Origin of the sequence: Gordonia lacunae (assembly GCF_002149015.1) — a bacterium.
Lineage (GTDB): Bacteria > Actinomycetota > Actinomycetes > Mycobacteriales > Mycobacteriaceae > Gordonia > Gordonia lacunae.
Genome location: NZ_NGFO01000022.1, coordinates 1 through 56,359, shown reverse-complemented (window position 1 = coordinate 56,359; position 56,359 = coordinate 1). Strand labels below are relative to the sequence as shown.

Here is a 56,359-nt window from a genome sequence, read left to right as displayed (position 1 = left end):
CCCAGGTCGTCGAGGGATGGTACGGCGCCCCGTATCCGCGCCCGCTGGAGCGCACGCGTGAGTACGTGTCGATCATGCGGGCGGTGTGGGCGCGGGATGAGCCGGTCACGTTCGACGGCAGGCACTTTCAGCTTCCGCTCCACGGGGGCACGGGGCTGGGGAAGCCACTGAGGTCGATCGTCCACCCGCTGCGCGCCGACATCCCGGTGTACATGGGTGCCGAAGGACCGAAGAACGTGGCGCTCGCCGCGGAGATCGCCGACGGCTGGACACCGCTGTGGTTCTCGCCGAAGACCGACGAGTTCTACCGTGCCGCGCTGGCGGACGGGTTCGCCCGCGAGGGCGCGCGCCGGTCGGCCGACGACTTCGAGATCGCCAACGTGTGCTGGCTCGCGGAGGATGACGATGTCGAACGGGCCGCGGCGCGGCTGAAGCCCGTGGTCGCCCTCTATGCCGGCGGAATGGGCGCAAAGGGGGCGAATTTCCACAACGACGTCTTCGTCCGCATGGGATGGGGCGAGGCGTGCGCCGAGATCCAGTCGTTCTACCTGGCCGGCCGCGCCGATCTCGCCGCCCAGGCAGTCCCCACCGCCATGGTCGAGGACGTTGCGCTGGTGGGGCCGGTCGACAAGATCTGCGAGGACATCGTGACCAGATGGAAGCCGACCTGTCTGACGACGTTGATCCTGGGCGGTTGGCCGCGTCGCGAAGAATCGAGGAACCGGATTCTCGAGGCCATCCGGGCCTGACGCCGGTCGGACCATCGCTCCGCGCACCTCAGGGGCCGGGAGGGCTTGCCTCGCTCGCGCCTCGGGATGCAGACGCGAGTTCAAGTCGTTGCGCGACAGCTCAATCCGCGAGTCGTGTTGTGCGAATCCGCGAATAAACGAACGACGTTAGATTATTGTTCGCAGGGTCACTGTCCTTTTCGGGCGCAATGCCCGGTACCGAAGGCGAAGGATCTCATGAGTCAGACAACATCATCGACGGACCGCGGTGGTTCCCCGACGGCGCCACCGACCACGCCCGAGATGTCGAAGAAGGCAGGCCGGGCGGCGTTCGTCGGGACACTGTTGGAGTACTACGATTTCAGCCTCTACGCGTCCGCGGCATCCGTGGTGTTCGCGAGTGTGTTCTTCTCCGGGTCGAGTCCGTTCCTCGGCACCCTGCAGGCGGTGGGGACGTTCGCCATCGGTTTCGTCGTGCGCCCCGTCGGCGGTGTCATCCTGGGCAGCCTCGGAGATCGATACGGGCGCAAGCGCATCCTGGTCCTCACGCTCGTCCTGATGGGCGCGGCCACCATGCTGGTCGGTTTGTTGCCGAGCCACGGCCAGATCGGTTGGCTCGCTCCGCTGATGCTGGTGATGCTGCGGATCGTCCAGGGCATCGGCGCCAGCGCCGAGTACGGCGGCGCGACCCTTGTCGCCGTCGAGTTCGCACCGCAGCGCAAACGAGGTCTGCTCGGCTCGTTGCCGGGTATGGGGGCGGCCCTCGGTGGTGTGCTGGGTACCAGTGCGCTGCTGCTCTGCTCGACGGTCATGTCCGAGGACGTGTTCATGAGCTGGGGCTGGCGTATTCCGTTCCTGTGCAGCGGTTTCATCCTCGCGTACGGATTGTGGTTGCGACGTTCGCTGCCCGAGACGCCGGAGTTCCATCGGATCGAGGACACCGGCGGGCCGGCGCGGACCCCCGTCCGTGACGTCATCAACCAGCAGCCGAGGGCGCTGCTCGTGGTGATGGTGATGGCCATCGGCATGACCGGCATCGGTTACTTCTACCTCGTGTTCATGGGCACCTTCGGTGCCAATCAGCTCGGGTTGGGCAGCACCGACATCCTGATCGGGCTGATCGCCGCGCAGGTGGCGAATGCATTGCTGATCCCGGTGTTCGGCGGACTGTCCGATCGCGTGGGGCGGCGGGTCATCATCATGGGCGGGTTCGTCTACAGTGCGGTGTTCGCCTGGCCCGCATTCTGGTTGCTCTCCGAGTACGGGTCCTCGGCCATGTTCTGGCTCGTCCTCGCTCTGGGCAACGGTCTGGGCGTGGGCATGGTCTTCGGGCCGATGGGTGCCTATGTGACCGAGCTGTTCCGGTCTCGTCACGTGTTCAGCGGGCTGGGACTCGGCCGGGAAGCCGGAAACGCGCTCGGGGCCGCGATCGTGCCGCTTGTCGCGGTGCCGCTCGCCTTCGACGACACGACCCTCTGGCTGAGTGTGTTGCTCTGTGCCATCGCGCTTCTCGGCCTCGGTGCGGCATGGTTGTCGCGCGTCGGCCCGGAGGCGGGCGCCGGCGCGGTCCTCAGTTCGGCAGATCGTGGTCGAGGAACTCGATGAGTCCTTCGCTCAGGACGTCGTTGTCGTCGCCGCTGACCATGTGTCCCGCGCCGCCGACATCGATCTGACGTGCGGTCGGGATCAGCCGGAGCAGATCGCGCGCGTTCTCCGGACTGACCACATCGGATTGCGCACCGCGGATCAGCAGCGTGGGCACGGTGATCGCCCGCGCCGCTGTCCGCGCCTGCTCTTCGCGAACGCCGGCCTGCTCGGGGCTGTTGGACCGGTCCGCCATCATCTGCGGGTCCCAGTGCCAGTACCACCGCCCGTCGCGCCACCGCAGGTTCTTGCGCAGCCCGTCCGGCCGCGGGGGCCGGCGGCGGTGCGGGTTGTAGGCGGTGACCGCCGCGGCGGCGTCGTCCAGCGAGTCGAAGCCCGCCAGGCCGTCCCGCATGAAGGTCGAGATCTTCTCCAGGCCCGCCGGTTCGGCGCTCGGCGTGATGTCGACCAGGACGAGACCGCGGGCGAGCGTCGGGTCGGCGCCCTGCGCGATCAGCGAGGCCATGCCCCCGAGCGAGGCGCCGATGAGGACCGGGCGCGTGTCCAGCGCCGCGACGACCGCGGCGAGGTCCCGGGCGTGCGCGGCGATCGAATAGTCGCCGTCGGCCGCCCAGTCGCTGTCCCCGTGGCCTCGGGCGTCGATCGTCATCGCGGTCCAGCCGTGATCGGCGAGCCGTTGCCCGGTGCGCTGCCACGAATGACGCGTCTGACCGCCGCCGTGCAGGAGGAGCGCGGTCCCGGTCGAGGGTTGCGTCGTCGGATCCCAGCGATCGGCCGCGAGAGTGACGCCGTCCCCGCGCAGGCGGATGGCGCTGGTGGTGTCGGACATGGGCGTTCCCTTCGTCGATGAGACATGATTCAAACTAAAGGTATAAGTTTTGTGGAGATCCGACAACGGAAGGGGTTCCCAGGGTGGACCGTCCAGGTGGCACTGCGGCGTCGACCCGCCGGGCGGTCTCGGCCCTGTGCTTCGCCGTGACGACGATGTCCGTCCTGCAGGCCGCAGTGGTACCGATGATCCCCACGATGTCGGCGCAGCTGGGGGCCGGGCCCGCCGAGATCGGGTGGGTGCTGACCGCCAACCTTCTCGCTGCGGCGATCTGCACGCCGGTGCTCGGCAAACTCGCGGACCGGCGCGGTGGACGACGCGTCCTGATCGGCATCCTCGTCGTGGTCGTCCTCGGGTCCGTACTGTGTGTGCTGGCCACGAGCCTGCCGCTGCTCGTGATCGGGCGGGTACTGCAGGGCTCGGCCTTCGCCATCTTCCCGATCGGCGTCGCGGTGCTCCGCAGAACCACCGACCAGCGCCGGCTCACGCACGCCATCGGACTGATGTCGGGGATGATGGCGGGCGGCGCCGGGCTGGGGATGGTGGCCGCCGGCGTGCTGGTCGCCGACGACGGACCCTACCAGCGGGTCTTCTGGATGTTGCTGGCGCTGAGCGTCGTCTCCCTTGCCTGGGTGTCCGTTGCCGTCCCCGCGACGCCGGGCGCGGCGGTGCCGGGCCCCGGAGCCGACGTGGCCGGTGTGCTCCTGCTCGCGGTCGGCCTCTGCGCGGTGTTGCTCGCGCTCGCCGAAGGCCCGCGCCGATCGGCCGGGACCGCCGTCGGAGTCGGTGTCGGCGGGCTGGCGTGCCTCGTGCTCTGGTGCCTGCACGAGCGCCGGACCGGAGCGCCCCTCGTGCCGCCTCGAGCACTGGCCGGGCGGCGGGTGACCCCCGCCCACATCGCGGCGGCACTGGTCGGAGCGGCGATGTACTTCCAGTTCCTCGGTATCGCGCAGTTCGTGCAGGCCGCGCCGGAGGTCGCCGGTTACGGTTTCGGGGCCAGTGTCCTGGCGGCGAGCGTGGTGTTCCTGCTCCCGGGCGCCGGGGCCGGGTTCGCCGCCGCCGCGGTGAGTGGACGACTCGTCCACCGGTTTCGTGGCGACCGGGTTCTCGCGGCGATGTGCATCGTCGGGGTGATCGCGTTCGTCGTTCTCGTCGTCGCCCGCGATCGGCCGTGGCAGCTGATCGCGGCGGCCGTGGTGGTCAACGTCTTCGTCAGTGGCTCTTACGCGGCCCTGCCGTCGTTGGTGACCGACGCGGTACCGGCGGCGGACACCGCGGTCGCCAACGGGGTGAACGCGATCGCGCGGATCGTCGGCAGCTCGATCGCGAGCGCGACGGTGGCCTCTTTGTTCGCGGCCCTCACGGTGGCAGGCGGCGCCCACCCGGCGGGGACGGCGTACGGTCTGGTGTTCGCGCTCGGCGGGGCCGCGGCCGGAGCCGCCGGACTGGTCGGTCTGATGTCTCGTCCCGCACGGCCGGGTGCCGAGACCGTGGTCCTCACCCCAGCGTCGACGCCCGGGCGACGAGTTCGGGCTGGAACACCAGGTTCGACGGGTCGTGGTGCTCCGCGGGATCGTTTGCCGCGCTGATCAGCAGATCGACCGCGGTGACTCCGATCCGGGTGGTCGGCTGCCGGATCGACGACAACGGGACGACCGCCGACCTGGCGAAGTCGATGTCGTCGTAACCGATGATCGCGATGTCGTCCGGAACACCGATGTCGCCACCCAGCATCGTGAAGGCCTGCAGGACACCGATCGCGAGGAGGTCGTTGGCGCAGAACACCGCATCCGGTCGTTCGCCGGGTGCCCTGGCCAGCAGCGCCGTGCCCGCCTCGCGTCCGGCGAGCACGCTGAGAGTCGTCGTGTGCACGACCTCCAGCGTCGCGCCGTCGACGCCGTCGACAGCGGACTGGGCGCCACGCCGGCGGTCGGCGACCTGACGCAGTCCCGGTGGCCCGCCGATGAAGACGATCCGGCGGCGCCCGATCTCACACAGGTGCGACACCGCGAGCCGACCGCCCGCGATGTCGTCCACGGCAACCGAATCGAAGGGGGAGCCGCCGGCATCTCGGTCGACCAGGATCACCGGGGTGCCGCGCCGACGCAGCGAGTCGAAACGCCTCAGGTCGTCGCCGATCGGGGAGACGAGCAGGCCGAAGACCCGCTGTTCGTCGAAGGTGTCGAGGTAGGCCTGTTCGCGCGACTCGTCGTCGTCGGAGGTACCGAGCAGCACCGTCAGGTCGTGGTCGGCGGCCCGTTGCTCGGCGGCGCGGGCGATGTCGGTGAAGAAGGGGTTGCCCACGTCGAGAACCACCATGCCGACGCATCGTGAGCGTCCCGCCCGGAGTTGCCGCGCGGCGTCGTTGCGGACGAAGCCCAGCTGGTCGATCGCCGCCTGCACCCGCGCAACGGTCGAGGGGGAGACCTTCCCGGGCGCATTGAGCACGTTCGAGACCGTTCCCACCGACACCGAGGCCGCCGCCGCGACGTCCCGCATGCTCACACCCATGTGTTCATCTCACCAGACGCCGTACCGCAACACCCGTTACGCGGAGTCGGGAGGGTCGCCCATCTCCCGGGCTGATTGACTACGAACAGCGCGGTACCCCCGAATGAAAGGCGGCTCGATGTCGACTCCGGCCAGCCCGTTCTCCGCGGACTATCAACCAGACCCGCGACGGTGGAAGGCACTTGCGGTGTGTCTGGTCGTCGGCTTCATGACGCTCCTGGACGTCTCGATCGTCAACGTCGCACTGCCGTCGATCGAATCCGGTCTCGGTGCGAACTCGGCCGATCTCTCGTGGGTCGTCTCCGGTTACGCGCTCGCCTTCGGGCTCGTCCTGGTGCCGGCGGGCCGGGTCGGTGACGCCCGCGGCCGCAAGGTGACCTTCCTCATCGGGCTGTCGCTGTTCGTACTGTCCTCCGCGGCATGTGGTTTCGCGCAGGGTCCGACGCAGCTCGTCGTCTTCCGGCTGATCCAGGGCGTCGCGGGTGGCATTCTCGCGCCGCAGGTCTCGGGACTGATCCAGCTGCTCTTCCGTGGGGCGGAGCGGGGCCGGGCCTTCGGGATGTTCGCGGCGACGATCGGCATCTCGACGGCGGTCGGTCCGCTGCTGGGCGGCGTCCTCATCCAGCTGGGTGGGTCCGCCGAGGGGTGGCGCTGGATCTTCTTCGTCAACGTGCCGATCGGCATCGCCGCCTTTCTCGCCGCCATCCGGCTCATCCCGGCCCGGCCGTCGGAGACCAAGCAGCCGTTGCGGGGCAGTTTCGACCCGGTGGGCGTCCTGCTGCTGGGTGTCGGGGTGTTCGCGTTGATGCTGCCGATGGTTCAGGAGCAGGAGTGGCCGGGCGCGCGGAAGTGGCTGTTGCTGATCGTCGCCGCGGTACTGCTGGGTGCCTTCGTGCTGTGGGAGCGGCGCCAGGGCCGGGTCGGACATCAGCAACTCGTCGACCTCTCGCTGTTCTCGATGCGGTCGTACTCGCTGGGGTGCATCATCGCCATGGTCTACTTCGCGGGATTCACCACCGTCTTCTTCATCTACACCCTCTTCGTCCAGCAGGGCCTGGGTTACTCGGCGCTGCAGGCCGGCCTGGCCGTGACCCCCTTCGCGCTGGGGTCGGCGGTGTCGGCGAGCGTCGGCGGCAACATCGTCACGCGGGTCGGACGCTCGCTGGTCCTGCTGGGTCTGGGGCTGGTCGTGGTGGGGATGATCGCGACGATCATCGCCGTCCAGCTCGTCCCCGGCCACAACGTCGGCTACGCGGCCGCGGTGCCGCTGCTGGTCGCCGGTGTCGGCTCGGGACTCGTGATCTCGCCCAACCTCACGCTGAGCCTCGACCAGGTGCCGGTCACCAAGGCGGGCATCGCCGGCGGCGTGTTGCAGACCGGCCAGCGCATCGGCGCCGCCGCGGGCATCGCACTCGTCGGTGCGGTGTTCTTCGCCCAGGTCGCCAACAGCGGCGGCGACTGGGCCCGGGCGTTCCAGATCGGACTGGCGACCGCGGCGCTCCTCGTGCTCATCGCGCTGGTGGTGGGTCTGGTGGACCACTTCGCGCATCGCCGGGAACAGCCTCCGGAGGTCGGCGCCCGGTCCGCCTGAACCGGCGCGGAGAGGCCCGATCGGCGGATCGGACCCCTCCGCGACATCCCGGATGTCAGGAACGCGCCCGGGGCACCAGACGTTCGAGTTGGGTGACATGCGCCGGCGTCAGTTCGTCCAGCGAGGCGACGCCCAGGAGGCGCATCGTGCGCGCGATCTGCTCGCCGAGGATCTCGATCATCCGGTCGACCCCGGCCTCACCCCCGGCCATCAGGCCGTACAGGTAGGCGCGGCCGACGAGCGTGAACCGCGCTCCGAGTGCGACCGCTGCGACGATGTCGGCACCGCTCATGATGCCGGTGTCCAGCATGATCTCGGTGTCCGCGCCGACCTCGCGGGCCACCTCGGGCAGGAGGTGGAACGGGATCGGTGCGCGATCGAGCTGGCGCCCACCGTGATTGGACAAGACGATGCCATCGGCGCCGAGTGCGGTCACCGCCTTGGCGTCGTCGACGGTCTGGATCCCCTTCACCACCAGCTTGCCCGGCCACTGCGACTTGATCCACGCCAGATCGTCGAAGGTGACCGTGGGGTCGAACATCGTGTCCAGCAGCTCGGCCACCGTGCCCGACCACCGGTCGAGTGAGGCAAACGCCAGGGGTTCGGTGGTCAGGAAGTCGATCCACCACTGCGGCCGGGGGATCGCATTGAGCACGGTCTTGGTGGTCAGAGCCGGCGGGATGGACATGCCGTTGCGCTTGTCGCGCAGGCGGGCGCCGGCGACCGGGACGTCGACGGTCACCAGGAGGGTGTCGTATCCGGCCTTCGCCGCGCGGTCGACCAGCGCCATCGAGCGCTCCCGGTCCTTCCACATGTACAGCTGGAACCAGTTGCGTCCGTGCGGGTTCGCATCCCGCACGTCTTCGATCGACGCCGTGCCCATCGTCGACAGCGAGAAGGGGATGCCGGCGCGGGCGGCGGCGCGCGCACCGGCGTACTCGCCCTCGGTCTGCATCATCCGGGTGAACCCGGTCGGTGCGATGCCGAACGGCAGCTCCGAACGCCCGCCGAGGATCGTGCACGAGGTGTCGACCTTGGAGACGTCGCGCAGGATCGCCGGATGGAACTCGATGTCGGCGAACGCCTGCCGCGCACGCTCGATCGACAGCTCGGCCTCGGCCGAGCCGTCGGTGTAGTCGAAGGCGGCCTTGGGGGTGCGACGCTTGGCGATCGCCCGCAGGTCCTCGATCGTCAGCGCGGCATCCAGGCGTCGCTTCTTCGCGTCGAACTGCGGCTTCTTGAACTGCATCAGCGGCGCGAGGTCGCGTGGCTTGGGAACTCGACGCTTCATGGGGGATGTGCGTTGCATCGTCATGCCTTTCCTGTCCCGACCGCGGTGCGAAATCGTGTGCCGCGGGAGTCTCGGGGTGCATAGTGTTGCGGCGGGAACCTGTCGGCGACGATAGACCTCATCGCCGCCAGGTCGCCATCGATCAGGCCGTGGGCGCGTGCGGTGATCAGCACGTTGCCCAGTGCGGTCGCCTCCACCGGTCCGGCCTGTACCGGCAGCCCGAGGCGGTCGGCGGTCAGCTGGCACAACAGCCGGTTCTGTGAGCCGCCGCCGACGAGGTGCACGGTCTCCACCGTCGTCCCGGACAGTTCGGCCGCCCGGACGACCCCGTCGGCGAACGCCGACGCGAGGCTGTCGACGATCGCGCGCACCATCTCGGGACGGGTCATCGGGGAGCGCATACCCCGCTCGTCGTACCAGGCGCGGATGCGTCCGGGCATGTCCCCGGGCGGCAGGAACCGCGCATCGTCGGTGTCGAAGATCTCGACGGTCGGCGGCGCCTCGGCGGCCTGTGCCAGCAGTTCGCCCAGATCGGCCCGGTAGCCCTCACGCTGGTATTGGCGCACGGTCTCACTGAGCAACCACAGACCCATCACGTTGTGGAGGTAACGGATCCGGCCGTCGGCGCCGACCTCGTTGGTGAAGTTGGCCTTCCACCCGTCGCGGGAGACGACCGGCTCGTCGAGTTCGACGCCGACCAGACCCCAGGTGCCGCAGGAGATGTACGCCGCCCGGGTGGGATCCATCGGGATGGCGGCCACGGCCGACGCGGTGTCGTGGGAGGCGACGGCGGTGACGCGGGTCGAGGCGGCCAGGCCGAGCCGGTCCGCGACCTCACCGAGCAGCGGACCCCGGTCGGTGCCGGTTTCCACGATGTCCGGAAACAGCCCCACCGGCAACCCGAGTCGCTCCATCATGGGGGTGTCCCAGCGCCCGTTGATCCCGAGCAGTCCGGTCGTGGACGCATTGGTCCGTTCGGTGCCGCGCTGTCCGGTCAGCCAGTACGTGATGAGGTCCGGGATCAGCAGCGCGGTGTCGGCCTGGTCGAGCAGTCCGTCGGCCTTCTCCGCCGCCAGCTGGTACAGGGTGGTGAACGGCAGGTGCTGTAAACCGTTGCGGACGTACAGGTCTGCCGGACCCAGCTCGGCGTGGACGGCGTCGACACCGACGGCGCTGCGCGCATCCCGATAGTGGTGCGGTAAGCCGAGCATCCGGCCCTCGCGGAGGAGCCCGTAGTCGACCGCCCAGGAATCCACCCCGATGCCGACCAGATCATCGGACTGCCGGCCCGCCTCGGCGAGCCCGGCAGAGGCGGCCCGGAACAACCCCGGGAGGTCCCAGTGGAGTGCGGACCGGCGGCCGTTCCAGAGGTGGATCGGATCGTTGGCGAACCGCGCGACCTGTTCGAGCTCGAGACGTCCGCGGGAGACGTCGGCGAGCATGACCCGGCCACTGGTCGCGCCCAGGTCGATCGCGGCGACCTGGGCGGACCGGGTTGAGCGACTCATCGGAGGAACGCGGCGGCGACGCCCGCGTCCACCGGCACGTGCAGACCGGTGGTGTGGGAGAAATCGGAGGTGCACAGCGCGAACGCGGCGTTGGCGATGTTCTCCGGCAGCACCTCACGCTTGAGCAGGGTGCGCTGTGCATAGAACTTGCCCAGGTCCTTCTCCTCGACACCGTAGACGGCGGCGCGCTTGGCGCCCCAGCCGCCGGCGAAGATCCCCGAACCCCGCACCACGCCATCGGGATTGATGCCGTTGACCTTGACCCCGTGTTCGCCGAGCTCGGCGGCGAGGAGGCGGACCTGATGTGCCTGGTCGGCCTTCGTCGCCGAGTACGCGATGTTGTTGGGGCCGGCGAAGACCGAGTTCTTCGACGAGATGTAGAGGATGTCGCCGCCCAGCTTCTGGTCGATCAGGGCGCGGGCGGCGGCCTTGCTCACCAGGAACGAGCCGCGGGCCATCACGTTGTGCTGCAGGTCCCAGTCGGCGGCGGTGGTGTCCAGCAACGACTTCGACAGCGACAGACCGGCGTTGTTCACGACGAGGTCGATGCCGCCGAAGGCGAGCACGGTCGCGTCGATCGCGGCCTGCACGGCTGCTTCGTCGGTGACGTCGGCGGCCACGCCGATCGCGACATCGCTCGACCCGATCTCCTCGGCTGCCGCGCGCGCCTTCTCGGCATCGAGGTCGGCGATCACCACGCACGCACCTTCGGCGGCGAGCCGCGCCGCGATGGCCTTGCCGATGCCCGAGGCCGCACCGGTGACCAGGGCGATGCGGGTGGCGAGCGGCTTGGGCTCGGGCATCCGCGCGAGCTTCGCCTCCTCGAGGAGCCAGTACTCGATCCGGAACTTCTCCGACTCGTCGATCGGGGCGTAGGTCGAGATGGCCTCGGCGCCGCGCATCACGTTGATCGCGTTCAGGTAGAACTCGCCCGCCACGCGTGCGGTCTGCTTGTCCTTGCCGAAGCTGAACATGCCGACGCCCGGGACGAGCACGATGGCCGGGTCGGCGCCCCGCATCGCGGGGCTGTCCGCGGTGGCGTGGCGGTCGTAGTAGGCGCGGTAGTCCTCGCGGTAGGCCTCGTGCAGCGCGGTGAGGCGCTCCGTGCACTCCTCGACCGTCGCCGACGCCGGTAGATCGAGGACGAGCGGCCTGACCTTGGTGCGCAGGAAGTGGTCCGGGCAACTCGTGCCGAGCGCGGCCAGGCGCGGATGCTCGGCCGCGGCGAGGAATTCGAGGACCGGGTCGACGTCGGTGAAGTGACCGACCTGTGGCTTGTCCGTCGAGGCGAGACCGCGGATGAACGGGGCGAGCGCCGCTGCCTTGGCCCGGCGTTCCTCGGCGGGAAGTGCGCCGTAGCCGTCGATCGGGGCGCCGAAGGGCTGCGGCCGGCCGTTGGCGGCGATGTACTCCTCGGCGGTGTGGATGATCTCCAGCGAATTCGCCTGTGCCTCGTCGGAGGTCTCACCCCATGCGGTGATCCCGTGACCGCCGAGGATGCAACCGATCGCCTGCGGGTTGGCCGCTTTGAGGGCCGAGATGTCCAGCCCGAGCTGGAAGCCCGGGCGCCGCCACGGCACCCAGACGACGCGGTCGCCGAAGATCTTGTTCGTCAACGCTTCTCCGTCGGCGGCGGTGGCGATGGCGATGCCGGAGTCGGGGTGCAGGTGATCGACGTGTGCGGCGTCGACCAGACCGTGCATCGCGGTGTCGATCGACGGGGCGGCGCCGCCCTTGCCGTGCAGGCAATAGTCGAAGGCGGCGACCATCTCGTCCTCGCGGTCGAGGCCGGGGTAGACGTCGACGAGAGCGCGCATGCGGTCGAGCCGGAGCACGGCCAGGCCCTGCTCGGTCAGGGTGCCGAGATCACCGCCGGAACCCTTCACCCAGAGCAGTTCGACGTCCTCACCGGTGACGGGATCGGTGTCGGTGCCCTTGGCGGAGGTGTTGCCGCCGGCGTAGTTGGTGTTCTTCGGGTCCGATCCGAGCCGGTTGGACCGCGCGATGAGTGCAGCGACTGCGGGATTGGTCATGGTGGGTGATCTCCTCGGGAGTTCAGGGGGATTGGGGCGGTGGGAGGGCTCAGGCGCCCCAGGATGATTGGGTACCGCCGACGCGCTCGGCGACGATGCGTTCGCGGTGGCCGGACCCGGCGTAGGCGGCCATCGGATCTGCGGGCAGACCGCGGCGGACCCGACGTTCGGCGAGCATCGGACGGACGTCGGTGTAGAACGCGTCCATCACGATGGCGTTCGCGCCCAGCACATCTCCGGCTGACTGCGCCTCGGTCAGGGCCTCGGTGTCGACGAGGAGGGCGCGGGCGGTCATCTCCTCGACGTTGAGCACCGAACGGATCTGGCCGGGGATCTTCTCCTCGACGTTGTGGCACTGGTCGAGCATCAGCGCGACCGGCGAGCCGGTGTCGAGGCCGCCGCCGCGGATCACCTCGAACAGGATTCGGAAGAGCTGGAACGGATCCGCCGCGCCGACGATGAGGTCGTCGTCGGCATAGAAGCGCGAGTTGAAGTCGAACGAGCCCAACTTCCCGAGGCGCAGCAACTGCGCGACGATGAATTCGATATTGGTGCCCGGCGCGTGGTGACCGGTGTCGAGGCAGACCATCGCCCGCTCGCCGAGCGCGGTCACATGGGCGTAGGAGGTGCCCCAGTCGGGGACGTCGGTGACATACGTCGCGGGCTCGAAGAACTTGTACTCCAACACGAGTCGCTGGTCGTCGCCGATGTGCTGGTAGATGGCTGCGAGGGACTCGGCGAGGCGGTCCTGGCGTCCGCGGATGTCGCCCTGGCCGGGGTAGTTCGTTCCGTCGGCGAGCCAGATCTTGAGGTCGCGCGAGCCGGTCGCGTTCATCACCTCGATGCACGCGAGGTGGTGGTCGATGGCCATCTGCCGCACCGTCTTGTCGGTGTGGGTGAGACTGCCGAACTTGTAGGCGTCGTCCTGAAAGGTGTTGGAGTTGACCGTACCCAGTCCGACGCCCAGATCCCTCGCGTACGCGGCGAGCGCGCGGTAGTCGTCGACGGTGTCCCACGGGATGTGCAGGGCGACAGTCGGAGCCAGACCGGTCAGCTCATTGACCTTCGCGGCGTCGGCGATCTTCTCGTGGATGGTACGGGGGGTGCCCGGGGTGCCGAACACCTTGAACCGGGTGCCGGAGTTGCCGAACGCCCAGGAGGGGAGCTCGATCTCGAGGTTGTCGAGGATCGTCTCGTCAAAGGTGGCCATGAGGGTTCTTTCGGTTGGGGTTCCCCGCCGCCGACGTCGGGGAACAGCCGGCGGCGGGGAGGTGTGGGTGGACCATCGAGGTGGTGGAACGTTTCAATCGCGCGTGGCGCGATCAGGCGGAGGTGTCAGGCCGGGGCCTTGTGTCCGGACTCCGTCGCCGGGTTGCTGCCCTGGGTGGGGTGCCCGGAGGATGCCGGCGTCTCGATGAGCTCGGGTGACAGCGGAGCGCCGTACCGCTCGACCTCGATCTCTTGCAGGGTCTTGCCCTGGGTGTCCGGAGCCGCGACGGCGCCGATGACCAGAGCGATGGTGAGCAGTGCGACCAGCAGGATGCCGACCGTGGTGAGCCCAGTGGCCGCGAGCATCGTGGGGAAGAAGTAGCTCAGGAGACCGGTGGCGGTGCGGACGGCGAAGAACATGACGCCCTGGGCGCTGGCCCGGTAGGGCGTGGCGAACATCTCGCTGGCCCAGAGGCTGTAGAACGCCTGAGCGCCGATGCCCGAGGAGATTCCCCAGAGGATCGCGAACGCGAGCATCGTGGTGAGGCCGCCGTCGGTGAAGGCGACCAGCACGATCCAACCGACGATGCCGAGCGCTGCGCCGAAGACATAGAGCGCGCGCTGGGAGACGCGGTCGGCGTAGCGCATGAAGCCGAAGTAGGTCGCCAGCACCGTGCACCCCCAGACCAGCACCTGCAGCAGGTTCTGCTGGACAGCGCTCTCCAGTCCGGCGGTCTCGTAGACACGCGGCATGAAGATGCCGGCCTGGCCGGCGACGGTGTTCCAGAAGAGGTAGATGCCACCGAGCAGGAGCAGGGCGGTGATGTTGACCTTCTTGGAGAACAGACCCTTAATGCCGCGGGCGCCGACCGATGCGGTGAGCTCCCGCGTCTCGTTGACCGCCTCGTCGGACCAGATCTTCGACTCCGCGAGACCCTGGCGAATCCACCAGACGACCGCCGCGACGACGAAGAGATGCAGGAAGATGATCCGCGAACCGAGCAGGCCCATCGGGGCGAGCGCCGCGGCGAGCGCGAAGCCGATCAGGGGTCCGACCGACCAGGCGAGCTGCGCGGTGCCGACATGCTTGGCGCGTTCGACCGACGGGGCCTCTTCGGCGATGTACGTCCACGAGGCCGGGACGCCGGCGCCGACCGCGAGGCCGGTGATGATGAAGGCGGCCAGCAGCATGGTGAAGTTGAACGCGAAGGCCGCGAGCAACACGCCGGCCATGTAGACCAGCAGGTCGTAGGTGTAGATCGCCTTGCGGCCGTAGCGATCACACAGCGGGCCGCCGATCGCGGCGCCGACGGCGGCACCGAACGCGTTGGCGCTCAGCGCGGCCAGGAGGCCGACCGCGAAGTTGCTGATGCCGAACTCGTCCTGCCAGAAGGTGAGGCTGGTGGCGATCGCGATGATCGAGCCGGCCTCGATGTAGTTCGACATGGCGACCGAGATGGTCGCCCGCCAGCCGGTGGTGGAGCGCGCTCCTACTTTCATGGTGATTCCTTGCGTCGGAGATCAGTACAGAGGGTCGGGATCGTGGAGGTCAAACCGGAGTTCGCTGATGTCGGTGCGCCCGTCAGTAGGTGTCATGCGTGTCGCGTCGATGTCGTTCGGATGGGTCAGTCGAGGTGGAAGTACTCGGTGAGTTCGGTGCGGATCGTGTCCGGGTTCGCCGCGTTCGCCCCGCCGCCCGTGGGTGGGAGGAAGTACTCGGACATGTGCGCCTGCCAGCGGGTGTTGACGTCTGTCGCCTCCATGGCGGTGCTGGTCGCCGGGAAGTCGTCGGTCTCGAGGTAGCCCACGACCATGCCGTCGTCCTTCCGGAGGAACAGGGAGTAGTTGCGCCAACCGGTCTCGCGCAGGGCGTCGAGCATCTCCGGCCACACCTCGGTGTGGGCCTCGAGGTAGTCCTCGACGCGTTCGGGGCGGAGGTGGAGCACGAAGCAGACGCGCTGGGGGTCGGACATTGCTGCTCCTGACGAGACGACGGGTGGGGAATCGCGGACCGTCGAGAGGGGTCCGACTCGGCGAATTAAAACGTTTCAATTTGTGATGGCAGCAACACTAAGAGCGAGCTGTGAGGATGTCAAGACCCGGTCTGGGCAAAGCGGTGCCGCTCGCGTCGGGATCGGTCATGCTCGTCTGAGCCCGCGCTGGGCGACCGCGGTCGCCGCTGAACAGCGGGCCCGGATCACAAAGGACAGGGGTTGACGTGCTCGGACGCAGGAGGCGTGGTGGACCGGACCTGGCGGGCAAGGTCGCGATCGTGACGGGGGGCGGGTCCGGTATCGGGGCCGCCCTCACCGGTGCGCTGGCCGCCGAGGGGGCCCAGGTCGCCTGCGCCGACATCGACCTGCCTGCCGCGCAACGGGTGGCGTCGTCGCTGCTCGGTGGGCCGGGCACGGTCCGGGCCGTGCGTCTCGACGTGACGGACGGGGCGGCGGTCCAGCGGGTCGTCGACGACGTGGTCGCGGAGTCGGGACGGCTCGACCTGATGTTCAACAACGCCGGGATCACGTGGGGCGGTCCCACCGAGATGCTGACGCCGGAGCAATGGAACGCCATCATCGACGTCAACATCCGCGGCGTCGTCCACGGGGTCGCGGCGGCGTATCCGGTGATGATCGAGCAGCGTTCCGGGGCCATCGTCAACACGGCGTCGATGGGCGGGCTGGTCGCGGCCGGACTCATCACCAGCTATGTGATGACCAAGCATGCGGTCGTCGGACTGTCGCTTGCGCTGCGCACCGAGGCCGCGGGTCACGGGGTCACCGTGCTGGCGGTGTGCCCCTCGGCAGTCGAGACGCCGATCCTCGACAAGGGGTCGGTCGGCGGATTCGTCGGCCGCTCATACTATCTCGCGAGTCAGGGCTCCTCGACGGCATACGACGCGGATCGGCTGGCGCAGGACACGCTCGCCGCCATCGGACGGGACCAGCCCTTGCTCGTCGTTCCCCGTCGATCCCGGATCACCTGGCGCATCCAGCGATTGGCGCCTGGCCTCACGAATCGGCTTGCCGCGCAGTTCATCGACCGCCAGCGCGGGCAACTGCGGCCGGAGGGTTAACTGCCGGCGACGCTCGACAGGATGGCCACGACGACACCCGCCACCGTCAGCACACCGACCACCCACGCCATCGCGACGGCGACGCGTCGCCGTCCGAAACGGGCGGCGTTGATCGCGATGCCCAGGCAGACCAGGATCGCGATCGAGTACACGGAGATACCGAGGGTGAGAAGGGCGACCGAGGAGTCGGCGAGGAAGACAACCCGAGTGGACATGACACCGAGTACATCACCAGCGGGATTCGGGAGTGCACGCGGATCGCATCGGACGTGTTGTCACGCGGCGGGAGATCGTGACCGAGCTCGGGCGTCCCGCATCACGGCTCTGCGTCACGTCTGTTCGTCACGCGTCCACGGCACGCCGCGGCCGGTAGGCGACGACGAGCACGAGCAGTGCGACGACGGCGAACGAGGAACCGACCAGAATCGTTGTGCCGGTAGCGGTGCCGGACGGATCGCTGCGTTGCAGCGGGCCGAACACAGTCATCAGGGTGGCAAGTCCGAGCGCGCCGCCGACCTGGAGCAGAGCCTGCATGAGGCCCGAGGCGGCGCCCGCGTCGGGGGCGGGTGAGTTGTCGACGATCAGGACGTTGGCGGGGACCACGGATAGGCCGATTCCCGCGCCCATGATCATCGACGGCGCCAGAATCGCACCGACGAAGGTGGATTCCGGGCCGACGAACGACAGCCACAGCAGACCGACGATCGCCAGCGACAGTCCCGCCATCAACACCGGTGCCGCACCGAGACGTGCGACGAGGCGGGCGGTGATCCCGGTGACCGTCAGTCCGATGTTGAGGACCATGAACGGTAGGAACGCGAACCCGGACGCGACGACGCTGTAACCCATCACGTCCTGCAGGTGCAGGGTCATGAAGGTGAACATGCCCATCATCGCCCCGGGCAACAGCAGCATCACCACGAACGGCGCGGCCTTGCGCGCCGAGTTCACCAGCCGGGGCGGCAGCAGGGGATGGCTTGTATGCCGCTGCCGGACAGCGAAAGCCGCGAGGGTCGATGCGCCGACGGCAAGGGATGCGATGGTCATCGGGTCGGCCCAGGAGACCTCGGACGCGCGGATGAAACCGAAGACCACCGCGGCGACACCCGCCGCGGACAGAAGGGTGTCCCAGAGGCCCAGGTGACCGGGCTGCCGAGGTGTCTCGTCGACGGTGAACGGTGCGGCGAGCAGGATCGCCACCCCGATCGGCACGTTGACCAGCATCACCCAATGCCACGACAGCTTCTCGGTGAGTACGCCGCCGAGGAGTAGGCCGAGAGCTCCGCCCGACGCGGCGCCCAGGGAGAACCAGCTGATCGCTTTCGCACGATCGGGTCCCGGAGGGAAGTTCGCGACGATCAGTCCCAGAGCGGTGGGTGCGGCCAGCGCTGCGCCGATGCCCTGCAGGACGCGGGCGATGAGAAGCATCCACGCACTGGTCGCCAGGCCGCCGAGGAGTGAGGCCGCGGTGAAGAGCGCGATGCCGTAGAGCAGGGCGCGGCGGCGTCCGATCAGGTCGCCGAGGCGACCGCCGAGCAACAGCAGGCCGCCGACCGCCAGCACGTAGGCGTTCATCACCCACGACTGGGACACCTCGCTGAAGCCCAGGTCGTCGCGAATGCGCGGGAGTGCGACGGTGACGATCGTGCCGTCGAGGATCACCATCAACTGGCTTGCTACCACGACGATCAGTCCGATCCAGGTGCGGCGGTCGATGGTCGGTTCGCCGGCGTCGGACTTCGACGTCGGCGCTGCGCGATCGGAGATCTGGGACATCGGGGCCTCCCGGGCGGGTAAGGTCGAAGAGGAGAGTCTCTCCAATTGGAGACTGTCTCCGCTTATTGAACCGGAGATGTTCTCCGGTTACAAGTCTTTTCCTCGGGAGGTGCCATGACCAGCGCATCCGCGCCGGCGAAGCCGATGCGAGCCGACGCTCGACGCAACTACGACAAGGTCGTTGCCACGGCGGCGGAGGCCTTCCGTGAGTCGGGGATCGACACGTCGCTCGATGACATCGCCAAACGAGCCGGTGTGGGGGCCGGCACGTTGTACCGTCACTTCCCCTCGCGGGAGGCCCTCGTCGCGGCCGCGATGCGACAGGACACCGCCGCCCTCGTGGAGTCGGCGCAGACCGCAGACGGGGAGGCGCCGGGGGAGCGCCTCGTCGACTGGGTTCGTGCACTCGCCCGCCACGTCGGGGCGTATCAGGGTTTGCCCGAGATCATCATCGCGGCGGCGGGCGATCCGGCGAGTCCGCTCTACACCAGCTGCGCCGACATCCGCGTGGCCGGCGCGGCCATCCTCGGCGCCGCCCAGCGGTCGGGCGGAATCCGCGCCGACCTCACTGTGGACGAACTGTTCACCCTGGCCAACATGATCGCTCTCGGACGGAATTGCGTCGAGTCGCAACGACTGGTGGAACTCGTGGTCGAGGGGATCCGCGGGCCCGGTATGTGAGCCGAGCCCGCGGGGCCCCTCCGTTCATGCTTTTCGCGGAGGGGTCCGCGCCCGCTCAGGAGCCGACGGTCACCTGCTCGAAGGTCGGTCGTTCCGGTGCTTCGCGCCCGGCGAAGACCTGCCGGTTCGGGAAGCCTCCCGTCCAGAAGTCGTACAGGTACGAGACCAGGCCGCCGGAGTGGTAGTCGCACACCATCACCCCGTCGGTGACGAGCACCGGCCACTCGTCGGGGTCGTCGCCCGTTCGGTGCCAATAACCCGAGTCGCCGTCGGTGGAACGCCCCCATCCGAAGAAGGAGCCGCCGACCAGATCGACGGCCGTGTCGGTGCCGTCGTCATGGGCCCAGGTCACGATGCTCAGGTCCGCGAGAAGCGGCTCGAGTTCGGTCGCCGCGCGGCGCCCCGCCTCCTCGATCGACGCGTCGGGCCAGGGGAGTCCGGTCCATACGAGGAAGTCGTCGCAGAAGACCCCGGGTCCGTAGGTGTCGGCGAGTGCCTTGTAGTCGGTCGGCAATCGGAATCCCAGTCGCCGTTCGGTGGGCCCCCAGTCGATCGTCGCCGGCCGCGCCGCCGGTGGTGGGATCAGCGCGATCAGATCATCGATGGTGTGCTTCGGCATGGTGGTCACCTCACGTTCGGGATGATCTCGAAATGAGCGATACCGCCCCGGACGCCGAACGCGCCGACGGCGATGTCGGTGGGCGGACGGCTGTACCCGTTCCCGTAGATCGGGGTCACACTGTAGTGGACGGCTTCGCCCCTCGCGACGACACGAGCGATGCGATTCTCGAGGACGCGCATGCGGGTGTTGGCCGCGTTGCTCAGGGCCACGATGTTCCGGGCGTCGCCGCCGAGACCGCCGAGCCGGTTGGCGAGCAGATGCCCGCGTTCCAGGCCCGGCCGGTACCCCGGCGGAGTGACGGAGCGCGTACTCGGAGTGCCGGTCCGCAGCATGTTCGGAGTGATGGCGGCGTTCATACCGGTCGCCGCGCGACCCTGCATCCGTGTCAGGTTGACTTCGCCACCGTCCCGGAATCGCGTGGTTCGCGTGAGGGTCGTCCGGTCGGTGCGGTCGCTCGCGATCTTGTCGCTGTACGGGTAGCGCTGTGGCGCCGGGTAGCCCGGCGTCGGATTGGTGACCGACGGCGCCGGGGTGCCCGGCCGCTGCGGCGGTGGGGGAGTGCTCGGCCGGTGTGGACCGCCCGAGCCCGGGCCCATTCCCTGCAGGTGTACGCGGCACCCGTTGGCCCAGGCGACGAGGGCCGCACGTTCGGTGTTCAGTCGATTGGCCTCGGCCTGGTAGGCGGTGGCCTGTAGTTGCTGCTCCGGAATCCGGAACTGTCTCGGCCTGGAGTTGTGCGCCGCGATGCGGGCGTTCAGTGACCGGGCCTCCGCATTTCCCTGCGCGATGTCGCGGTCGCTGCATCCGGTCGGTACGGCATTCGCCGCATGGACCGGCGTGACAAGTGCGACGACGAGAAAGAGAGCGATCATCGCCCCACGCATCAATATCTTCATCTGTTCCCCCGACGGGTCGTCCTGATTGGTCTCGATGGGCCGCAACGGACTCGGAAGGTCCCGAGAGTCGTTCGGTACCACCGGCAGTCATGTAACCGTGGGGATCGGAGCGGTGTCCACGCACGTATTCGGCTGAACGGCCATGCGTTTGATCGACGCGGAGCGGGACGTAGAACGTGGACGGGCGCCGGAAGTGGCGCTGCACACGGCGAAAACGCCCGGCCGTGAGTGCCCCCAGTCGGACTCGAACCGACACTGTGCCGATTTTAAGTCGCCGGGGTTCCGTCCGTAGCAGTCCGCACGCGTCCGCGAAACACGCTCTCATCTGCACTGTCAGTCCGTGTGCGTCCGCTAGTGTCCGCAGTGATCCGCGACGAGTTGTGACAACCTCGTGACACCGAACCCCGTGTAGAGAGGGCCATCGATGCCTGAGTTCACCCCGAGCCAAGAAGCACAAGAGCGAGGGGGAGAGGCCACTCAGGCCATCGCGGCCGGTGCTCGCCGATCGTCGCCAGGGCTATTTGAGCTGGTCGTAAGAGAGCTCAAGGGCCTCGACCCCGCGGTGTCAGACGAAGTCATTCTGTGCGTCTACGGCCTCGCGGTGATCCTCAGCCGCGAGACGAGCTAAAACGTCCTGAGCGACGCCGCATACGAACGGATCTCATCGATATGCACCCGCGTCTGTCTCTCCCCCGACCGGGTGAACGTGATCTTCCCCGCCTTGTGCAGCCGGTACAGCTGAGACACCGACGTCGACAACGCTTCGGCAGCCTCAGGGACCGTCAGTAGAACCTTCGTCGTTGATCGACAGTGCCCACAACACCCTGAAACGCTCATTCCTGCTGCTGAGGACGACGGCCCATCCACCACACGACGCCGGAGACCACCAACAGCACGAACGAGACAGAACCTAGTGAGATCAACAGGATGCGGCGATCGGAGTGCTGGTTCTGGCAGTACTCGTACGCGGCCGCGCCCACGCTGATATCTGCAAACAGATCGTCGACGGCAGCCTGAGCGCCGGCACGGAAGTCTGCTTCTGTTCTCGCCCCGTCGTAGTACGACGAGTCGCCCGACTCATAGCTGGACGAGTATGTCCAGGTATCCGATGACGCAAAGACTGTCCCGCAGTTCGCTCCCGGACCACGCATCGTCGATGCCATCAACGGGATACACACAATCAGCAGGATCACGGCGCCGGCAGCGGCCAGGATCGAGATGAGACGGTTGGCGGAGAGGTTATTCACGATTGGCCTTGCCCCGGCGCTCGATCAGCTCATCGCCGCTTTTGCTGTACTCGCCACGTCGAGCTGCCTCGGAAAGGTTCTTGAGCACGTCGGCCAGTTCCTGCGCCTCATCGATCGTGAAGCTGAGGTAGACGGGCCGGTCGCCCTCCGCCACGCCGCCCGTGCCCAAGCGCACAGCGATAGATGCTTCTCGTTCGCGCCCGTTTTCTGGACTCTTGTGCGGCCTAATCGAATAGGCCTCTATGTTCATGTCGCCGTAGCTGGTGAAGATCGAATGCATGGCGTGATGCTAACCGCGGCGAACGACAACAGCGGCTCGAATGCTAAGGATCAAGTTCCGATTCGTCTGACCCATCGACAACGGCCCTGCCCCATATGCGCCGGTCGAGGGAGATGGTGGGGGGCGACCCCCAGCGCACCCCCGACGCCCCTCACGGCATTGGCGATCTCTCTCCCCGCAGCTTTTTCCACACCAGATTTCACGGTCAACCGTGAGAAGTCCGGCCCGACGAGACCGAAACCGGGGATACCCCAGGGGGGAGGGGGGTACCTCGGAGGGGGTACCGCCAATGCCTTGGGGGGCGAGTCGTGCGCCTGAGGGGGCATACCCCCACCCCGTGACCAGTGCGAACCTTCTGACCTGCGGTTTTGGAGACTCGTCCCCTTTTCGGTGACGCCACCGAGAAGGGTCGGTGCCGCGCGTAACGGTCGTCATTACGCGCGGCACCTGTGCGGGGTCACCGTGGGACCGGTCAGACTCCGACGTTGCCGGTGTGGCTGTACTCGCGGAGGACTCGGGCGGCTTGTTGCTTCTCTTGGTTGGAGTAGGTGCCGGCCATTCGGGCGAGGCCTTCGTCGTCGGCATCCCCGAGTTCGCTGGCGTTGGGTACGCGGAATACGAGCTTGTCTGTTCCTACTGTGCGTGGTCCTTCAGGGAGCTCTGCGAGTTCGTTGATGAGTTCGCCAGTGTCCGGGTCGTGGTGTGCGAGGGCGCGGACGGGGTCGTTCCAGCCGTGGTTGATGGAGACTTGGGCGACGGCTTTGGCGAGGTAGGTGTCGCCGGATTGGATGGCTCGCTGCATCATTGCGTCTGCCTGTTCGGGGTCTTTGAGTGCGGCTGCTCGGTCTTGGCTGTCGCGCAGGAGGATGATGCTGGATGCGTCGCTGGGGCTGCCGAATAGTTCGCGCTGCAGTTGGCTGCGTCGTTGTGCTCGGGTGTTGGCGTGGTCGGTCTTGAGTGCGTTGGCTGCTTCTCGTGCGGTGAGTGTGACTCGTGCGATCTCGCGCCGCTTGCCTTCGGCTGAGTAGTTGTCGTTCGCTCGGATGCGGGCGACGGCGTCAGCGAGTGTGGTGCGGACTTCTTCCATGTCCTTCTTGGCTTGGTCGTAGTGGCTCATGGTGTGGTTCTCCTTCGATGTGGTGGTGATGTGGCTAGAGACCGGCGAGGGTTGTTGCTATGCGCTGCTTCTCGGACCTCTGTGCTTGCTTCAGGCTGCGGTCGTCGGAGACGTTGTAGGTTGTGCCGCGGACGTTGTGCGCGAGGACTTGGAGTAGTTGGTCGAGCTTGGCCACTACCGCCTCGGACGAGCTGCTGCCACCGCGGTCGAGTGACGCTTTCAAATCACGCGGGTCGAATGGGAGCGCAGTCTCTTTGTGTCCCAACCCGTTGAGCATGATGTTGGCGCCCTCGTGGATCACACCGCCCCGCTCATACCAGCCAGCGTTGACGTGGTGCTCCTTGGCCTTCAGCGGGTCGCCGTAGCGGGGGCTGCCGACATAGTTGTCGAACACCTCGCCCTGGGTGCGTGCGTCGGCTGTCGGCGTCTTACCTGCAGCGGCCCACACCTCCGGGCTGAACTGGCCGCCACCGAAGTACTTCCCGTTGCGGGCGTTCATGTCCCAACCGGATTCCTTGTTGATGATCCAGTCGGTCGCATCCCAGGGGGGACCCTGACGCCATGCCTCGCGTAGCCCGGACCTGAATGCATCCTTGATCGCGCTGCCAGTGGCGGGCAGTCCTGCGGTCGGTCCGCGGCCGAGGTCCTGACCGGGGGCGGGGCGGGTCGTGCCGGGATCGCGCACAGTCGGCGCCTGGCCGGGGGTGTTCGGCTGATTCGGTGTCGTCTTGAGCTGGTCGAACTTCTGCTTGGCCTCCAGAGTCTTCTGGTCAAACTCCTGCTTCTTCGCGAGCTCGGTGTCCTCGTGCTTGCGCTTGAGGTCGGCGACGCGTCGGTCGTACTCGGCTTCACTGATCCGCTTCGCATCGAGCTCGCTGCGCAGCTTCGCCAGTGCGGTGTCGTGTGTTCGTTTGCGTTGCAGCTTGGCGTTCTCAAAGTCCTGCTTGGACTTGAGCTTTGCGTCCTCGTATTGCTGCTTAACCATCGGGTCGGTGCCCTTGGAGCCCGATCCGCTCTGCGCCTGGCGCTGCTGGTTCTCGTACTCGGTGATCGCGGCGAGCCACCCGGGCTGGTCGTTGATGGAGAGGACGTTGAATAGGTCGGTGATCTGTCCGGAGACGAATGCTGATGCTGCGTTGCCGAGTCGCCCGGAGAGGGTCTTGTCTTCCCCGCTGCCGCCTGTGCTGCCACTGCTGCCGAAGCTGCCCGTGGGGGCGTTCTGTACCCACGTCCCGTCAGGGCGCTGCACCCAGCCGCCCGGGTCGCCGGGGACGCCTGTGCCGGGGTTGTACGGCGACTCGACACGGAAGAAGGCGTGTTCGCTGAACTGAGGGTCGTCAGCGCCGGCCGCGGAGCCGCCGACCATGCCACCGCCGTTCCCGCCACCCATCTCCACGTTCGTGCCGTCAGGAAGGGTACCCGCGGTATGGCCGCCACCCGGGCCGCCATTGACCCACCCGAACCGCATATCCCCGGACCCGCCCCGACCGAGCTGACCGCCCATCTGCTGGATCTGCGCGCCCATGGTTGCGGTCGAGAACCGGCCGCCGAAGGGGTCCAGCCCTGCAGCCATCCGAGCAAACGCGCTCATGGTTCCGGAGCAATCACCCCAGTTCGTTCCACCCCACACGTATGGGGCGCCGGTCAAAGGACGAGACGCTCCGACGCCGTCAGCGAGCGACCGCAGAATGCCACCGTCAGCGAACTTCCGAACGCCATCGACACCCTTTAGTGCGCCCTTGACCGCGCCGCCAGCAAGCGCGCCGAAGAGTCCGGAGATGTTGCTAGGCAGCTGATCCTTGGGGAACAGGGTGAGGCCGAAGAGGTCCGCGACTGTCGCGAGGATGCTGGTAGAGCGGGCACGCTTGCCGAGCCCCAGCGGTATCCACGCTTCACCGCCAGTCTCCCCCTCGGCAGCGATCGCCGGCCCCATAGCGGTCGTGTAGAGCGACCCCGCACCGCGGCCCGGAAGGATCTGCGGTTCGGTGAGATGCCCACCATTCGCATACCTCGCGAGGGCCGCAATCCCGCCCTCTGCGTAGGTACGGATACCGCCGTCGGCATAAGCGCCCTGCTGCCGCCGACCGAGCTCCTGCAGGTTGCGGTCAAAGTTCGCGCCGAACTGCTGCGGATTGTCCACCGGCGCCGGCGCGGTCAGCCCACGGATGAAATCAATCTGAATCTGCGCGTTGCGCTTACGGGCCAGATCGTCGAGAGCCTTGTTCGCGATCGTGGCGTTTTGCAACAGCTGATCGATCAACAGGTGCACGGCAGGATCAGCTGTCGTCTGAGACAGGATCTGCAGTTCCTGCATCGAGAACTGTTTACCTGCCAGCAGTTCGTCGATCATGAGACCTGCCCGGCCGGACACGAACGTCTTGTCGAGAGCCTGCAGCGCGCCGATCGCTTCGGTGTTGCGTGCCTGGAACAGCGAGGTCTCGAGGTTGAGTTTCGGGTCGACCTTCATCGCGTTCAGAACCGAAAGGTTCTGCGTCAACAGCAGAACCTTGGCCTTGGCGTCATCGTCTTTCGCCGTGATCGTGACCTGCTTGCTGTTCGGGATCTGCTTCACGCTCGCCCCGACACGATTGAGCCAAGCCTCTGTTTCGTCCGAGACCTGGTCCCGGTCCACGGTGACCGTCTTCTGTCCCTCAGGGACTCCGCGCCAGGCGGTGGAGATAGCAGTGAGCTGATGCAGCAACCCACCCGGAGTCAGATCCTTCATCGCGACCGAGATCTCAATGTCATCTAGTCCGAGCTGGTCTGCGGCTCCGCGGATCTGCTCCACCGTCAAACCGTACTGGCGGGCGAGCTGCTGCAGCGCCTCGCCGTTCAGCCGGTTGCGTTCCGCCATGTCCGCACCCTTGACGGCTGCGGATTCGGTGGCATCAACGATGTCCATCAACGACTTTCGCAACTGTTGCCCGTTGGTTGTCGAGGTGTTGACACCGAATTGGACGTCGAGCAACGCCTTGCCGAACCCCTGCGTGCGATCGATCGCCTCCTTAGTGGAGGCGGTGATCCGCTGCATGATCTCGTTGTGCTGTGCAATTGCCTCACCCTTGGATCGGGCGGGATTGAGCGCTTCGAGTGCTGCGCGGAGTGCCCTGGACTTGTCGGCAGCATCTGCGGACTTGTCGCCCAGCAGCCGCATCGCATCGCCGAGTTCCGTAACACCTGGTGTGACGCGCGATGCGGATGCCTGCTGTCCTTCGAACTCCCGCCTCATGTGCGCCAGGTTGGCGGCGGCCATCACCCCGCCCTCACCCATCCCGGCCAGGCGGTCGGAGACCAGCTTCCACTGCCCCTCGGTACCGTAGACCGCGCGAGCAACTTCCTCATTGGTCATGCCGAGGTCAGTCATCGCCTTCTGTGCGGCCATCGCCCGCTCAGAAGTCTGATTCAGCTCATCGTTCGTGTGGAACAGGATCTTGCCGATGCCACCGATTTCCTTCAGCTGATCCCAGGTCGACTTGTGCTGGTCGGCAGTCGTCTTCAGCGTCTGCTGGTAGGCAGTCAACTGCTCGCCAGCCTTACCCCAAACATCCTGAGACATCGCGCCACGAGACTGCGACAGCGCCGACCCCAACGCCACCTCAGACGCCGCAAGATCCTTCACAGCTTGACTCTGCGCGCGAGCCTTCTGCGTGTTCTCAGCGTGAGCACTCGCAGCAAGACCCAAATAGACCGTCGCCCCCGCAACTGCGGCGCCCAACGGACCGCCAAACACACCCATCATCGCCGACCCAGCAGAACGAAGGCCCGTACTGGCCGCAGCCGCCACACCCAGAGTGCGGCCGAACTGATTCGCGCTGATCGCCGTGTTCACGAACGCCGCCTGCATACGAGTCACCACCGGAACGTGAGACCCGATCTGCGAAATCGCGCTACCGAACCTCCCGAAGGTCGTAACACCCGACGCGGCAACAGTGTTCATCCGCTGCATCGCCTGCGCGGCAGTCAGAGACTGACCCGAAAGTGTTTGCCAACGCCCATTCGCGGTCTGCACCACGCCAGCCATCTGCATCAGCAGGGCGCGGTTCTGTGCGAGCCCTTGAGACATCGCCGTGTTGGTCTGGATGAAGTTCTGTCCCGCGGTCCGCGCATTCGACAGGCCGCTAGTGACTGGCGCCAGAGCCGACTGGACCCGACTCATAACCGGAGGAATCAGCTTCCACGCGAGGAACGCACCCACCATCGCGGTAGCCAGGCCGGCGTTGTTACTCGTGAACGTGGCCAGCGTCGACAGAACCGGAGTGAGGCCTTCGATGACAGTCGTCGCTGCACGGACAACCTCGAGAAACACAGTCCATGTTGAAACGCCGAGCGCGCCAGCAATCGTCGCAGCCGACTTCAGGTTCTGCTCAATAACAGGAGCCAAGCCAGTGGCAGCCTGAGTGATCCCGGCGAACGCGCTCGCACCATCGTTGCGGACGCTCGCGAGGAACGATTGGACCCGCGAATCGTCGAACGCGGCGCGCACGCCCTTGCCGGCGTCTTCCGCGTCGGAGACCAGGTCGCCGAGAACGTTGGCGGCAGCGTTGGCCGCAGAGGTGAGTGGACCCTCTACGACGTCGTAGAACGCCAGCCCGGCGTCCTGCGCGCTGTTCTTCAGCTTCTCCCACGCCCCGGGGAGTCCCTGCATCTTCGCCGCAGCCACATCAGCCGCCGAACCGCTCTTCTCCATCGCGGCGCGCATCTGACTGAAACCGTCAGCACCAACCTGCGCAGCGAGACCCGACAGACGCATCGCATCCGACCCGAAGAGAATCGCGGTGGCCTGCTGATACTGCTGGTCCGTCATCCGCTCGGACGCAGCATTGAGCTGCCCGAACAGCGACTCCATGCCAACAAATCGGCCCTGCGAGTCGTAGACGGTCAGGCCGAGCTGCTTCATGACAGTCTCGGCTTGGTCGCTCTGATCAGTGAGCGCGAGCAAGGTCGACTTCAGCAGCGTGCCGGCGTCAGATCCCTTGATGCCTGCGTTGGCCAGCAAAGCGATCGACGCCGCAGTATCCGACATCGACAGGCCGAACTGGTTAGCAACCGTGCCGGACTGCTGCAAAGCCTGTGCGACATCGGTGATCTCGGCCGACGATGCGTTCGCGGCGTTCGCGAGGATGTCAGCGGTCTTACCGGCATAGGTAGCGTCCTGACCAAACGCCTGCAACGCCTGCGACTGGATGGTTGCCGCCTCCGCGGCCGAGATCTGCGCTGCGGCAGCCAACTGCAGCGTGCCGCGAGCAGCCTGCATCGACTGCTCAACCGTGAACCCACCCTTAGCGAGCTCCAACATGGCGTTGGCGGCGTCGATGCTGGACGTAGACGCCAGTTGGGAGTCTGTTCCGAGTTCGCGTGCCCGACGGCCGACCTCAGCGACCTGCTGGGCGGTTGCGCCGGACACGGCTTGAAGGGTGTTCAATGCGCCGGTGAAGTCCATACCCGCGCCAATTGAGGAGCGCATCGCCGCGCCGACAGCGGCGATTCCGCCTGCAGCGCCAGCGATTGCGCCTGCGGCTTTGAGGGAGGTGCCGAATGCCCCGGAGAATGATCGACCGGCGCGCTGCCCCTGCTGCTGGGCTATCCGATCCGTCTCGCCGAACGCCCGCCTGATCTGCCCTGGGATCTGCCGAGTGTCGGCAATCACGCTCACCCATGCCGTGGCCAACTCTGGCATTCGGCACCCCCCTCTGTCGGCTATGCCGCTGTGCGCCTCTGTGTTTGACGTGGGCGCTGTCTGGCGTAGTCCTCAACCGTCCCCCGGTGGAAGGTCCAGTACCCGTTGGGGAGCTGGGTTCCGTCGAGGGTGGCACCCAATCTGACTACTTGGCGGCGGGTCACTCCGAGGATGCGAGCCGCTGTCGCGGAGTCGATCAGGTCTGTCGGGGAACAGTCTTCTGCGAGTGCGATTTCGGGTCCGTCCGAATGTCCCGGGTGGGACTGAGCCTGCTTCGCGGCCTCGTAGATCTCGACGAGTTCGGGGCCGGGTGGCATACCCGACCGTGCCAGCTTCTCGAGTGCGGCGACGGCCGCGTACTTCGCCATCCGCAACGCGGTCTCACCCTCGATGAGGACGGCTGTTCCGAGTGCGCGGGCGGTCACCGGTTCCGTCTCCGGGCTCGGCGGACGAGGGCTACATCTGAGATGCGACCCTCGTCCGGAGTCGGGGTTGGGGTCTGACTGTCGAGGTAGTCCCGGAGGCACGCTTCGCAAGTCCATCCATGCATTGACCCTTTGTGGGACCGGCAGGGGCCGTAGCAACGCTGGCACACGTGGGCGCGGGGGGCGCGGGTGGTTTCGCTCATGCTGCTGTTTCACCTCCCTTCGGTGGTCGTCCGGGCGCTCGTGGGATGCGCCCAGCGGTGACTGCGTGCGCTTGGTCGGATCTCGAATCAGACCAAGCCAGACAGGCGTCGAACACCGGGCAGCGGGCGCACAGTTGGGCCGCGGCCCGGTGCCTGTACTCGGCGGCGTCGCTGTCCTCACGGGGGTCTCGAGGGTCGAACAGCTCGGGTGAACCGATGCACGCCGCACCGGTCAGTGAATCGGTGCCGCGCAGAATCTCAGCGAGCAACGCGATGGGGCCGGCCTCGCGCCGGGTCTGGCCCCTCATGCCGACTCCCGATCGCTCAGGAACCGTTCTCCGGACCCTCTCTGTGCATCCGGTGCAAGCGGATCAACCGGCGATAGTGGTGCGGCGACCGCTCCAGTTTCGCCAGTTCCGCCACTTGCACCGGTCTCTTTGCGAGGTATCCCCAAACGGTGCCAAACCGGATCAAGCGAGGTCAGAGCATATCCACGCGGCCCACGGCCACCTGGCCGCGTGCTCGTCACCTTCGACGCCTGCGCTACCAGGCGACCCAACCGGTGCGCGGTCAACGCTTTGCCGTAGTTCGACCGGAGACCCCAGTAATCGGAGTTGTGAACGACCAGCCTCGACACCAGAGTCTCGGTCGGCACGTGGGTTTCGTCGCCCGGCCACACCGCAGCGAGATCGCGGAGGATGACCATCCCGGGTGGCTCGTGCTGGAGTCCCGCCTCATGCTCGGCGGCATCCTCGGCGAGCCCCCGAGCAATCAGGTCGTCCGCGATGGCAGGCCAGTGCCCACCCGCAGCGACCGCGACACGTTTCAGGGGACGCCACTTCTCCTTGGCGCGGCCCCGGCACCCCTTCGGTAGATCGACCTCGCGCGGCAAACAGTCTCGAACACTATCGGCGAACGCCACGATGCGATCCCGTAGCGCAAGCGCATCATCCTCGATGAACTCCCAGTCCGAGTCCTCGACTCGGCCGGTTACGTCGGGCATCAACAAGACCCGAAGGCACCGTGAGCGGGTGTCGTCCGGCAGCCGCGGGGAGTTGCCGGCCATCGCCACAGGTGCGAATGTCGGCATCTCCTTCGTGACCCACCCGCTCTCCTTATCCGGGACCAAGACCGGCCGAGTAGCACCACGGCGGTACCCGGAGTTGAGAACAGCGATCAACTCCTGGACCCCAGGCTTGTCGGGGTTCAGGCTCCGGTCCGTCTCGTCGATCAGAATCGTTCGGATACCGGTGTCGAGGATGCGCACCAGCATTGCCGAACTGGACAGCGATGCTGCCTGGACTGGATTGCAGCCCAACCTTGCGATGTGATCGAGAACAGTGGTCTTCCCGGACCCGGGCATTGTGGAGTCGATCAGCAGCCGAGGCGTGGAGTAGCACTCGAGCGCAAGATGCGTGTGGACCGTCCAGAGGGTCAGGAGCGACAGGTCCGCATCGTCGGGAACCGCGACGTAGGTGTTGAAGTGGTCCTCAACGGCGTCGAGAAGCGCGGCGCCGTCAATAGCCTCGGGAGTCTCCGTCATGCGGCCACCCCCCGCGCTGCGCACAACCGTTCCCAGAGCATCCGGACCGCCGCCCCTTCTCGGATGAACGTCTGCCAGGCGTCGGCTTCGGCACCGTCGCGTGCCCGCTCAGCGATGGCGTCAGCGGCCGAGATCATCCGGGCCCGAACCACCTCGGCGAGGACCGCGGAGGCGTACTCAAAGACTCGGACACCGGGCACAGCGGTTGTCACCGCGTCAAGAACACGGTTCTTCACAAGCTCGCCGCGGTGGCCGGAATACAGACCGTGACGCATCAGCTCGGCGTTCAACAGAACGGGCGCCGGCTGGTCCCCGTTCTTCGCCATCGCCAGGACCATGTCCAAGCACTCCGCCGTGGGGGCGTCCAACAAGCGGACGTCCTCAGGAGTGACGAGGGTGAGGGCGCTGACGATCATGCCGGGTGATGCGTCGAACGTTGCGGCCAGAAGCGAGACCGTGAGGGTTGCGCTCATGCCACAACCTCCCGGCGCCCGCACTTCGGGCCGATGCCGCGGGCCTTAGACCGCTGCGCTGTCAGCGGTGCACCGCACACACGGCAACGGACAGCGAGCACGTAGGTGCCACCTCGCAGCGCAGCGAGTAGCAGCTTGTCTCCGGGGTCGACATATTGTTCGGGATACCCCTCCGGGGCATCGGTAGACTGCAATGCAGACATGTGGTGTGTCCTTCCAGACGCGGCCCCCGAGCCTTCCGGGGGCCGCGTCGCTTGGGTTTCAAGAATGAATCGCTTGGCCAGGAACCCTTTTCACCCCTCAAGCGGAAGAACCTGCTCAGTTGGTTGGTGCACCTCCATTCCGCCGCCAGAACCCGGGAGCCGAGAGCGTGATTCGCTCGCCCGTCGCGTCTTCGAAGATCAACTCGACGCCCTCGAGATTGGCGAAGTGGATCAGCGCGTCTCCCATGTCGGGTTCGGTCGTCCCTGTCATCTCGCCGAACTCCCTTGTGCGCCTGCGTCCGCTGCGGATCAAGGTCTCGGGGAGTCGGTACGCGGCGCGGCCGTGGTCGTCGCGTACAGCGTGGGACCGGAGGGTTTCTGCGCTGACGCCGATGATGAGCGCGGTGGCCACGTCGTTGAGGTAGTACTCCCCGTCAGCGTTGAGCGTGACGACTGCTGGATCTCTCACAGCACCTCACCTGCCTCGCCAGCGCGGTGCGCGTTGATGATCTCGTCAAGACAGGTGGGGTCCTCAGCCCACATCTTCCCCTCATCGGGTGTGAAACCGAGGAACTCGCCGAGCGTCAGGTCTGGCCCCTCGCCGGCATGCCAGCGGTCTACCCAGTCGTCAATGTCTGCTGGCGTTGCAACCCCCTGCAGGCAAGCATCAATGAACGTGGCGGGTGTCTGGGATTCGTTGTTTCGGCGGGTCATCGGCGCATCCGATCGTCAGGCGTGACGCGTTCAAACTCCGCGGCCAACCATTCGGGACAGACGGTGAGGTCCCCGGACAAGCGCGCTTGCCGTCGACACTCGCTGGTGTTCCACCGCCGCCCGTCTTGTTCGGCGCGCTCGCGGGCAGCGGACAGCCAGTCGATAACTGCGTCGAGCACATCGTTACCGGCGGACACGACTGCGGTCATCTGTGTGATGTGTTCGACGGTTCCGTCCCATTCCCGCCCCGTGTAGAGCAGGCACTGGGCCGAAAACTGTTCGAACTCTTCGTGACCGATCACTGTGTCGCCCCCTCGGCACTGTGCTGCTGATGTAGGCGCTCGTCCTCGGAGTCGATCGAGCGGATCTGATCCGGGTGGTGCCCGTATGCCGACCAGAAGATCGAGTCGTACAGGGAGTCTGCGCGCGAGACTGCGACCCACACGAACTGCCACCAACAAGCAACTGGCCGCTTCTTAGATTTCCGCAGACGAGTGAACTCCTGCCTCTTGCAGTGGGCGACGCCGTCACGGAAGACGGTCTGGCCGATCCCGTAGATTTGGTGCCGCTCACGCTCATTCAGGTGGCTGTGCAACGTCAGGACGACCCGGCCGTCGTCGTACAAGAAGACGCTGGCAGCCGACTTCCACAACCGACCGAGTGCGAACTTGAACTGGGGGTCACGCTGGATCTCACGGACCTTCACCCCGAACACAGCCAGTTCCTCGGCAGTTGTATTCGAGGGCTCGTAGTAGACCGGTCGGAACATCTCTAGATCACCTCCGACGAAGTGTCGACGAGCTGGAGGTGCCGAGCAGGGCGGTCCTCGTGCTTCTCCTCGTACTGCGGGAGGTCCTCCAGGAGGGCAACGAAGATCAGCAACTGCGAGGTCGTCGCGCCGCTGATGCAGCCGTAGTCCAGCCCGTCGATGATTCGCTCGATGAGCTGGTCCCGCCCGGTCACCTCAGCCAGGGGACGGCGATTGGTTGCAGTGGAGGACATTCAGACCACCGCCGTCTGAACGGTCCACGTTCCGCCTTCGACTTCGTGGACGATGTCAGCGAGTTCCAGCAGGTCAGAGACGTCCTCCGGCTCGATACCTGCAAGGGCGTCGTGCATCAGATCGATCATGAGATCGTCGTCCGCGGCAAGCGGCGTCACCTGCCTGACAGGTAGGGGGTGACTCTGTCGGCGTCGGTGTGTAATGTGCATGTCAGAACTTCCTCACTTCTCATCAGGGTGTGCAGGGGTTACTGGCCTCGGAACCTGCGCCAACAGGTCCGGGGCCTTTTCTTTTGCGCCGACGAGGTCGTCGGTGCAGTCGGGGAACATCTCGATTCCCCCGAGGTCTTCGCGGTCGCGGATGTGGGCGTACCGATCAGTCACGCTGCGCCGCTCGCAGCCTGTTCGAGGCCGGCGATGTACTCGTCGATCGCCTGCTCCGGGATGCGGCGATTGCTGCCGATCTTCACCGACCGAAGTGCGCCGGACTTGATCAGTTCGTAGCCCTTGCTGTTGCCGACGCCGATGCGCGCGAAGGCTTCTCCGGGCTTGAGTAGGCTTTTGGACATGTGGAGACCTCCTAATTGTCTGCTCCAGAATGAAACTTGAACCCGTGGTTCATGTCTCGTAATGGAGCGTAACACGGATGCTCCCGGATGCGTGCGTATCCGTGAGAGAATGTTGCAATGCCGAACATTGATGACGACGCGAAGACGTGGCAGCTCGAGCAGGCTGGCCGCGTCGGCGAGGCGGTGCGCCAGCGCCGGCGTGCACTAAAGCTGACCGCCGCCGCCCTGTCGGAGCGCACAAGGGCTCTAGGGTTCCCGATCTCCCGTGTCGCCATATCGAAGATCGAAAGCAACACCCGCGCAGGGAAACTCGATGTCGCCGAACTCATCGTCATGGCCGCGGCACTTGAGATTGCCCCAGTTCTCTTGCTCTACCCGGGCCTCCTGGACGAAGTGGTTCGCTACGTACCTAACGGCCCAGATCGCCGATCAAGGACGGCGCTGGGGATGTTCACCGGCAAGTTGGCGTCGCGACCCGTCGAGCCGAACGCGGACGCTCCGGTCACCACACTGGGGGTCGAAATGCCTGTGCTATCCGGAGATTCGGACGGAAACGAACCTCTGCAACTGATGAACAGGTATGACCGAATTGGGAGCCTGGCGATCGAGGCTGTGCATAAGGCCGACACCGACGACCCAGACGAACGCAGACAGGCGGAGCGAATGCTCGAGCGCGCCCAAGAGGACAACGAGATCGTCGTCCAACGGATGCGTGCTCTTGGGATGAAGGTGAGGGACTGGGATATGCGCGAGATGCTGAATCCGAACCCAGGACCCAGTGACGGAGGGGGTGTCAGATGAGCAGCAGGCGCCAACTCCCGCCACAGATCCGCAAGCTGACCGTCCGTGACAGGCGGACGGGTAAGGGCGTCACTCGCTACCAGGTCACCGTCGATGCTGGCGTCGTCGGCGGCAAGCGCCGACAGATCCGGAGGCGATTCACCACCGAGGCGGAAGCGCGCGCGGAGCTGTCTTCCGTGCAGGCGTCGGTCGTGGCCGGGACCTATGTCCATGCCTCGAAACTCACTGTCGCTCAGGCTGTCGACGGGTGGCTGGCCGCGAAACACCGACTCAAGCCATCCACGAAGCGCAGTCACAAGACGGGACTTGCGCCCGTCCGCGACGAACTCGGCGACACCATCGTTCAGCAGCTGACAAAGCGCGACATCGACGCCCTCGTCGGACGCCTGAGGGCCGGGGAAGTCGATGGCCGACGGAAGTGGTCCGCTCGATCGGTTAACCACATGCTGGGTCTACTGACCGCGGTGCTCGAGGACCAGCAGCGGCAAGGTCACGTGGTGCGCAACGTCGCCCGCCTTGTCGATCGCATCCCGGCCGAGCGCCCGGAGATGAAGACCCTCACACAGGAACAAATGTTCCAGATCCTCGACCACGAATGCCGGGACCGGCACTTGTGGACGCTCGCTCTGTACGGGCTGCGCCGCGGCGAGATCGCGGGACTGCGATGGGACAACGTCGACCTAGGCGCGAAGACGGTCACGGTCGCCGAGAACCGTGTCGCCGTCGGCCGCGAGATCGTCGCCGGCACCCCCAAATCGAAGCGGTCACAACGGACGCTGCCCCTACCCGATGAGGTTGTCGACGTACTTAGGGCCGCACGCAAACAGCAGCTGCAGGAGCGGATGGCGCTCGGGGAGTCGTACGGGTCGGGGGAGTACGTCGCGTGCGACGAGGCGGGCGAGCCCTACCACCCGAACCTGCTCACGTTCCGGTGGGGAAAGCTCCTCGAAACGTTGAAGATCCCCCACGTCCGGCTGCACGATGCACGGCACTCATGCGCCACCCTCATGCACCTACGGGGCGTACCGATCGCGGTCATCGCCGCCTGGATGGGCCACGCCTCCGCGGCGTTCACACTGGCGACCTACGCACACTCCCAGGACGACGCATTGAAGGCCGCTGCGAGCAGTTTCGGGCGAAATGTGACAAGTCGTGACACCGACAGCGGGTAGCTGACCGCCAACAGGCCATAAACGCCTGGTCAGGAGTGCCCCCAGTCGGACTCGAACCGACACTGTGCCGATTTTAAGTCGGCTGCCTCTGCCAATTGGGCTATGGGGGCGCAGGGTCCGCGCGACGACGGTGCCCCTGGTGAGCATAGTCAGCCGGCGGCGTGGCGGCCGTCCTGTGGTCCGGCGTCGCCACGGATGGACCACAACTCGACTGCCGGACTTCGATCGAGGTCTGGCAGTCGAGTCGAGGTCTGGGAGTCAGACGTCCTTGACCGGTCCGGGCACCGGGGTGATCATGGGGCATGGACGCGGCAGCGGTGACCGGCGCACGTAATTGGGAGTCCGTCCGAGAACGGCACCCCACCATCGTCGAGCGTCTCGAGGCCGGTCTGATGCAGGGCGACCCGCTCGCCGACGCGGTGATCGCCGAGGCCCGGGAGCGGGGCATCTCGTTCTCCACCCTCGTCGCGCTGCTGGAGGCGCACAGCGCTGCCGATGCGGCATCCGATCCCGATCATCTCGAGATGCCCGCCTCGATGACGCATCTGCTCCAGGTCGCGAGTGTCCCGCCGCCGTGGTTCGATGCCGCCTGGGCCGAGGCCGGGGCCCGCGCGTGGTGGCGCTTCGGAACGCTGCAGTCGTCGACGCTGTATCAGTCGTTGATCTACGGGTTCAAGGCTCAGGGTTTCGTCCGGCCGCTCGTCGCCACCGGTCGGCTGGGGTCGGGGACCCGTGATCGGGTCGAGTCGACGGCGCGGTGGGTCGCCGAGGCGACGGCTCCCGGCTCGATGTTGCCGGGACGTCCCGGATGGGTTGCAACACTACGTATCCGTTTGCTGCACGCCTACATTCGCGACATTTTGCGGCATCCACCCGGTGGAGTGGCGGCGGAGCACGACGGCCCGGGTTGGGACGAAGACGAATGGGGCGCGCCCATCAACCAGACGTACTCGGTGATGACCATCTCGTGCGGCTTCCTCGCCCTACCCCTCGTCGTCGCACGGGATTTCGGCATCCACTACAGCAGCGCGGAGCGGGAGGCGATCACCCATCTCTGGCGTTGGATCGGCTGGGTCATCGGCGTCGACGACGACCTGCTCCCGCCGACCCACGAGGCGGCCACTGAATTGTTCGCCGTGGCAGGCGAATTCGAGCTGCGACCCGACGACTCGTCGAAGGTCCTGATCAAGGCGCTGCTCCGCGAGGGCTACGACCTCCCGCGCGTCGTGCACGGTGCCGCCCCGGTGCCGGTACCCGGGCTGCTGGTCTCCGCGGTGGATGCGCTGACGCGGCCGCTGCTCATGTCGTCGTTCTCGGCGATCAGCACCAGGTGGGTCGAGCGGCCGGTCGCCCGGCGGATGGGTCTGCGCCGGACGCCGCTGCATCATCTCGTCGATGTCGCGCGCCCTGCCGTTCGGCTGCGGGAGATCGCGCGGGCGACCGGGCTGCTCGGCTCGGAGTCGACGGTGATCGAACGCGAACTGCGCACCGTCCGACGCGGACTCGGAATGCCGCAACCGGCGGACACGACCTTGACCGCCTAAATTACTGCTGATAACTTAACGCCGTAAAGTCGATCGACCGACGCGACGAGGGGTCCGCATGCTGGTCAGAATGACACGGCTGGTCATATCCATGCCCAAACGCGTGCTGCTGGGTGCGCTCATCCTGCTGGTGGTGTGCGGTGCGTACGGCGCCACCGCGGCCCAACACCTTCTCGCGGGTGGCTACAGCGACCCGAACTCGGGTTCGGCCCGAGCCGAGAAGATCCTCGACGAGACGTTCAACCGTGGTGGGATCCAGGTCGTCCTCAAGCTCGACGGACCCGACGGTGTCGACATCTCACGTGACCCGACGGCGCGGGCGGTCGGGGACGACATCATCGCCGATCTGAACCGCAACGCGTACGTCCAGGACCAGATCCTGTCCGTATGGGCCAATCCGGCACTCGACTCCGCGCTGGTCAGTCGCGACCGGACGTCGACCCTGATCATCGCGTCGCTCGACGGGGGCGAGGATTCGGCACCGGCGCACGCCGAGGAGATCGAAGAGGCATTCGCCGGCGTCCGGGACGGGATCACCGTGCAGGTCGGCGGTCAGGGACTCGTCTTCGCGCAGGTCAACGATCAGACCTCGTCGGATCTGCTCATCGCCGAGGCGATCGCGATCCCGATCACGTTCATCGTCCTGATCTTCATCTTCGGCGGATTGCTCGCAGCGGCCGTCCCCGTCGGCATCGGCATCGTCTCGATCATCCTCACCTTCGCGCTCCTCCGCGTGATCGGATCGCTCACCGACGTCTCCGTGTTCGCGCTGAACCTCACCACCGCACTGGGTCTCGCGCTCGCGATCGACTACACGCTGCTGTTGCTGACGCGCTATCGGGAAGAGGTCGAGCACGGGCTGAGTCGCCCCGACGCGATCGTCCGAACCCTGGCCACGGCCGGACGGACCGTGGCGTTCTCTGCCGTGACCGTCGCCCTGTCGTTGAGCGCGCTGGTGCTCTTCCCGCAGTACTTCCTGCGATCCTTCGCATTCGCGGGTCTCGGCGTCGTGGTCGTTGCCGCGGTGTCGGCGCTCGTCCTGACCCCGGCCGTGCTCATGCTCCTCGGCGACCGCATCGACGCGTTTGACGCGCGCAAACCGCTGCGGCGCCTGTTGCGTCTGCCGCCGGCCCGGCCCGTCGAGCCCGAGGACACGTGGTGGTATCGGCTCGTGCAGTGGGTGCTTCGTCACGCACTGCCGGTCGCCGCCGTGGTCACGGTCTTCCTGCTGGTGCTCGGCGCACCGTTCCTGTCGATCAAGATGGGGTTCCCCGACGACCGGGTGCTTCCCGAGTCGGCGAGCTCGCACGCGATCCAGCAGGAGATCCGCGACGACTACGACGACGATCTGTCCGCCGCCGTCACCGTGGTCGTGCGGGGACCCGTCGATGATCAGACCCTGACGGCGTACACCCGCGCCCTGTCCGAGGTCGACGACGTCAACTCGGCGGGCTCATCGGCCGGCACGTTCGTCCGCGGTGCGCCGGTCGCCCCCGGCAGTCCGGACGACAGCCGGGGCGACGTACACGTGCTGAACGTCTCGACCGACCGCGACCCGATGAGTGACGCGGGGATCGCGCAACTCGACGACTTGCGCGCGGTGGCGTCCCCGGCGGGAACGGAGACGCTGTTCACCGGACTCGCCGCCACCACCGACGACACGGTCGGGTCCATCTACGCCCACCTGCCGTGGGTGCTCGGTCTGATCGCGATCGCGACATTCGTGCTGCTGTTCCTGTTCACCGGCAGCGTCGTACTGCCCCTGAAGGCGCTCGTCCTCAACATCCTGTCGCTGTCGGCGACATTCGGGGCGATGATCTGGTTCTTCCAGGAGGGTCATCTCGGAGGTTTGGGGACCACCGCGACGGGCACCCTCAACGCGACCATGCCGGTGCTGCTGTTCTGCGTCGCATTCGGCCTGTCGATGGACTACGAGGTGTTCCTGTTGGGACGGATTCGTGAGGAGTGGTTGAGATCGGACCGGACGCGAGCCGCCAGCGACCACGCCGTGGCGCTGGGCCTGGCCCGGACGGGACGGGTCATCACCGCGGCGGCCTTGCTGATGAGCATCGTCTTCGCCGCCATCGCGGCGTCGGAGGTGTCGTTCATGCGGATGTTCGGGGTCGGGCTCACCCTGGCGGTCCTGATGGACGCGACGCTCATCCGGATGTTCCTCGTCCCCGCGTTCATGAGGCTGGCGGGTCGGGCCAACTGGTGGGCGCCGGGGCCCCTGAGGCGGCTGCACGATCGGATCGGATTGTCCGAGGAGGCCCCCGAGATCGGTCGTGGTGCCGAGAAACCCGTGGCCGACACGGCGCCGTCGAAGGTCTGACACCGAATACCTCATATCGGCGACCGGACGACGGCGGTACGGATTCAGGAGTGCAGTGACGACACGGAGACGAGCGAGATCACCACGTGGATCGGGGGAGATCCTCGCCGAGGAGATCATCGAGGCCGCCGGTGAGTTGCTGGTGGAAAACGGGGAGGACACCGCGATGTCCATCCGCGCGGTCGCCAACCGCGTGGGGGTCACACCGCCGTCGATCTACCTGCACTTCGCCGACAAGGAGGCGCTGCTCGATGCGGTGTGCGCCCGTTATTTCGAGCGCCTCGACGACGAGATGGCCGCCGCGTCGGAGGGCGTCGACGATGCCTTCGAACGAGCGCTGAGCCAGGGGATGGCCTACGTGCGATTCGCCGTCGCCACGCCCGTGCTCTATCGCGTGGCGTTCGGCAAACCCACTCCCGAAGGGCATCCGTCGAAGGTCGACGAGGTGCTCGCCGCCAGTGCGTACTCCCGGTTCGTCGCAACGGTCACCGAGCTGGCCGACCTCGGCGTGTTCGACCCCGCAGAGATCGCGGACATCGTTCTCGAGTTCTGGGCCGCGGCCCACGGCATCGCGTCGTTGATGCTCGCCAAACCGGGCCTCGCATGGGGCGACGATTTCGCGCGGGCGGAGTCGATGCTGACCGCGATGTTCCTCGGCCGGGCCGCGCTCGGGACCGGTGACGGCTCGGATCCGACCGCCGTCCGCGGCCGGTTACGGGCGCTGCGCGAGGGCGTGAACTGACTCCGCGGCGGGTGTTCGACGACAGAAGAGTCAAGAGTCGGTAAAGTCGACGTCGACTCGGTCGTTCCGCGTTCTCGTCAGGGAACTCACAGGAAAGACCCGACGTTGAGACGGTATACATCCGTACCGATTAAGGAGCGCTTCGTGCGAGAAAGCAGCAATCCGGTGATGCGCGGCGTGGTCCGCGACAATCAATCCGGGTACGCGGGTTTCGGGGCCGGCATGGCCGGCGCCGGCGCCGCGGTCAACCAATACGGTCAGGCGACTGACCCCTACACCCAGCCGGCCCCGCCGGCCACCCGTCAGCTCACGATCGACGACGTCGTCACGAAGACCGCGATCACCCTCGGGGTGCTGACCCTGGCCGCGGTCGCCACCTACTTCGCGATCAGCAGCCGCGCGACCGAGGCCGCTCAGGCAGCTCTCGCGACGCCGCTCATGCTGGTCGGTGCCATCGCCGGTCTCGTCCTCGTCCTGGTGGCGAGCTTCGGGCGCAAGCAGGACAACCCGGCGATCGTGCTGGCCTACGCCGCGTTCGAGGGCCTGTTCGTCGGTGCGATCTCGTTCGTCTTCGCGAACTGGGCCGTCGCCGGTGACACCTCGGCCGGAGCCCTCATCGGCCAGGCGGTCCTCGGCACCTTCGGCGTGTTCTTCGGCATGCTGTTCGTGTACAAGGTCGGCGCCATCCGTGTGACGCCGCGTTTCACCCGCATGCTGTTCGCCGGCATGATCGGCGTCCTGGTCCTGATGCTGGGCAACCTGGTCATCGGCCTGTTCACCGGCGAGGCCGGCGTGCTCCGCGACGGCGGTCCGATCGCGATCATCTTCTCGCTGGTCTGCATCGCCCTCGCCGCGTTCAGCTTCCTGCTGGACTTCGACGCCGCGGATCGCCTGATCCGTGCCGGCGCACCCGACCGTGCCGCCTGGGGCGTCGCACTCGGCCTGACCGTCACCCTGGTGTGGCTCTACGTCGAGATCCTGCGCCTGCTGACCTACTTCAACTCCGACTAGTCGTCCGACGACAGCGGCCCCGCACCTCAGAGAAGAGGTGCGGGGCCGCTGTCGTGTCCGGGTCGGATGGCGACAAACTGTGCCACCCGATCGCGTTTGCCGGGCCGATCCGGCCGCCGCGGTTCTACCGTGCGGACATGGCGTTCTTTCTGATTCAGCTGGCGCTGATGATCATCGGCGCCGTGGTGCACATACTGGTGGACCGATCGGTGCGGCGACGCACTCTCGGCCGCGCAGCCGAACTCGTGCTGCTCTGGATTCTCGTTCCGGGAGGCGCGTTCGGCATCCTCGCCGGCATCGGGCACGTCGGACCAAACGCCCCGGAGATCGCCGAAGGCATCGGACCGGATTTCATCCCGTCGATGTTCCAATGGGAACTCGGATGGAACGACATCGCCGTCGGTGTCCTCGGGGTGCTCTGCTTCCGCGTGCGCAACCGTGGCGGATGGCTCGACGCCGCCGTCTGGGCGCTGGCGATCAGCTACGGCGGAGACCTTGCCGGCCACATCTCGCAGTACTACATCCACGACAACACCGCGACCAACAACGTCTGGGCGATTCCCGCCGAGATCTACATCGTCGGCGCGGTCGTCATCGCATGGCTCGTCTACCGACGAACAACCCCCCGCAGCGTCGCGGTCCGAGGACCGGATGCGGCGAGGGGCGTCGACGAGACGGAGGCGACCTCGATCAGCTGAGGCGCTCGAGCACCATGGCCATACCCTGACCGCCGCCCACACACATCGATTCGATGCCGAAGGTCTTGTCGTGGGTACGGAGGTTGTTGAGCAGAGTGGTCGTGATGCGGGCGCCGGTCATGCCGAACGGATGGCCGAGCGCGATCGCGCCGCCGGAGACGTTCAGCTTGTCGTGGTCGATGCCGAGTTCGGCGGCCGACCCGAGGACCTGAACGGCGAAGGCCTCGTTGATCTCGACGAGGTCGATGTCCGACAGCGACATCCCCGAGACCCGCAGCACCTTGCGGATCGCCTCGATCGGACCGAGGCCCATGATCTCGGGGGACAGGCCGGTTGCCGCGGTGGCGACGACCCGCGCGAGCGGGGTCAGACCCAGCTCCTTCGCCTTGGTGTCGCTCATGATGACCAGCGCCGCGGCGCCGTCGTTCAGCGGGCACGCGTTGCCCGCGGTGATGGTGCCGTCCGGGCGGAAGACCGGCTTGAGCTGCGAGATCTTCTCGTAGGTCGTGCCGGCGCGCGGACCGTCGTCGGTGGTGACGAGCGAGCCGTCGGGCAGGGTGACCGGATCGATCTCGCGCTCGAAGAACCCGGACTTGATGGCGTCCTCGGCGCGGTTCTGGCTCAGCACGCCCCACCGGTCCTGATCCTCGCGGGAGATGCCGGTGAACGACGCGACGTTCTCGGCGGTCTGGCCCATCGCGATGTACACGTCGGGGATGACCCCGTCCTTGCGCGGATCGTGCCAGATGCCCGCATCACCGGCGGCCGCCTTCTCGGTGCGGGCCATCGCGTCGTCGAACAGCGGGTTCTTCGAGTTCGGCGCGCCGTCGGCACCACCGGAGATCCCGAAGCTCGACACGCTCTCGACGCCACCGGAGATCAGGACGTCTGCCTCGCCGGCCTTGATGGCGTGCAGTGCCATCCGGGTGGTCTGCAACGACGACGAGCAGTAGCGGTTCACCGTGACACCGGGGATGTGGTCGTGACCCAGCTCGACCGCGATGACCCGGGCGATGTTGTAACCGCCCTGTCCGCCGGGCTGGCCGATGCCCCAGTGGATGTCCTCGATCAGGGCGGGGTCGAGCTCGGGCACCTTGGCGAGAGCGGCTTCGACCATCTGGCGCGACAGTTCGTCGGGCCGGACGTCTTTGAGGGATCCCTTGGCGGCGCGGCCGATCGGGGAACGGGCATGGGCAACGATGACAGCTTCAGGCATGTCCTCAAACTACCCCACCAAGCACCTGCTTGGTTGCACGGTCGGCGTGTCCGGAAAAGTACTGGTCAGGACTTTGTGAAGAGCCTTCTGACACGAGTGACGAGCCGTGTTTCTTCGACGGCCTCGGACACCTTGGGCGGCTCGGGCAGCGGTGTGGGTCCCCATTCGCCGATCGCGGCCAGGACCTCGGGCACGAGGATGTCGGCGGCCAGCTCGTACCCGGCGGCCGACGGATGGAAGCGGTCGGGCGAGAGCATGTGCTCCGGGCGCGCGAGGAACTCCTCGGTCAGCAGGTCGGCGAGTGGTACCGGGCGGCCGCCGGCGGCTCGGACCGCCGACCGCTGCGCGGCGGCCAGCGCAAGTCCCCAGCGTCGCAACACCATTCGCAGGGGTTGGGGGATCGCGGTGACCACCCCGAAGTCCGGGCAGGTGCCCACGATGACCTTCGCGCCCTCGTCGACGAGCGCGTGGACCGCCTCGCCGAGGCGGCGCGCCGATGGAAGTGGACTGTTCCGGGCGGTGACGTCGTTGGCGCCGACGAGGATGACGGCGACGTCGGGGCGCTCGTGGTGGACGAACATCGCCTCGATCTGAGCGGCGAGGCCCTTCGAGGTCGCACCCACGATGGCCTTGTTGGCGTACCGGACCACCCGGTCGGTCTCCGCGGCCACCCGGCGGGCGATCAGTACCCCCGGCGTCTCCTCGGCGGTCTCCGCGCCGAGCCCGGCCGCGGTCGAGTCGCCGAACACCACGAGGTACAGGTCGTAGACGGTGTCGCGGGTGAAGCGCTCGCTCGTGCCGTCGGGCCGGTACACGCCGTCGCCGTCCGGGGCGTTGTCGGTGCGATGCGGGATCACCACGCGGGCCTCGGCCGCCTGACTGTTCAGCAGGTTGTAGGCCGCCCATCCGGCACCGGCCGCACCCGCGGTCGCCGCCGCCGTGGCGCCGACATCGCGCACGATCCTCCCGGAGACGATTCCCTTGCGACTAGAACCGGACACGAGTGCCAGTTTAGGCGGTGAACGGCGTCTGCTGATCCCGGCAGCGGCCGGGTGTCGCCGTTCGCGGCCGCTCTGGGACCATGGACGCATGCGCATCGCCAATCACGTCGTCGACCTGGTGGGCAACACCCCGCTGGTCAAGCTGAACTCGGTGACCTCGCCCGGATCGGGCCTGGTCGCCGCCAAGGTCGAGTACCTCAACCCCGGTGGTAGCAGCAAGGACCGCATCGCCGTGCGGATGATCGACGCCGCCGAGGCGTCGGGCGAGCTGAAGCCGGGCGGGACCATCGTGGAACCGACATCGGGCAACACCGGCGTCGGCCTGGCGCTCGTCGCGCAGCAGCGCGGCTACAAGTGCGTGTTCGTCTGCCCGGACAAGGTGGGCGAGGACAAGCGCAACGTCCTGCGCGCGTACGGCGCCGAGGTCGTGGTCTGCCCGACCGCGGTGGAGCCGTCCCACCCGGACAGCTACTACAGCGTCTCCGACCGCCTGGTCACCGAGATCGACGGTGCGTGGAAGCCCAACCAGTACGCCAACCCGGCCGGCCCGCAGAGTCACTACGAGACCACCGGGCCCGAGATCTGGGCCGACACCGACGGCAAGATCACGCACTTCGTGGCGGGCGTCGGCACGGGCGGGACGATCACCGGCACCGGCCGGTACCTCAAGGAGATCTCCGACGGTGCGGTGAAGGTCGTCGGCGTCGATCCCGAGGGTTCGGTGTACTCCGGCGGGACCGGTCGGCCGTACCTGGTAGAGGGCGTCGGCGAGGACTTCTGGCCGTCGGCCTACGACCCGGCCGTCCCCGACGAGATCATCGCCGTCTCCGACGCCGACTCCTTCGACATGACCCGGCGGCTGGCCCGCGAAGAGGGCCTGCTGGTGGGCGGGTCGTGTGGGATGGCGGTCGTCGCGGCACTGCAGGTCGCCGAACGCGAGGGACCCGACGCCGTGGTCGTCGTCCTGCTGCCCGACGGCGGTCGCGGCTACATGGCGAAGATCTTCAACGACCAGTGGATGAGCAGCTACGGCTTCCTGCGCACCCCGCTCGACGCCAACACCAAGGAATCCCTCGTCGGGGATGTGTTGCGCGGCAAGACCGGCGCGCTGCCCGACCTCGTGCACACCCATCCGCAGGAGACGCTGCGCGATGCGATCGAGATCCTCCGCGAGTACGGCGTGTCCCAGATGCCGGTCGTCGGCGCCGAGCCGCCCGTGATGGCCGGCGAGGTCGCGGGTGCGGTCACCGAACGAGACCTGCTCAGCGCGGTCTTCGAAGGTCGGGCCAGCCTCGCCGACCCCGTGTCGGCCCACATGGGTGAGCCGTTCCCGCTCATCGGTTCCGGCGAACCGGTGTCGGCGGCCACCAAGGCGCTCGGCGACTGCGACGCGCTCATGGTCGTCGAGGACGGCAAACCCATCGGCGTGATCACGCGCCACGACCTGCTCGCCTTCGTGTCGAGCCACCCGATCGTCGGATAGGAGCACCACCGTGAGTGAACGACGCAGTGCCGCGGATTCGGTTCGCTGGCAAGGCTTCTCGACCCGCGCCATCCATGCCGGTTACGACCCGGATCCCCAGACGGGCGCGGTGAACGTCCCGATCTACGCGAGTTCGACCTTCGCCCAGGACGGTGTCGGTGGACTGCGCGACGGCTTCGAATACGCGCGCACCGGCAACCCGACCCGACGCGCGCTCGAGGCCAATCTCGCCGCTCTCGAGAGCGGCACCTACGGACGGGCTTTCGCCTCCGGCATGGCGGCCACCGACTGCCTGCTGCGGTCGACGCTGCGGCCGGGTGACCATCTGGTGATCCCCAACGACGCCTACGGCGGTACCTTCCGGCTGATCGACAAGGTCTTCAGCCAGTGGGGCATCACCTACTCGGTGGCCCCGGTGTCCGATGTCGCCGCGGTGCGCGACGCCATCCGGCCGGAGACCAAGCTGGTCTGGACCGAGACACCGACCAACCCGCTGCTCAACGTCGGCGACATCGAGACCCTCGCCGCCGTCGCGCACGAGGCCGGCGCGAAGCTCGTCGTCGACAACACCTTCGCCTCGCCGTACCTGCAGCAGCCACTCGTGCTGGGTGCCGACGTCGTCCTGCACTCGACGACCAAGTACCTGGGCGGACACTCGGACGTCGTCGGCGGCGCACTGGTCACCGACAGCGAGGAGCTCGACGAGGCGTTCGCGTTCCTGCAGAACGGTGCCGGCGCGGTTCCCGGGCCGTTCGACGGATTCCTGACGCTTCGTGGCATCAAGACCCTCGGGGTGCGGATGGATCGGCACTGCGACAACGCGGAGAAGGTCGTCGAGTTCCTGACCGGGCACGACAAGATCGACGCCGTCCTGTACCCGGGTCTGGAGAACCATCCGGGACACGAGGTCGCGGGCAAGCAGATGAAGCGCTACGGCGGCATGGTCTCGGTGCTGGTCAAGGGCGGCCTCGACGACGCCAAGGAGTTCTGCGCCCGCACCGAGGTGTTCACGCTCGCCGAATCGCTCGGCGGCATCGAGTCGCTGATCGAACACCCCGGTGCGATGACGCACGCCTCGACCGCCGGATCGCTGCTCGAGGTGCCGGCCAACCTCGTCCGGCTCTCGGTGGGCATCGAGGACATCGACGACATCCTCGGCGATCTGGAGAACGCGCTGCGCTGAGCCGGAGCGGATACTGGTGCGCATGCTGCTGACCGCCGCCGATGTCGACCGGGCCGTCGAGGAACTGACGGGGGTGATCCGGCGGACGCCGACGATCGCCTCGCGGGTGGTGTCCGAGCGCAGCGGGGCCCAGGTCTGGCTCAAGTGCGAGAATCTGCAGCGCACCGGGTCTTTCAAACCGCGCGGGGCGTACCTGCGCATCTCCCGGCTGTCGGCGGCGGAACGCGCGCGCGGGGTCGTTGCGGCCAGCGCGGGTAACCACGCGCAGGGAGTCGCCTGGGCGGCATCGGATCTGGGCATCGCGTCGCGGGTCTACATGCCGACCGGTGCCGCGTTGCCGAAGATCGCCGCCACGAAAGCCTATGGCGCCGAGGTGGTGCTCGCGGGATCGACGGTCGACGAGGCGCTCGTCGAGGCACAGCGACATGCCGAGGCCACGGGCGCGGCCCTGATCCATCCGTTCGACCATCTCGACATCGTGGCCGGGCAGTCGACGGTCGGGGTGGAGATCCTGGAGCAGATCCCGGACGTCGCCACGATCGTGGTGCCGCTCGGCGGCGGTGGACTGCTGGCCGGAGTCGCCGCCGCGGTGCGTCTGCGGCGTCCGGAGGTGAGGGTGATCGGCGTCCAGGCGGCGCAGGCCGCGGCCTGGCCGGCATCGATCGCCGAAGAGCGTCCCGTGCCCGCGACGTCGATGAACACGATGGCCGACGGCATCGCCGTCGCAACGCCCGGGGCGGTTCCGTTCGCCCATGTCACGGAGTTCGTGGACCGGGTCGTCACGGTCAGCGAGGAGGAGTTGAGCACCGCGCTCCTGCTGATGCTCGAGCGGGCCAAGCTGGTGGTCGAGCCAGCCGGGGCCGCGGCGGTGGCGGCTGCCGTGAGTGGACGGCTCGGGCTGTCGGGAACCGCGTGCGTCGTACTGTCCGGCGGAAACATCGACCCGTTGCTGCTGCGCCATGTGACGACGCACGGCCTGACCGCCGCCGGACGTTTCCTCACCGTGACGGCCACCGTCTCGGACCGTCCCGGTGGTCTCGTCACCCTCCTCGAACTGCTCCGCGACCTGGGGGCGAGCGTGCTCGACGTCGTTCACTCGCGCGTCGCCGACGACCTGTATCTCGGTGAGGTGCAGGTGACCGTGAGCGTCGAGACCCGTGGGCACGACCACCAGCACGACGTCCGTCGGGCCCTCGCCGACGCCGGGTTCCTGCGCGACTGAGCGTGGGCGACGGCGCTAACCTGTCTTGGTGCCTGCCGACGGACCCGCCCTGATCGGTGTGCTGGGCCCGATCGCGGTCGGATCGTGCCCGGTGGGTGCGGAGCGGCCCGACCGGCTCGTCGGAGTGCCGGGTCTGCGTGCCCGACGCCTGCTCGTGTCGCTCGCCCTCGCCGAGGGGCGTGTGCGTTCCGCGGACCGCCTGATCGACGACGTCTGGGCCGACGATCCGCCGCGTTCGCCCCACAGTGCGCTGCACACCCAGGTGTCCCGGCTGCGCAAGCTCCTGCCCGAGGGGGTTCTGGAGGGCACCGAGAACGGTTATCGACTGCGCAACAGCCGCACCGACCTCGACGTGGTCGACACGCTGCTCGCCGAAGGCGACCGGGATGCCCACGACCGGGCCCGGCAGTGGTGGCGCGGCGTGCCCGGAGACGATCTCGGGGATGGGTCCCCGGTGACGGCGACGCTGTCGGCACGCATTCGACGCACCCGAGACGCGCTCGACGGTGCGCAGCTGACGGCCGCGCTCGCCGAGGGCGACTTCGCGACCGCGCGATCCATCGCCGAACAACGCTGCGCGCGAGACCCGTTCGACGAGTCGGCACACACCGCCCTGATGCGGGCGCTGGCCGGCGAAGGTCGCGCCGCCGACGCGCTCGCCGTGTTCGACCGGCTCAGACGTCGCTTGTCGGCCGAGCTGGGGATGGACCCGGGGGCCGAGGTGACCCGGGCCCACGCCGACATCCTCGCCGCGGCACCACCGGCGATCAGTACGCCCCGACCGACGCGTGCCGTCGGATTGCGCTCGCCCACCACCGAACTCATCGGCCGCGGCGCCGACCTCGACGTCGTGGCGGACATGCTCGACACCGGGCGTGTGGTGACCGTGCTCGGACCGGGCGGCGTCGGCAAGACGAGGGTCGCGACCGAGATGGGCCATCGACTGCATGCGGCGGGAGTCCCGGTCTTCTTCGTGTCCCTCGCGTCGGTGCGGTCCGACGACGACGTGATCCCGGCGATCGCCGCCACCCTCGGGGTCGGCGAATCGGATCTCTCCGCCACCGGCCGCCCGCGCATGACACCCGGAGACCTGACCGCACGTCTCGAGGACGTGCTACGCGAGCGCGCATCGGTGGTGATCCTGGACAACTGCGAACAGATCGTCGGCGCGTGCGCCCGGATCGTCGCCGAACTCACCGCCGCGGTACCCGGCGTCCGCGTCCTGTCCACCAGCCGCACGCCGCTGGCCATCGTCGGTGAGCAGGTGCATCAGCTGCCCGTACTGGCGGCGGTGGACGCGGATTCACCGGCGGTGCAACTGTTCCGGACGCGCGCGCGAGCTGTGCGTCCCGACGCGGAGCTGCCCCCGGAGCGCGTCGTCGAGCTGTGCCGCCACCTCGACGGACTGCCGCTGGCCATCGAGCTGGCGGCAGCCCGGATCCGGACGATGACGGTCGAGGAGATCGCCGACCGGCTGGGGGAGAAGTTCGCACTCCTGCGCTCGGCCGACCGCACCACGCCGGACCGGCACCGCACGCTCTACGCGGTGATCGAGTGGAGCTGGGAGCTGCTCGACGACGCCGGCCGGGCAGCGCTGGTGCAGCTGTGCCGCTTTCCCGGTGGGTTCGGCCGATCGGCTGCCCGCGCGGTGACCGGGGCCGCCGGGACGGTTCTCGACGACACCCTCGAGAGTCTGACCAACCAGTCGCTCCTGTCGGTCGTGGAGACCGACGGTTCGGCCCGTTTTCGCATGCTGGAGATGGTTCGTGAGTTCGGCGAGACCCGGATGGACGCCGACCTGGCGGCCCGGGTCGAGTCGCGGATGCGCGGCTGGGCAATCGAATTCGTCTCTCGGATGCGCGACCTGGCCGAGAACGGCGACCATCCCGCGGGTGCCGGTGGCATGGCGCGCGAAGCCGACAACCTAACGTGGATTCTCCGGTCGGCCTGTGAGTCTGCGGCCGCGGCGCCGACCGACGGCGTCGTCGCGGTGCTCACCACGCTGTACCCGGCACTGGCGTATCACTGGACGGTTCGTGGCCTGCACGGGGAGACGCGCGCGTGGGGCGCGCGGGTGCTGATGGCGTTACCGCGCCCTCCCGCGGCACCCGACGACACGGTCCGCGAGAACTGGCAGGTGACCGCCATCGTCGGAGCGGTGCACGGGACGATGACCGGCGAACTCCGGGTGGTCGCCACCGCCAGATTCATCCTGCGCGGGTTGCATCGTGCCGGTCTCACCTACGATCGTGCGAGCGAATTCGTGTCCGCTGTCGCGTTGGCGCCGAACGCGGTCCGGGGTTACCGCATGGTCTGTCGGGCCGCCGAGACCGCGACCGACGACGAGGTGCGGGCGCTGGCGCTGACAATGCGGTCCCATCTGCGGGAGAACCGCGGGCTGCTGGGTCCCGCGCTCCGGGACTCGATCGCATCGGGTGATTGGCTCACCCGCAGCCGCTATGCCCCGTGGTTCCAGGGGATGTGGCAATCGAGTACCGGCAGCCTGTACTCGCAGCAGGGCCGTTATGCTGCGGCGGCGTCGACGTACCGGGTCGGGATCGACCTGCTGGGGCGCCTGCACGCCGTCGAGGACGTCCGCCAGCTCCAGACCTTTCTGGCGCTCACCCTGCTCGCCGACGGCCGGGTCGCCGATGCCCGACGCGAACTCGGGGTCATCGTCGACGAGTGGGATCTCGACGTCGAGGACCCGCAGGGGAATCCGGAGGTCACCGGACCGGCGCTGCTCGGTGTCGCCGAACTCGCTCTCGTCGACGGTCTGCCCGAGGACGAGGTCGCGGCGATGTTCGCCCGGGCCGCACGGATCATGTTGCGGGATCACCCGTTCGGCGTCGCCGATCCCGCGGTGCTGATGGTGGTCAGTGGGTGTGTGGCCGGGCTGGTGCGGTGCGGAGACATCGAGACGGCATGGGAACTGGTCCCGCAGATGGTGAAGGGGCTCGACGACATGGTGTTCGGGCCCGGGTGGCAGGACCTCCCGCAAGCCGGCACCGTGGCCGCGGCGTTCACCGTGCTGTACGGCGCGGACCGTGCGTCGTCAGACCCTCTCGGCCGGCGCCTCGTCGAGCTGACGCTGAGTCTTCCCGGACGCCAGGACTATCCGTCGTTGCGGTGGGCTCGGCAGTGGTCTGAGGACCGGAGTCGGGAGCACGACGGCGCGGCCCGGCACCGAAGGGTGCCGCGCCGCATCGCCGTGGACGAGCTCGCCGGCGTGATCCGCGATCACGCGTTGCGCATATAGGCCCGTACCGCGAGCGGGGCGAACACGGCGGTGATCACCGCGGCGCCGATCAGGGCCCACACGACGTGGATTCCGGCATGACCGGAATTCGTCAGTTCGCGGACCGCCGTGACGAGATGGCTGACCGGGTTGACGTTCACGAAGCCCTGCAGCCACCCGGGCATGGTGTCGACCGGGACGAAGGCATTCGACATGAAGGTCAGCGGGAACATGATCATCATCGAGATACCCTGCACGGCCGACGCTTTGCTCATGAGGCAGCCCATGAGAGCGAAGATCCACGAGACCGCGAAGCTGCACACGATGATGAGTGCGGCCGAGGCGATCACGCCGAGAACATCGGGGCGCCAGCCCATCAGCACACCCATCACGACGGTCAGTACGGTGGCGATGGAGTAGCGGATGACGTCGGCGAGCAGGGCGCCCGCGAGTGGGCTGATCCGGGCGATCGGCAGCGAACGGAACCGGTCGAAGACGCCCTTGTCCATGTCCTCCCGCAACTGGGTGCCGGTGACGATCGAGGTCATGATCACGGTCTGCACGAGGATGCCCGGGATGATCACCGGGAGATAGGCTTCCACGTTGCCGCTGATCGCGCCGCCGAAGATGTAGGTGAACATCAGCGTGAAGATGATCGGCTGGAAGGTGACGTCGAAGAGCTGTTCGGGGTTGTGCCGGATCTTGAGCACACCGCGGTAGGCCATGCTGAACGACTGCCGGAACGACTCGGCCAGGCTGATGGAGGTCTTCACCTGCGCGCGTGCGGCGCGGGTCGTGATCGAGGTCGACGGGGGACTGTCGAGGGTGGTGGTCATGAACGGGCCTCCTGGGTGGGGTCGGACGACGGTGTGTCGGATGACGGGTGTGCGGCTGGGTCGGTGTCGGCGTCCGACTCGGCCGGCCTGCCGGTGATGGTGAGGAACACCTCGTCGAGACTGGGTTTCTGCACGGTGATCTCCTCGACGCCGATCCCGTTCTCGCGCAGAGCGATCAGGACGTCGGGCACCAGCTCGGCCGAACTCAGCGGCACGGTCGTCCGCGCGGCCTCCGGGCTCAGCGTGGCCTTCTGCCCGAGGATCGACTCGGCGATCTCGCACACGCGGGGTGCGTCCGCACGATCGGCCGCGACGAGCTGGAGTGTGCTGGCGCCGATCGAGTGCTTGAGTTCGTCGGCCGTGCCGTCGGCGATGACACGGCCGTGATCGATGACGGCGATGCGGTCGGCCAGCTGATCGGCCTCGTCGAGGTACTGGGTGGTGAGCAGGACCGTCGATCCGCCCGCGACGAGCCGGCGGATGGTGTCCCACATCTGGGCACGGGTACGCGGGTCGAGGCCGGTCGTCGGTTCGTCGAGGAACAGCAGCGGCGGGGTGTCGATCAGGCTGGCCGCGAGGTCCAGGCGCCGACGCATGCCGCCGGAGAAGTTCTTCAGCGGTCGGGCCGCGGCGTCGGTGAGGGCGAATTCCTCGAGCAACTCGTCGGCGCGCGAGCGGGCCGCGGTCCGTGAGAAGCCGAGTAGGCGGGCGAAGAGCACCAGGTTCTGGGTGGCGGTGAGATCCTCGTCGACGGAGGCGTACTGGCCGGTGACCCCGACGAGCGAGCGCACCGCGACCGCGTCGTCGACGACGTCGTAGCCGAAGACCCGCGCCTCTCCGGCGTCCGGCCGCAGCAGGGTGGCCAGCATGCTGACGGTGGTCGTCTTTCCCGCGCCGTTGGGGCCGAGGACGCCGTACACCGATCCGGTCGGCACGGCGAGGTCGACACCGTTGACCGCGCGGGTCGAACCGAAGTGCTTGACGAGGCCGCGAGCGTCGATCGCCAGGTCGGTGCGGGGGGACCGGGCCGACCCGGCGTCGGGCCGGGGAGTGGTTGTCGTTGTCATGCCGACGACTGTCGCGCCGCCGCCTGTCGTCGGGCTTGCGTCGGCTTACGTGGTGCTGTCGTGGGGCGTCGGCGGTGCGGGGGCAGACCTACGTCGCGGGTTCGAGATTCGCGAAGTGGTTGAGGGTGTCGGCCTCGATGGTCTTGTAGACCGTCGACGACGCCGGACCGGAGAAGGCGGTGACCACGCGCGAGGACGTGGGCAGTTCCAGTGCGAAGGTCCACTTGAGCCGGCATCCCACGTCGGCGGGCAGGATCTCGGTCGCCTCGCCGAAACGCCGGATGCCCGGGACGTTCGCCCGAAGAACGCGAAAACCGTTGCGGTAGTGCCCGTTCTCCGGATCTTCGGTCCAGTCGAAGAAGTCTTCCTCGAGGGTCACGTAGCCGGGGCCCAGGACCGCGCGGCGCTGGGTCCCCACACCGTACGGCGGCGGAGACACGAACTCGATCTTCTTGATCGCGCGACACCAGTCCAGGGTGTTCTGCCGGGTGAACTCGGCCCACGCGCGGTCCGGCGTGACCGGCAGGCGGACGTCGATGACGTGCCGGACCGGCGCATTGTCGAAGAAGTCGAGATCGAAGGTCTGCAGCTCATGGGAACGTGCCATGGGTCACATTCAAGCACGGCGCTCCGATGGGTGCCTCGGGCCTTCGCCTCGACCCTCGGAACGACTAGCGACCTCGACCCGTGATGCGAAGTTCACCTGTTCGGACGACGTTGAACCACATGAGATTTGTCGGATTCGTATGAGAATCTGCCTTCAGATGCGGCGAAGCTTCCCGACGCCGCACTTGGAGAAGGACAACGATGACCGACCCCCAGAATCACAATCCCAACCCCCACGCGAGTCAGCAACCGCCATACGGCCAGCCGTATCAAGGACAGCAATACGGACAGCCGCCGCAACCCGGAGCCCCCCAATACGGCGCTCCCCAGTATGGTGCTCCGCCGCAGCCGTACCCGAGCCCAGCTGTGAAGAAGAAAAAGAAGTGGCCTTGGGTTATCGGTGGGCTTCTCGTTCTGCTAATCATCGTCATCGCTGCGACTTCCGGGGGTGGGAGCGATGAGTCGAGCAACACCGCGGAGTCCGGCAACTCGAACTCGTCCGAAGCGGGTGGCTCCGATGGGGCGCCTGACGGTGAAGAATCCGCGCCAGGTCTCAACACGAAGGTGCGTGACGGCAAGTTCGAGTTCGTCGTGACCGGTGTGGAGCCTGGCCTGACGTCAGTGGGCGACAATCCCTACCTGACTGAACAGGCGCAAGGCCAGTTCGTGATCGTGAGTATGACGGTGACGAACACCAGCAATGAACCTAAGAGCTTCTCGCCCAGCGATCAGAAGTTGTTCGACAACAAGCGGCGAAGCTTTGAGCCCAGCTCGACAGCTCAAATCGCGCTAGGAGGCTCTGACATTCCCGTGTGGGACAACATCAATCCGGGTAATGCGGTCGAGGTGAAGGTCGTTTACGACATGCCGAAGGACGCTGTCCCCGCGTCCATCGAGTTGCATGACTCGGTTTTCTCGGACGGGGTCAAAGTCACTCTGTCCTGACTCACCGCGGCCGTTCTGCCATCGAAGAGCGTGGGACGGCCGTGCCGCACAATAGTGTTTCGCGCTACCAGTCGGTCTCTTCGACCGGCAGACCTCAACTCGACCGCCAGACCTCGATCGACGTCTGGCCGTCGAGTTGCAGTCTGCCGGTCCGTAACGCGATGAGGTCACGTATCAGGTGCGCCGCCGATGTGAACCGAAACCGCCTGCAGTGCGTCCAACCCTTATGACAACTTTTCCCACTGACCGATACGGACTCGTTCGGCGCGAGACGACGCTACGGCTGGGCATCGGCGACGATGTCGTGAGGTCGGCGGTGAAGCGGGGCGAACTGGTGAGGCTCGCGCCGGGTGTCTGCACGACCGCCACCGATGATATGGACGATCTGTACCGCCTGAGGTCTGTAGGGGTGGCGACATCCGCCCGTGATTGCGATTCCTCGCTACTCGGTCACGATTCGGCTGCGGCGGTCCTGCGTCTGTCACTCCTTCACCCCGAGCGGGAGCGCGTGCATCTGACCAGGGTCGAGCCGGGGGCCGGCTTCGTGCGTGGGCTCCGTGCCGTACACGCGGGACCCCTGACCGCAGCGGAGATCGTGGAGATCGACGGTGTCCGGGTCACCAACCTCGAGCGGACCGCGGTGGACGTGGCGATGGCCGGCCACTTCGCGCAGGCGCTGGTCGTGTTCGACCGCGCGCTCGCCGCCGGTGCGGACGCAGACACGATGGCGCGTCTTCTGGAGTCGCGTCTGCGATGGCGAGGTGTGGGGATCGCGCGTCGTGCATTGTCGTTCGCCGACAGTGCCGCGGAGAGTGTGGGGGAGTCGTGGAGTCGAGCGCAGATGATCGAGGCCGGTCTCCCCTTGCCGCGTCTCCAGCACACGTTCCCGACCCATGAGGGCCCGGCACGGACCGACTTCGACTGGGACGGAGTACTTGTCGGCGAGTTCGATGGACTGCAGAAGTACGGCCGCCTGGTGCGGCGCGGTGAGACCCCGCGCGATGCGCTCATTCGAGAGAAACGCCGGGAGGATGCGCTGCGCGCGCAAGGGATCATGGTGATCCGGTGGACATGGGGAACGCTCGAACGAGGCGAGCTGGCAGGCCTGCTCCGGCCGTGGGTCGACAAGCTCACTGCTGCCGAGCCGGCGAGCTAGATGTACTGACCACGGACGTTAGGTACGGCCTACGGCGTGGCGTGGTGACATGAAGAAGACCTCCGAGTGGAGTGCGAGCTGTCTAAGGAACGCTCCCCATCCTCGGAGGTCTTCGTGTCCCACCGTAATGCCCCATTGTCAGAAACCGGGCGTCTGCGTCTGGCCCGCTGCATCGTTGAGGACGGTTGGTCGCTGCGCCGTGCCGCTGAACGATTCCAAGTCGCGGTGACCACCGCCCAGCGATGGGCTCGGCGTTACCGCGAGCAGGGACCGACGGGCATGGCCGACCGCAGCTCACGA

54 protein-coding genes and 1 tRNA gene (1 of these 55 cut by a window edge) are annotated in these 56,359 nt (G+C 67.3%); 20 read left to right on the top strand and 35 right to left on the bottom strand.

Features of this window, described 5'->3' with window-relative positions; genetic code table 11:
- Together CA982_RS17990 and CA982_RS17985 are read left to right on the top strand one after the other, a co-directional pair.
- A protein-coding gene (locus CA982_RS17990) for an LLM class F420-dependent oxidoreductase (protein WP_086536636.1) crosses the window boundary here: on the top strand, positions 1-749 show its 3' portion. 292 nt of this gene lie to the left of the window's left edge; the window shows 749 of its 1,041 coding nt (coding positions 293-1,041); its start codon lies beyond the left edge, outside the window; its stop codon occupies positions 747-749.
- 216 nt (positions 750-965) lie between these two features.
- Entirely contained in the window at positions 966-2,333 is a 1,368-nt protein-coding gene (locus tag CA982_RS17985) for an MFS transporter (protein ID WP_086536635.1), read from the top strand.
- Here CA982_RS17985 and CA982_RS17980 read toward each other — a convergent pair.
- Positions 2,299-3,162 carry an alpha/beta fold hydrolase gene (locus tag CA982_RS17980; protein ID WP_086536634.1) on the bottom strand — a complete coding sequence of 288 codons (864 nt, stop codon included), beginning with the start codon at positions 3,160-3,162 and terminating at the stop codon, positions 2,299-2,301. The two genes, CA982_RS17985 and CA982_RS17980, sit on opposite strands and share 35 nt — an antisense overlap.
- 83 nt (positions 3,163-3,245) lie before the next feature.
- Between CA982_RS17980 and CA982_RS17975 the strand changes: the two genes are divergently transcribed.
- Positions 3,246-4,751, top strand: coding sequence for an MFS transporter (locus CA982_RS17975; RefSeq protein WP_086536633.1), 1,506 nt, complete (start codon positions 3,246-3,248; stop codon positions 4,749-4,751).
- Here CA982_RS17975 and CA982_RS17970 read toward each other — a convergent pair.
- Positions 4,660-5,673, bottom strand: a complete 1,014-nt coding sequence (locus tag CA982_RS17970; protein WP_086536632.1) for a LacI family DNA-binding transcriptional regulator — start codon at positions 5,671-5,673, stop codon at positions 4,660-4,662. The two genes, CA982_RS17975 and CA982_RS17970, sit on opposite strands and share 92 nt — an antisense overlap.
- A 118-nt stretch (positions 5,674-5,791) precedes the next feature.
- Here CA982_RS17970 and CA982_RS17965 point away from each other — a divergent pair, with 118 nt between their 5' ends.
- Entirely contained in the window at positions 5,792-7,264 is a 1,473-nt protein-coding gene (locus CA982_RS17965; RefSeq protein ID WP_086536667.1) for an MFS transporter, read from the top strand.
- 55 nt (positions 7,265-7,319) lie between these two features.
- On the opposite strand, the gene CA982_RS17960 is transcribed toward CA982_RS17965, so the two are convergent.
- The 6 genes from CA982_RS17960 to CA982_RS17935 all read right to left on the bottom strand — a co-directional run bounded on the left by CA982_RS17960 (position 7,320) and on the right by CA982_RS17935 (position 15,278).
- On the bottom strand, positions 7,320-8,555 hold the full coding sequence (locus tag CA982_RS17960) for an alpha-hydroxy acid oxidase (RefSeq protein ID WP_086536631.1): 1,236 nt from the start codon (positions 8,553-8,555) through the stop codon (positions 7,320-7,322).
- Positions 8,556-8,575: 20 nt separating this feature from the next.
- Complete coding sequence (locus tag CA982_RS17955) at positions 8,576-10,063, bottom strand: rhamnulokinase (RefSeq protein WP_086536630.1); 1,488 nt, start codon at positions 10,061-10,063, stop codon at positions 8,576-8,578.
- Positions 10,060-12,096: a bifunctional aldolase/short-chain dehydrogenase gene (locus CA982_RS17950; RefSeq protein ID WP_086536629.1), complete on the bottom strand. Its 2,037-nt coding sequence runs from the start codon at positions 12,094-12,096 to the stop codon at positions 10,060-10,062. The genes CA982_RS17955 and CA982_RS17950 overlap by 4 nt, the downstream gene beginning before the upstream one ends.
- Positions 12,097-12,145: 49 nt before the next feature.
- A complete protein-coding gene (rhaI, locus tag CA982_RS17945) occupies positions 12,146-13,306 on the bottom strand; it encodes an L-rhamnose isomerase (protein WP_086536628.1) in 1,161 nt (386 codons plus the stop codon).
- Positions 13,307-13,431: 125 nt separating this feature from the next.
- A complete protein-coding gene (locus CA982_RS17940) occupies positions 13,432-14,805 on the bottom strand; it encodes an MFS transporter (RefSeq protein ID WP_086536627.1) in 1,374 nt (457 codons plus the stop codon).
- 125 nt (positions 14,806-14,930) lie between these two features.
- The gene (locus CA982_RS17935) at positions 14,931-15,278 is read right to left on the bottom strand and encodes an L-rhamnose mutarotase (RefSeq protein WP_086536626.1); all 348 of its coding nucleotides are present in this window, start codon (positions 15,276-15,278) and stop codon (positions 14,931-14,933) included.
- A 245-nt stretch (positions 15,279-15,523) separates the two neighbouring features.
- Between CA982_RS17935 and CA982_RS17930 the strand changes: the two genes are divergently transcribed.
- Positions 15,524-16,378, top strand: coding sequence for an SDR family NAD(P)-dependent oxidoreductase (locus CA982_RS17930; RefSeq protein ID WP_086536625.1), 855 nt, complete (start codon positions 15,524-15,526; stop codon positions 16,376-16,378).
- On the opposite strand, the gene CA982_RS17925 is transcribed toward CA982_RS17930, so the two are convergent.
- The gene (locus CA982_RS17925) at positions 16,375-16,593 is read right to left on the bottom strand and encodes a hypothetical protein (protein ID WP_086536624.1); all 219 of its coding nucleotides are present in this window, start codon (positions 16,591-16,593) and stop codon (positions 16,375-16,377) included. The two genes, CA982_RS17930 and CA982_RS17925, sit on opposite strands and share 4 nt — an antisense overlap.
- A gap of 127 nt (positions 16,594-16,720) precedes the next feature.
- Positions 16,721-18,154: an MFS transporter gene (locus CA982_RS17920; RefSeq protein ID WP_244176350.1), complete on the bottom strand. Its 1,434-nt coding sequence runs from the start codon at positions 18,152-18,154 to the stop codon at positions 16,721-16,723.
- Positions 18,155-18,268: 114 nt separating this feature from the next.
- Here CA982_RS17920 and CA982_RS17915 point away from each other — a divergent pair, with 114 nt between their 5' ends.
- Positions 18,269-18,835 carry a TetR/AcrR family transcriptional regulator gene (locus CA982_RS17915; RefSeq protein ID WP_086536622.1) on the top strand — a complete coding sequence of 189 codons (567 nt, stop codon included), beginning with the start codon at positions 18,269-18,271 and terminating at the stop codon, positions 18,833-18,835.
- A gap of 55 nt (positions 18,836-18,890) precedes the next feature.
- Here CA982_RS17915 and CA982_RS17910 read toward each other — a convergent pair whose 3' ends face one another.
- The 19 genes from CA982_RS17910 to CA982_RS17825 all read right to left on the bottom strand — a co-directional run bounded on the left by CA982_RS17910 (position 18,891) and on the right by CA982_RS17825 (position 33,806).
- Positions 18,891-19,454: an SMI1/KNR4 family protein gene (locus CA982_RS17910; protein ID WP_086536666.1), complete on the bottom strand. Its 564-nt coding sequence runs from the start codon at positions 19,452-19,454 to the stop codon at positions 18,891-18,893.
- 5 nt (positions 19,455-19,459) lie between these two features.
- A complete protein-coding gene (locus CA982_RS17905) occupies positions 19,460-20,329 on the bottom strand; it encodes a DNA/RNA non-specific endonuclease (protein WP_158097818.1) in 870 nt (289 codons plus the stop codon).
- A gap of 648 nt (positions 20,330-20,977) precedes the next feature.
- Positions 20,978-21,190 (bottom strand): helix-turn-helix transcriptional regulator, encoded by a 213-nt coding sequence (locus CA982_RS27205; RefSeq protein ID WP_086536619.1) that lies wholly within the window; start codon positions 21,188-21,190, stop codon positions 20,978-20,980.
- Positions 21,187-21,600, bottom strand: a complete 414-nt coding sequence (locus tag CA982_RS17890; RefSeq protein WP_086536618.1) for a hypothetical protein — start codon at positions 21,598-21,600, stop codon at positions 21,187-21,189. Before CA982_RS17890 ends, CA982_RS27205 begins: the two co-directional genes overlap by 4 nt.
- Entirely contained in the window at positions 21,593-21,880 is a 288-nt protein-coding gene (locus CA982_RS17885) for a hypothetical protein (RefSeq protein ID WP_086536617.1), read from the bottom strand. Before CA982_RS17885 ends, CA982_RS17890 begins: the two co-directional genes overlap by 8 nt.
- A gap of 472 nt (positions 21,881-22,352) precedes the next feature.
- On the bottom strand, positions 22,353-22,997 hold the full coding sequence (locus CA982_RS17880) for a hypothetical protein (protein WP_086536616.1): 645 nt from the start codon (positions 22,995-22,997) through the stop codon (positions 22,353-22,355).
- Between the two features lie 34 nt (positions 22,998-23,031).
- A complete protein-coding gene (locus CA982_RS26930; protein ID WP_144066049.1) occupies positions 23,032-28,674 on the bottom strand; it encodes a phage tail tape measure protein in 5,643 nt (1,880 codons plus the stop codon).
- Between the two features lie 20 nt (positions 28,675-28,694).
- A complete protein-coding gene (locus tag CA982_RS17870) occupies positions 28,695-29,099 on the bottom strand; it encodes a hypothetical protein (RefSeq protein ID WP_086536615.1) in 405 nt (134 codons plus the stop codon).
- Positions 29,100-29,298: 199 nt separating this feature from the next.
- On the bottom strand, positions 29,299-29,610 hold the full coding sequence (locus tag CA982_RS17865; protein WP_086536614.1) for a WhiB family transcriptional regulator: 312 nt from the start codon (positions 29,608-29,610) through the stop codon (positions 29,299-29,301).
- Positions 29,607-30,845 carry a DUF3631 domain-containing protein gene (locus CA982_RS17860; protein WP_086536665.1) on the bottom strand — a complete coding sequence of 413 codons (1,239 nt, stop codon included), beginning with the start codon at positions 30,843-30,845 and terminating at the stop codon, positions 29,607-29,609. The genes CA982_RS17865 and CA982_RS17860 overlap by 4 nt, the downstream gene beginning before the upstream one ends.
- Complete coding sequence (locus tag CA982_RS17855) at positions 30,842-31,318, bottom strand: hypothetical protein (RefSeq protein WP_086536613.1); 477 nt, start codon at positions 31,316-31,318, stop codon at positions 30,842-30,844. Before CA982_RS17855 ends, CA982_RS17860 begins: the two co-directional genes overlap by 4 nt.
- Entirely contained in the window at positions 31,315-31,521 is a 207-nt protein-coding gene (locus CA982_RS27200; RefSeq protein WP_425269089.1) for a DUF6011 domain-containing protein, read from the bottom strand. Before CA982_RS27200 ends, CA982_RS17855 begins: the two co-directional genes overlap by 4 nt.
- Positions 31,522-31,636: 115 nt before the next feature.
- On the bottom strand, positions 31,637-31,990 hold the full coding sequence (locus CA982_RS17850; RefSeq protein WP_144066048.1) for a hypothetical protein: 354 nt from the start codon (positions 31,988-31,990) through the stop codon (positions 31,637-31,639).
- Positions 31,987-32,235, bottom strand: coding sequence for a hypothetical protein (locus CA982_RS17845; protein ID WP_086536611.1), 249 nt, complete (start codon positions 32,233-32,235; stop codon positions 31,987-31,989). Before CA982_RS17845 ends, CA982_RS17850 begins: the two co-directional genes overlap by 4 nt.
- On the bottom strand, positions 32,232-32,537 hold the full coding sequence (locus CA982_RS17840; RefSeq protein ID WP_086536610.1) for a hypothetical protein: 306 nt from the start codon (positions 32,535-32,537) through the stop codon (positions 32,232-32,234). The genes CA982_RS17845 and CA982_RS17840 overlap by 4 nt, the downstream gene beginning before the upstream one ends.
- Positions 32,534-33,004: a hypothetical protein gene (locus tag CA982_RS17835; RefSeq protein WP_086536609.1), complete on the bottom strand. Its 471-nt coding sequence runs from the start codon at positions 33,002-33,004 to the stop codon at positions 32,534-32,536. Before CA982_RS17835 ends, CA982_RS17840 begins: the two co-directional genes overlap by 4 nt.
- A gap of 2 nt (positions 33,005-33,006) precedes the next feature.
- Positions 33,007-33,237 carry a hypothetical protein gene (locus tag CA982_RS17830; protein WP_086536608.1) on the bottom strand — a complete coding sequence of 77 codons (231 nt, stop codon included), beginning with the start codon at positions 33,235-33,237 and terminating at the stop codon, positions 33,007-33,009.
- Entirely contained in the window at positions 33,238-33,396 is a 159-nt protein-coding gene (locus CA982_RS26580; RefSeq protein ID WP_158097817.1) for a hypothetical protein, read from the bottom strand.
- 221 nt (positions 33,397-33,617) lie between these two features.
- On the bottom strand, positions 33,618-33,806 hold the full coding sequence (locus CA982_RS17825; RefSeq protein ID WP_086536607.1) for an excisionase family DNA-binding protein: 189 nt from the start codon (positions 33,804-33,806) through the stop codon (positions 33,618-33,620).
- A 117-nt stretch (positions 33,807-33,923) separates the two neighbouring features.
- Here CA982_RS17825 and CA982_RS26575 point away from each other — a divergent pair, with 117 nt between their 5' ends.
- Together CA982_RS26575 and CA982_RS17815 are read left to right on the top strand one after the other, a co-directional pair.
- Positions 33,924-34,607 carry a helix-turn-helix domain-containing protein gene (locus CA982_RS26575; protein WP_086536606.1) on the top strand — a complete coding sequence of 228 codons (684 nt, stop codon included), beginning with the start codon at positions 33,924-33,926 and terminating at the stop codon, positions 34,605-34,607.
- Positions 34,604-35,779 (top strand): site-specific integrase, encoded by a 1,176-nt coding sequence (locus tag CA982_RS17815; RefSeq protein WP_086536605.1) that lies wholly within the window; start codon positions 34,604-34,606, stop codon positions 35,777-35,779. The genes CA982_RS26575 and CA982_RS17815 overlap by 4 nt, the downstream gene beginning before the upstream one ends.
- Positions 35,780-35,815: 36 nt before the next feature.
- Here the strand turns inward: CA982_RS17815 and CA982_RS17810 are convergent.
- Positions 35,816-35,889: transfer RNA gene (locus CA982_RS17810), tRNA-Leu, on the bottom strand.
- Between the two features lie 192 nt (positions 35,890-36,081).
- On the opposite strand from CA982_RS17810, the gene CA982_RS17805 reads away from it, so the two are divergent.
- The 5 genes from CA982_RS17805 (at position 36,082) to CA982_RS17785 (ending at position 42,106) form a co-directional block, all read left to right on the top strand.
- The gene (locus tag CA982_RS17805; protein ID WP_086536604.1) at positions 36,082-37,323 is read left to right on the top strand and encodes an oxygenase MpaB family protein; all 1,242 of its coding nucleotides are present in this window, start codon (positions 36,082-36,084) and stop codon (positions 37,321-37,323) included.
- Between the two features lie 58 nt (positions 37,324-37,381).
- Positions 37,382-39,655: an MMPL family transporter gene (locus CA982_RS17800; RefSeq protein ID WP_086536603.1), complete on the top strand. Its 2,274-nt coding sequence runs from the start codon at positions 37,382-37,384 to the stop codon at positions 39,653-39,655.
- A 55-nt stretch (positions 39,656-39,710) separates the two neighbouring features.
- Positions 39,711-40,397, top strand: a complete 687-nt coding sequence (locus CA982_RS17795) for a TetR/AcrR family transcriptional regulator (RefSeq protein WP_086536602.1) — start codon at positions 39,711-39,713, stop codon at positions 40,395-40,397.
- 144 nt (positions 40,398-40,541) lie between these two features.
- Positions 40,542-41,408, top strand: coding sequence for a Bax inhibitor-1/YccA family protein (locus CA982_RS17790; protein WP_086536601.1), 867 nt, complete (start codon positions 40,542-40,544; stop codon positions 41,406-41,408).
- Positions 41,409-41,545: 137 nt separating this feature from the next.
- Positions 41,546-42,106: a DUF6790 family protein gene (locus tag CA982_RS17785; RefSeq protein ID WP_086536664.1), complete on the top strand. Its 561-nt coding sequence runs from the start codon at positions 41,546-41,548 to the stop codon at positions 42,104-42,106.
- Here CA982_RS17785 and CA982_RS17780 read toward each other — a convergent pair.
- Together CA982_RS17780 and CA982_RS17775 are read right to left on the bottom strand one after the other, a co-directional pair.
- Positions 42,099-43,322, bottom strand: coding sequence for an acetyl-CoA C-acetyltransferase (locus CA982_RS17780; RefSeq protein ID WP_086536600.1), 1,224 nt, complete (start codon positions 43,320-43,322; stop codon positions 42,099-42,101). The two genes, CA982_RS17785 and CA982_RS17780, sit on opposite strands and share 8 nt — an antisense overlap.
- 65 nt (positions 43,323-43,387) lie before the next feature.
- Complete coding sequence (locus CA982_RS17775) at positions 43,388-44,323, bottom strand: SGNH/GDSL hydrolase family protein (RefSeq protein ID WP_414965011.1); 936 nt, start codon at positions 44,321-44,323, stop codon at positions 43,388-43,390.
- Positions 44,324-44,411: 88 nt separating this feature from the next.
- On the opposite strand from CA982_RS17775, the gene CA982_RS17770 reads away from it, so the two are divergent.
- The 4 genes from CA982_RS17770 to CA982_RS17755 are packed head-to-tail and all read left to right on the top strand — an operon-like array spanning position 44,412 to position 51,470.
- Complete coding sequence (locus CA982_RS17770; RefSeq protein ID WP_086536598.1) at positions 44,412-45,806, top strand: cystathionine beta-synthase; 1,395 nt, start codon at positions 44,412-44,414, stop codon at positions 45,804-45,806.
- A gap of 10 nt (positions 45,807-45,816) precedes the next feature.
- A complete protein-coding gene (locus CA982_RS17765; protein WP_086536597.1) occupies positions 45,817-46,989 on the top strand; it encodes a cystathionine gamma-synthase in 1,173 nt (390 codons plus the stop codon).
- 22 nt (positions 46,990-47,011) lie between these two features.
- A complete protein-coding gene (gene ilvA / locus CA982_RS17760) occupies positions 47,012-48,211 on the top strand; it encodes a threonine ammonia-lyase (protein WP_086536596.1) in 1,200 nt (399 codons plus the stop codon).
- Between the two features lie 28 nt (positions 48,212-48,239).
- A complete protein-coding gene (locus tag CA982_RS17755) occupies positions 48,240-51,470 on the top strand; it encodes an AfsR/SARP family transcriptional regulator (protein ID WP_086536595.1) in 3,231 nt (1,076 codons plus the stop codon).
- Here CA982_RS17755 and CA982_RS17750 read toward each other — a convergent pair.
- The 3 genes from CA982_RS17750 to CA982_RS17740 form a co-directional block, all read right to left on the bottom strand.
- Complete coding sequence (locus CA982_RS17750) at positions 51,452-52,285, bottom strand: ABC transporter permease (protein ID WP_086536594.1); 834 nt, start codon at positions 52,283-52,285, stop codon at positions 51,452-51,454. The genes CA982_RS17755 and CA982_RS17750 overlap by 19 nt on opposite strands.
- Positions 52,282-53,352: an ATP-binding cassette domain-containing protein gene (locus tag CA982_RS17745; RefSeq protein WP_086536593.1), complete on the bottom strand. Its 1,071-nt coding sequence runs from the start codon at positions 53,350-53,352 to the stop codon at positions 52,282-52,284. The genes CA982_RS17750 and CA982_RS17745 overlap by 4 nt, the downstream gene beginning before the upstream one ends.
- 88 nt (positions 53,353-53,440) lie before the next feature.
- Complete coding sequence (locus CA982_RS17740) at positions 53,441-53,959, bottom strand: SRPBCC family protein (protein WP_086536592.1); 519 nt, start codon at positions 53,957-53,959, stop codon at positions 53,441-53,443.
- 200 nt (positions 53,960-54,159) lie between these two features.
- On the opposite strand from CA982_RS17740, the gene CA982_RS17735 reads away from it, so the two are divergent.
- The 3 genes from CA982_RS17735 to CA982_RS17725 form a co-directional block, all read left to right on the top strand.
- Positions 54,160-54,903, top strand: a complete 744-nt coding sequence (locus tag CA982_RS17735; protein WP_086536591.1) for a DUF4352 domain-containing protein — start codon at positions 54,160-54,162, stop codon at positions 54,901-54,903.
- Positions 54,904-55,129: 226 nt separating this feature from the next.
- Positions 55,130-56,059: a hypothetical protein gene (locus CA982_RS17730; protein WP_086536590.1), complete on the top strand. Its 930-nt coding sequence runs from the start codon at positions 55,130-55,132 to the stop codon at positions 56,057-56,059.
- Positions 56,060-56,173: 114 nt separating this feature from the next.
- A partial coding sequence (locus tag CA982_RS17725; RefSeq protein WP_144066047.1) for a helix-turn-helix domain-containing protein occupies positions 56,174-56,359 on the top strand: 186 nt, incomplete at its 3' end.

What these genes read in the sequence shown, in the direction of transcription:
- CA982_RS17960 (WP_086536631.1), bottom strand. Translation starts at nt 8,555, where the DNA reads ATGAAGCGTCGAGTTCCCAAGCCACGCGACCTCGCGCCGCTGATGCAG.
- CA982_RS17855 (WP_086536613.1), bottom strand. Translation starts at nt 31,318, where the DNA reads ATGAGCGCAACCCTCACGGTCTCGCTTCTGGCCGCAACGTTCGACGCA.
- CA982_RS27205 (WP_086536619.1), bottom strand. Translation starts at nt 21,190, where the DNA reads ATGAGCGTTTCAGGGTGTTGTGGGCACTGTCGATCAACGACGAAGGTT.
- CA982_RS17925 (WP_086536624.1), bottom strand. Translation starts at nt 16,593, where the DNA reads ATGTCCACTCGGGTTGTCTTCCTCGCCGACTCCTCGGTCGCCCTTCTC.
- CA982_RS17825 (WP_086536607.1), bottom strand. Translation starts at nt 33,806, where the DNA reads ATGTCCAAAAGCCTACTCAAGCCCGGAGAAGCCTTCGCGCGCATCGGC.
- CA982_RS17950 (WP_086536629.1), bottom strand. Translation starts at nt 12,096, where the DNA reads ATGACCAATCCCGCAGTCGCTGCACTCATCGCGCGGTCCAACCGGCTC.
- CA982_RS17905 (WP_158097818.1), bottom strand. Translation starts at nt 20,329, where the DNA reads ATGATCGCTCTCTTTCTCGTCGTCGCACTTGTCACGCCGGTCCATGCG.
- CA982_RS17940 (WP_086536627.1), bottom strand. Translation starts at nt 14,805, where the DNA reads ATGAAAGTAGGAGCGCGCTCCACCACCGGCTGGCGGGCGACCATCTCG.
- CA982_RS17915 (WP_086536622.1), top strand. Translation starts at nt 18,269, where the DNA reads ATGACCAGCGCATCCGCGCCGGCGAAGCCGATGCGAGCCGACGCTCGA.
- CA982_RS17935 (WP_086536626.1), bottom strand. Translation starts at nt 15,278, where the DNA reads ATGTCCGACCCCCAGCGCGTCTGCTTCGTGCTCCACCTCCGCCCCGAA.
- CA982_RS17805 (WP_086536604.1), top strand. Translation starts at nt 36,082, where the DNA reads ATGGACGCGGCAGCGGTGACCGGCGCACGTAATTGGGAGTCCGTCCGA.
- CA982_RS27200 (WP_425269089.1), bottom strand. Translation starts at nt 31,521, where the DNA reads ATGTCTGCATTGCAGTCTACCGATGCCCCGGAGGGGTATCCCGAACAA.
- CA982_RS17770 (WP_086536598.1), top strand. Translation starts at nt 44,412, where the DNA reads ATGCGCATCGCCAATCACGTCGTCGACCTGGTGGGCAACACCCCGCTG.
- ilvA (WP_086536596.1), top strand. Translation starts at nt 47,012, where the DNA reads ATGCTGCTGACCGCCGCCGATGTCGACCGGGCCGTCGAGGAACTGACG.
- CA982_RS17735 (WP_086536591.1), top strand. Translation starts at nt 54,160, where the DNA reads ATGACCGACCCCCAGAATCACAATCCCAACCCCCACGCGAGTCAGCAA.
- CA982_RS17750 (WP_086536594.1), bottom strand. Translation starts at nt 52,285, where the DNA reads ATGACCACCACCCTCGACAGTCCCCCGTCGACCTCGATCACGACCCGC.
- CA982_RS17885 (WP_086536617.1), bottom strand. Translation starts at nt 21,880, where the DNA reads ATGCATTCGATCTTCACCAGCTACGGCGACATGAACATAGAGGCCTAT.
- CA982_RS17785 (WP_086536664.1), top strand. Translation starts at nt 41,546, where the DNA reads ATGGCGTTCTTTCTGATTCAGCTGGCGCTGATGATCATCGGCGCCGTG.
- CA982_RS26575 (WP_086536606.1), top strand. Translation starts at nt 33,924, where the DNA reads ATGCCGAACATTGATGACGACGCGAAGACGTGGCAGCTCGAGCAGGCT.
- CA982_RS17835 (WP_086536609.1), bottom strand. Translation starts at nt 33,004, where the DNA reads ATGTTCCGACCGGTCTACTACGAGCCCTCGAATACAACTGCCGAGGAA.
- CA982_RS17910 (WP_086536666.1), bottom strand. Translation starts at nt 19,454, where the DNA reads ATGCCGAAGCACACCATCGATGATCTGATCGCGCTGATCCCACCACCG.
- CA982_RS17780 (WP_086536600.1), bottom strand. Translation starts at nt 43,322, where the DNA reads ATGCCTGAAGCTGTCATCGTTGCCCATGCCCGTTCCCCGATCGGCCGC.
- CA982_RS17880 (WP_086536616.1), bottom strand. Translation starts at nt 22,997, where the DNA reads ATGAGCCACTACGACCAAGCCAAGAAGGACATGGAAGAAGTCCGCACC.
- CA982_RS17800 (WP_086536603.1), top strand. Translation starts at nt 37,382, where the DNA reads ATGCTGGTCAGAATGACACGGCTGGTCATATCCATGCCCAAACGCGTG.
- CA982_RS17920 (WP_244176350.1), bottom strand. Translation starts at nt 18,154, where the DNA reads ATGTCCCAGATCTCCGATCGCGCAGCGCCGACGTCGAAGTCCGACGCC.
- CA982_RS17830 (WP_086536608.1), bottom strand. Translation starts at nt 33,237, where the DNA reads ATGTCCTCCACTGCAACCAATCGCCGTCCCCTGGCTGAGGTGACCGGG.
- CA982_RS17815 (WP_086536605.1), top strand. Translation starts at nt 34,604, where the DNA reads ATGAGCAGCAGGCGCCAACTCCCGCCACAGATCCGCAAGCTGACCGTC.
- rhaI (WP_086536628.1), bottom strand. Translation starts at nt 13,306, where the DNA reads ATGGCCACCTTTGACGAGACGATCCTCGACAACCTCGAGATCGAGCTC.
- CA982_RS17955 (WP_086536630.1), bottom strand. Translation starts at nt 10,063, where the DNA reads ATGAGTCGCTCAACCCGGTCCGCCCAGGTCGCCGCGATCGACCTGGGC.
- CA982_RS17740 (WP_086536592.1), bottom strand. Translation starts at nt 53,959, where the DNA reads ATGGCACGTTCCCATGAGCTGCAGACCTTCGATCTCGACTTCTTCGAC.
- CA982_RS17865 (WP_086536614.1), bottom strand. Translation starts at nt 29,610, where the DNA reads ATGAGGGGCCAGACCCGGCGCGAGGCCGGCCCCATCGCGTTGCTCGCT.
- CA982_RS26930 (WP_144066049.1), bottom strand. Translation starts at nt 28,674, where the DNA reads ATGCCAGAGTTGGCCACGGCATGGGTGAGCGTGATTGCCGACACTCGG.
- CA982_RS17965 (WP_086536667.1), top strand. Translation starts at nt 5,792, where the DNA reads ATGTCGACTCCGGCCAGCCCGTTCTCCGCGGACTATCAACCAGACCCG.
- CA982_RS17985 (WP_086536635.1), top strand. Translation starts at nt 966, where the DNA reads ATGAGTCAGACAACATCATCGACGGACCGCGGTGGTTCCCCGACGGCG.
- CA982_RS17860 (WP_086536665.1), bottom strand. Translation starts at nt 30,845, where the DNA reads ATGACGGAGACTCCCGAGGCTATTGACGGCGCCGCGCTTCTCGACGCC.
- CA982_RS17845 (WP_086536611.1), bottom strand. Translation starts at nt 32,235, where the DNA reads ATGACCCGCCGAAACAACGAATCCCAGACACCCGCCACGTTCATTGAT.
- CA982_RS17970 (WP_086536632.1), bottom strand. Translation starts at nt 5,673, where the DNA reads ATGGGTGTGAGCATGCGGGACGTCGCGGCGGCGGCCTCGGTGTCGGTG.
- CA982_RS17745 (WP_086536593.1), bottom strand. Translation starts at nt 53,352, where the DNA reads ATGACAACGACAACCACTCCCCGGCCCGACGCCGGGTCGGCCCGGTCC.
- CA982_RS17730 (WP_086536590.1), top strand. Translation starts at nt 55,130, where the DNA reads ATGACAACTTTTCCCACTGACCGATACGGACTCGTTCGGCGCGAGACG.
- CA982_RS17980 (WP_086536634.1), bottom strand. Translation starts at nt 3,162, where the DNA reads ATGTCCGACACCACCAGCGCCATCCGCCTGCGCGGGGACGGCGTCACT.